This is a genomic window from Mesorhizobium ventifaucium (assembly GCF_935822925.1).
GTDB lineage: Bacteria > Pseudomonadota > Alphaproteobacteria > Rhizobiales > Rhizobiaceae > Mesorhizobium > Mesorhizobium ventifaucium.
On record NZ_CAKXZS010000003.1, the window covers coordinates 20,214 to 75,331 of the forward strand.

The window sequence follows — 55,118 nt, forward strand, 5'->3', positions numbered from 1 at the left end:
GGCAGGACAACTGAAGACCCGCAAAATCATCCCGGTTCGGTTCAGCCGGCTCGAAACGGTCTAACGCCGTCTCACGGCTGCTTCGCGTCCGCCCGATTGAGCATCGCAATTGCGCGATTGATGCGTTGCAGCGCTGTGGCGTTTGCCACGAGCGCGTACAGGGCGAACCCGCCCGTCAGAATCCAGGGCGAAGCGGCGCCCATGGCGGTCGCCAATCCGTCGGCGACCAACAGCACGCAAATGAACACCAGGCGTTCCATCCGTTCGAAGAAATCCGGCCATGCCTGGTTTTCTATAGGGATTTCGATCGCCGTCCGCGCCTTGGCGTAGCTGGTGAGGATACCGCCGGCGAATGCGAGCATGGCGATCGCCCACAGATCGGCGACCCAGCCTATAGCGGCAAACACCGCAAATTCCTGATAACGATCGGCCATGGCGTCGAAATAGCCGCCCGCCTTGGTGCTCATATGTCTTCGACGGGCAACCGCCCCGTCGAGCGCGTCGAAGGTGAAGGCAAACGCCAGGCAAAGGCCAAAGGCAAGGCTTGACTGGTGGTACAGATAGGCGGCGCACGACAGGGCGACGAGCACCAGCCCGCCTGTTGTGACCTGGTTCGGGGTCATGCCGATCCCGATCAGCGGAGAGGCGGCTTGCTCCCATAGCGGGTCGATGCGACGTTTCATGAGACCGGAGATCATGATGACTGGCTCCTCTGATGATGTCGTTCCGCGAAGCTTAACCGGCAAATTGTGGGTTCGTTCCAGCCCGTCGGCGCCGATCAAGGTGGTCAGCGCGATGCCCGTCGTGTCCGCTGCCGCAAATCGATTGGCGGTCTAAAGCGCGTCGCGGCTGAATGGATTCATGCAACGCGCTTTAAGTTCTTGTTGTTATGCATGTCGTCATCGCAAAAACCGCTGCGCACCCTCGGGTCAGGACCAAGGTCAGGCCCGAGGGCATGCTTTTGCGCGACATGCATTTGCGGCGATTATAACGCATATTCGAAATTCACGGGAAAGCCGTCCGAAACGCCATGCGTGAATTTCTGCCCAGGTTTGCTTACCTGCTCGCGACCTCTGCCGGCGCAGGATTATCTCCGCTATGGCCGGGCACGGCCGGCGCGGGCGTCGGAGTGGCTGTTGCCGCGGTCCTGATACCTGCATCGCCTTGGCTGATCGTGATAGCCTATATGGCCCTATTCGCCGTGGGCGTATGGGCGTCGTCGCATGTCGTCTCCCATACAAGGACGGAGGATCCGCAGATCGTCGTCATTGACGAGACCTTCGGCACCGCCGCAACGCTTTCCATGCTGCCGCTCGACCCGGTCTGGTGGGCAGCAGGTTTCCTTGCTTTCCGGTTTTTCGACGTCGCCAAGCCTTGGCCTATCGGCGTCGTGCATGAGAAGGTAAGGGGCGGACTCGGCATCATGCTGGACGACGCGGCTGCGGCTGTGTTCGCCGGCGCGTTGCTGCTTTTGCTGAACGATTTGATTCAACATTTGCCGTAACCTGCCACTGTCGAGCTTGATGCGGCCCAGCGGGAAAAAGCCCTGTCTCCACTAAAACCTGCCGGAGCAGCGCTAGGAGCATTTTGCAGCCAAGTGGAATCACTTGGCGTCGCAGAAATGCGGCTAAGACAAAATAGATAGAGCGGGATGGCCAGTTCAATTTGAACGCATCCCGCTCTAGACCGCAGCGTCGCGCGGCCGCGCCAAATCGTTCGTTCCCTCCGGATCCGGCGCTTGGCCATAGCTCATCTTCTTCATCTGCTCGATCACCCGCGCCATCTCCTCGTCCGAAAGAACCGGCGGCTCGCCAAGGCTAAGCGCCTGGACATACATGCGCGACAGGGTTTCGACCTCGTTCGCCAGCCACAACGCCGCTTCCATGGTCTTGCCGAGCGAAATCTGGCCGTGCTGCCCGAGCAGGCAGGCGAGGCGATCCTTGAGTGCAACCAAGGCATTGTCGGACAAGGCCTGCGTGCCAAAGGTCGCGTAGCCCGCGCAGCGGATGGTGGTGCCGCCAGCCACTCCGGTCATATAGTGGAAGCTCGGGATCGTCTTGTGGTGGCAGGCCAGCGTCGTGGCGTAGAGCGAGTGGCAATGCAGGACGACGTTGATCTCCTGCCGCTCCCTCAAAATGTCACGGTGGAAGCGCCACTCCGAGGAGGGCCGTCGCCCGACATAGGTACCGTCAAAGTCCATCTCGACGATGTCTTCGGGCGTCATTGTTTCGTAAGGCAGCGACGAGGGCGTGATCAGGAAACCGTCGCTGCAGCGCACCGACAGGTTGCCGGCATTGCCCTGGTTGATACCGCTTGAGTTCATCCGGCGGCAAACATCCACCATCTCGCGGCGCAGAGCGCTGCCATCAGTCATCGATTGTTCCTTTTGCTGGTCTTGCCCTGTTGCAAGTTGTTTCGCTTCGCCAGTTCGCGCCACCGCTGTGCATAGGCTGCGAGCGCCTCACGATCGCCGGCAAAGGCAGTCGGCAGGCTGACTGCGATGGGAGCCGGCGTGTCGCGAGTTTCATGTTCGCCAAGTAACGCCGCACCCGAAGCGGTGCCATAAGAGTCGAGGTTGTAGACCGTTTCGGCCTGTGGCCGCAGCGCGGCAACCAGCGTGGCGTAGAGCGGATCCCTCAAGAAGGTGCCATCCAATGCAACCAGCCCGTATTCGTTCAGCACATCGATACATTCCACCGTCAGCAGCGCGGCATAGAGCACTGCGAGCGCCTTGCGCTCAGCAGGGGTTTCTGCAGGCGGCCCATCAAACCCGCCGCGCCCAGCGCTGCCTGGAAACAGGCCGTCATCGTCGCCGAACGACGGCAATGCAAAGGTGCCGCGCTCAATCAGCAAGCTGACCAGCGCAGCGTCGGCCGTAGTTGCTTCTTGCCCCTGCCCTGCCACCCCCTGCCCTGCCACATGACTGAACTCTCGTCCGCCCATGGTCAAAACGCCGCCGACCGGGTGTCCTGTCACGTCGCTGTTCAAAACCATTCCGCGATTTTCATCGAGTTGGTCGAGAGGTGTCGCCGCGCACATTCCGACAATCCAGGTTCCGGTAGAGATCACGCAGGCGTCGCGCATGCCTGCCGCCTGGTAGCGGTAGAGGTTCAGGCTGCTGTCGTGGCCGCCGGTCAGGACAGACAGCTTTTCCGGTATGCCGTGCCGGCGCGCCAGATCGTGCCGGATTGGCCCCAGCGTCTCCCAGGCCGGATGGAATGGTGGCATGAGGCGCTGCCACCCCTGCCCCGCCACAATGGGCGACCACTGCTTGCGCACATTGTTCCATAGATGGGACTGCGCCGAGAGGATCGTCGTTTCGGCCGATGGCACGCCCGACAGCCGCCAGGCCCAATATTGAGGCAAGCCCAGATACCACCGAGCCTGAGCGACGCGCTCCGGATCAACCTGCTGCATCCAGTACAGCTGGCGCGCCTGGTGGGCAGCCTTCAGCATGATCGCGCTGCCTCGATCGAAGAAATCGCCCGAAAGCGGCGCGTAGCCATCGCGAATTGCAGGCGGCAGGTCCTGCTCATAATCAATCATCGGCAGGGCGCAAGTCTCATCGGGATCTTGGTTCACCAGAACCCCTGCGGAGCCATGTCCGGTGCCGACCACCTTTTCCAGCGGATGGTGTCGGCACAAAGTGGCGAGCGAGCCGAACAGCCAGTCGCCAATGGCGTTGAGATCGTGCTGCCGCCAAGGTGGACCGGGCCGCACTTCGTTATGGACAGAGAGGCTCTCCACGAGCACGCCGTCGAGCGTCATCGCGGAGAGCTTTACATTGGTCTTGCCGACATCGAAGACGGCGATCCTTGCGCCGTCCGCCTTCTGCCCGTCACCCATCGTGTCAGATCAGACCGTATTGGCGAGCCTTGTTGCGCAGGAACGGCAAGCCATTGCCCATCACTTCGGCCTCATCCTTCGCAACCGGCCGCCAGACCGAGAGGCCGTAGGAGACTTCCGGCGGCATGTTGATGAAGCTTTCCATGGCAAGTCCGCCCTTGAAGCCGATCGCCGCCAGCGTCGCGTAAATCTCGTCCCAGGGGCAGTTGCCGGTGCCTGGTGTGCCGCGATCGCTCTCGGACAAGTGGATGTACTTCAGGTGATCGCGGGCGGCCAGAATGCCGTTGGCGGCCCCCTTCTCCTCGATGTTCATGTGGTAGGTGTCGAGATGAACAAAGATGTTGTCGGCCCCGACTTTCTCGACCATCCAGACGGCCTGCGCGCCGGTATTGATCAAATGGTTCTCGTAGCGGTTCACCGCCTCGATTCCAAGCTCGATGCCGCGCTGCTTGGCGTGTCTGGCGGCGACGGTCAGCACATGCGCGATGTTGTCGTATTCCTTTTCGGTCGGTGGCAGGCCGGTGCGTTCGCCGATACCGCCGAAAATCACCCCGGAAAGCGCCAGCGCGCCCATTTCCGCAGTCTTGTCGATCGCCACTTCGAGATGTTCGATGGCGGCATCCGGGCGCACCGAGGCCCAGGCGCGCTCCGGCAGGCCGAGCGAGCAAACGGCAGGAAGATTGTGCTTTTCGAGCAGGGCGCGTGTGTGCGCGGCATCGACCGCCGGCGCGTTCAGAAGCGCGATCTCGATAAAGTCCATCCCGTATTTGACCGAAGCCGCGATCGCCTTCTCCGCGCCGGCCCGGTCCCAGTTCATCGTCCACATCGAGGTGTGGACCCCAAAACCATGCATCTAACTCACCCTCTGTTTGTGTTTAGGAATTTGAGGCGCCCGGCAAGCCAGCGCAGGATCATCACCGTGATCATCAGGATGCCCCAGACTGCCGTCGCAAGATGCTGGCTTGCGCCCATCAGATTGAGTCCCGAGGACAGAAGCTGGAGCACGACCAGCGCAACGAAGACCGGGATCACCCGACCGAAGCCGCCGAACGGATTGACCCCGCCAAGGAAGCAGGCAAGCACGGTGATCAGCAGGTAAGACTCGCCGTGGCCGACTCGCACCGAATTGAAGCGCGCCAGCATGATGATGCCGGCGACCGCGCACATCGCACCGGACAATGTGTAGACGAGAACCTGCACCTTGCGCGTATTGATACCGGAATAGCGCGTGGCCTCGATATTGGAGCCTATCATGTAGGTGTTGAAGCCTAGCTTCATGCGCGTCAGCAAGACGTGCCAGATCAGCACGCAAGCGATGAAGATGAGCAACGGCACCGGGATGCCAATAATCGAACCGTAGCCGATCGGCGCCAGGAAGCCGGGAATGCCGGACACGTCGCCGCCGCGCGTCAGGAATTCGCCGAGACCGCGCAGGAAGATCATCATCGACAGCGAGACCAGGATCGGGTGAGCCTTGGTGTAGGCGATGACGAGCCCCATGATCAGCCCGCTCAGTGCTCCGACCGCGATGGCAAGGACCGAGCCAAGCACAAAGGCGCCGGTGCCCGCGTCGACGCCTCCCTGGCTTTGCAGTACCCAAGCCAGCGTCAGGCCGGCCATGTTGGCCGTGAAGGTGATGGCCAGGTTCAGGCCGCCGGTCAGGATCGGCAGCAGCATGGCGAGTGTGAGGAGGCCGAGTTCCGGCAGCTGGAAGGCGACGGATCCAAAGGTAGCGCGGGAAAGAAAGTTCGGCGCGGCAAACCCAAACACGATCATGACAGCTACGAACGCGGCAAACGGACCTGCAAGTTCGGGGCCGAGCGCGTTGCGGACGCGTTCAATCAAAACCGTCATGAGTGCACCCGTCGGCTTTTCAGGAACGGCACCAGGCGTTCGATGCTGGTGTTCGAAAGCGTGATTGCGGCAAGAATGATGGCGCCGACGATCATCTTGAACGCGAAAGGCGACACGCCCATCAAATTTAGTCCGTTCTGGGTAATCGAGACCAACAGAACGCCCAGAATGCAGCCGAGCACGCTGCCCTTGCCGCCGCCGAGCCGCGCACCGCCAAGGACCACGGCTGCCAGGACGTCGAGTTCGCGCCCATAAAGGGCATTCGGCACAACCTCCTGCGCGTAATGCGCTTGGACGAGACCGGCGATACCCGCCATCAGGCCAAGCCAGCCGAAGGCGATAAATTGCATGGCACCGATATTGACGCCGAAGCGGCGCGCGCCCTCCGGGTTGTCGCCAAATGCGTAGAGTTGGCGGCCAGTGGTGGTGCGCGTGATCAACGCCCAGGTAGCAAACACGCATATGGCCATAATGAGAACAGGCAGGGTGATCTCCGCCCAGGTCCCGTCAGCCATCTCTCGCTCGAACAGCACGACGCGAGTGGTGAGCCAGTCCGGCAGGTTGTAGATCGACACGCCGCCTGTGAAAAACATCAGCAAGCCGAAGAAAATGTTGAAAGTCGAAATCGTGGCGACGATCGAGATGATCCTGAACCCGTGGATCAGGAAGGCGTTGATGCAGCCCAACGCGACGCCCAATACGCCAGCGATGATGAAGCCGACAATCCAATTCCCGCCGCCGATCCAGCCGAGGACGGTCGCGGTCAGATATTGCACAACGGAGGCAGCAACCGCGAAGGAGATGTCGATGCCGCCGGCGATCAGCACGACCAGCAGGCCAACGGCGAAGATGATGTTGACCGAGCTGGTGTTCAGAAGGTCAAACGCGTTGCCGAGGGTGAAGAACCGGTCCGTCGCGAACGAAAGGAAGACGCAGATGACGGCGATAACGGCGAGCAAAGCCAGTTCCGTTGCGTGGGAGCGGACAAACCTACGCATAGACCGCCTCCTCGATCGCCTGGAGGGTCGTAGCGCCCGGCGTAAATTCGCCGACAATGCGCCCCTGGGCCATCTGCAGCACACGGTCCGCGTTGAAATAGACTTCAGGCACCTCGTCCGAGATCAGGATAATGGCCAGGCCGCTGTCCGCCAGCTTGGAAACGATTTCGAAAATGCCGGCGCGCGCGCCGACATCGACGCCCACCGTCGGTGCGTCGAGGATAAGCAGCTTCGGGTCGGTCGCCAGCCATTTTGCAATGGCGACACGTTGCTGATTTCCCCCTGACAGGGTCGAGATCGCGTCGTCCTGCTTTCCGATCCTGACCCCGAGATCCCTTATCCAGCGATTGACCAGAGATCGCTTGCGATCGCTCGAAATGAAACCGCCTGAAAGGACCTTGTCCAGCGAGGCGATGACCATGTTGTCGGCGATTGCCTGGGGCTGAATGAGACCGAGCGACAGCCGGTCCTCCGAAAGGTAGGCGACGCCGGCGGCGATCGCGTCACGGTTGGAACCGAAGCGAACGGTTTTGCCATCCAGGACGACAGAGCCCGATTTCGGCTTGCGCATGCCAAACAATGTCAGCGCCAATTCGGTGCGCCCTGCCCCGAGCAACCCGGTGATGCCGAGCGTCTCGCCGCGCCGGACCGTCAAGGACACGTCCTCGAATTCGCCGGGCCGCGACAGTCGCTCGACCTCAAGCATGGCCGGGCTCCTGCTCAAATCCCGATGCAGGACGGAATAGTCGAAGGTCTTGCCCGTCATCAACTCGGTGATGCGCGACTGGGTCAGGCCTTTGGTTGGATAGACGCCAACCAGGGCGCCGTCGCGCAGCACGGTGACGCGGCTGGAGATTTCAAGAACCTCCGCCAGGCGATGACTGACGAACACTACGGCAACGCCCGACGCCGACAGATTGCGCACAATGTCCAGCAGATAGTCGGTTTCGGATTGGGTCAGCGACGCCGTCGGCTCGTCCATGAAGACGAGCTTTGCCTCGCCGACGAGGGCGCGCGCGATTGCTACGATCTGCCGCTGTGCGATGGGAAAGTGGTGGAGTGCCAGATCGACATCGAAGGCAACACCAAGACGTTGCAAGGCGTTGATCGCGACACGGCGCATCTCGGCATAATTCACCAGCCGCGGCCAGCGGCCGATGACGGTCTGGAACGCGATATTTTCGGCGACAGTCATCTCGGGAAACAGAGCGAGGTCCTGCCAGATGACCTGAATTCCGCTGGCCTGCGCCGTAACCGGCGACATATGGGAGTAGCTCTGCCCATCATAGTCGATCACGGCGCCCGCCTCGGGCTTGTACACACCTGTAATGACCTTGATCAGCGTGCTCTTGCCGGAGCCGTTCTCGCCGGCAAGACAATGCACCTCGCCCGGCAGCACCTCAAAGCTGACGTTCTTCAGCGCCTTCACGCCGCCGAACGTCATATTGACGTTGCGGAGCGACAGCAGCGGCCGTGGTGCGGCGCCATCGAGTGCCTGATCAGCCATCGAGTCGAAACCTGGATCCAATCGCGTTTGCAATCCTGCAGCCGGGCCGGCTCGAGGCCGGGCCCGACTGCCATTAGCCTTGGGAGGCTTTACAGGCCCATCGCCGCGAGATCGTCGACAGTATCCTTGTTGATGGGGACGAGTTGATCGACGATGATGTTACGGTTTTCGAAGTCGGGCTTAACTGTCCCTAGCCCTTCGATCGTATCGCCATCCTTGATCTCTTTGCCCTTCATGAGATGGTCGGCCAGCGTGACGAAAACCTCGCCCGCCTGCTTTGGATTCCACATGAAGCCGCCGGAGATCGCGTCGTTCTTGATGAGCTTCCGGCCCTGGCCCGGCGAGAACGGGCCGAGCACGAATATTTCGCCCACCTTCCGGCGCTCTTCGATTGCGCGGCCAGCGCCGATCGGGCCCTGGCTGCCGAAGGCGAGGAAACCCTTCAAGCCTGGATTTGCGGAGATCAGGTCAAGCGCAGTGCTGCGGCTCTTGTCGACATCCTCGGCGACGCCATAACGTTCGCCGACAAGCTTCATCTCCGGGTTGTTCTTCTTCAGATATTCGATTGCCGCATCGGCCCAGGCATTGTGCAGCGGCACCGTCAGCGAGCCGACGAACACTGCGTACTCACCCTTGCCGCCCATCTTCTCCGCCAGGAGCTTGGCATGAGCCTCGCCGAAGCCGGTCGCGGACGCAAGTTCGAAGTCCCAGTCGGCGCCCTTTTGGCCAGGCGATTCATGCGTGATGACGATGATGCCGGCGTCCTTGGCCTTCTGCAGCACTGGTTCGAGCACTTTCGCATCATTCGGCACGACGCCGATGACCTTGACGCCCTGCGCGATCAGATCCTCGATGGCGCGAACTTGCAGTGCCGGATCAGCGCTGGTCGGGCCGACCATGAATGCGTCGACGCCGAGCTTCTGGCCACGCTCCTTGATACCCGCCTCCATAGCGTTGAACCACGGAATGCCGCCGATCTTGACGACGACGCCGACCTTGCCGGCCTGCTGTGCCATCGCAGCGAATGATCCGCCAATCATAAGGGTCGCGGCAAGCGCCGCGATCATGAGCTTTTTCATCTGTACTCCTCCCATAACGTTCCTAGTGGGAACACACTCGAGCCGTCGAACGACGGCGGCCGTTAAAAACCTCCCCGAAAGAGACGGGGCACTACCCCATCGATCATCCACCGGTTTTCGCTTGCACAATCGATGGTGCAAAAACTATTATGCATCGAGAAGCTCTCGTCAAGCGGGATATTGCTCTAAATGGACGCCGGAGGCGCCAGATGGACCAGCGGGTCAAGAAGAAGGCGACGATCTATGACCTATCCGTGCTGTCGGGCAGTTCGCCGTCGACCGTGAGTGCCGTCCTGAACGGCACTTGGCGCAAGCGCCGCATCAAGGAAAGTACGGCGCAAACAATTCTCGGCCTCGCCGAACTCCACCAATACACCACCAATCTGCAAGCGCGAGGCTTGCGACGCTCGCGATCGGGCCTGGTCGGCCTGATGCTGCCCGTCCACGACAATCGCTACTTCTCCTCCATGGCGCAGACGTTTGAGGGACATGTGCGCAGCCGCGGCCAATGTCCGGTCGTGGTTAGCGCCAGCCGCGACCCGGAAGAGGAACGGCGGACCGCGGAGACGCTGATCTCCTATTCAATCGACCAGCTCTTTATCGTCGGCGCCACCGATCCCGATGGCGTGCACGAGGTCTGCGAACTGGCGGGGCTGAGGCATATCAACATCGACCTGCCGGGAGCGAAGGCGCATTCGGTGATCAGCGACAATTATCAGGGCGCGCGGATGCTGACGGAAGCAATCATCCGCCACTTCGGCAACGACGATCCCTTGCGGCCGGACGAGCTGTTTCTGTTTGGCGGGCGCAACGACCACGCCAGCCGCGAACGCATCGCCGCTTTCCATGCGACCAAGAAGGCGCTGCTGGGCGCCGACCCTGACGATGGTGTGCAGTCCTCCGGGTATTCTCCTGATATAACTTTGCGTGCCTTCGAGGCGTTTTACCAATGCCGTGGCAAGCTGCCGCGCGCGCTGTTCATCAATTCGTCGATCAATATGGAAGGTCTGCTGCGTTTCATGGCGGGCCGGCCAGCGGAAATGTTCAGCGAGCTCGTCGTCGGTTGCTACGACTATGACCCCTTCGGCTCCTTCCTGCCCTTCCCCGTAATCATGGTGCGGCAGAATGTTGAGGCGATGATCACGAAGGCTTTCGAGCTGATCGATGAACCGCCGACGGCACCGCAGACCTTCCTGATTGCGCCAGAGTTGGTCCAGCCCAGGTCTGCATTGAAAGGGCCGCTCGATACGCTGAAGGATACAGATTGAGGGTCACTCGGCGCTATAGGGCGATCCCGCCTTGAGATTTTCAATGGTTCATCGTGCCGACCCTCACGGGAGTGTCGCCGTCCTCAGCGCGAGCAACTGGGTGGGTGCGTAGGCGCCTGTAAAAGGTCTACGGCAGCGAGCGTTAGAAACGATAACGGATGCCAAGAGCGTTCGCATTGGAACCCTCTCTCATATTTCCAAACGTGCCATCGGCGCCGGATCTATGGTGGAGTTGGTAGACGAGTTCGACGTTGGGAGCTTGCCTCACTCTGAAAGAAAGCTCCGCGCCAACGAAGCCGAGGAATGATGCATCGCCATCGTAGACGATTTCGCGATCGCGCTCGATCTCGGTAGGGCCCGTGACGGCACTAAATCCAGCGGTCAGTGCGGGCGCAATCGCCAAATCACCAATGACAAGGCCGTGGTGGCGCAGTCGCGCTCCGGCCCAAAGTTCGCCAGTCGTATCATCGTCCTCGCCAAATCTTATTGCCGCGCCAGTGACGCCGCCAAGAACGAAGCCAGCGCCTATATCGACGAAATCGCGACCGTATGCGGCTCCGATTATATAGTTGTCGGTGTAGTCGGCACCCAAAACATTGATCGTGTCCCCGAAGGCCCCGCGCGCAAAGACGCCACCAAAGACATAAACATCATTCTTGGTCGGCAGACCCTCTGTGAAAGGATCTTCGGTCGCAAAATAGATAAAGGGAGAATTGTCATCGGCGAGTCCAGAACTGACTGAAATGCTCAACATCACCGCAGCCAGGGCCACCCGCAGTCCACGCATAGACAAGCTCCGAATCAATCCATTTCCATGGTTGGCAATTGCACATGGGAAAACAAGGTACGAATTGGATTGTCGCCAGAATACTGGATGCGGGTCATTCTATAGCTCGAACTCTTCTTAAGGAGCTGCCAAGCGGCTCGCAAAGAGTGTGGATGGCCCTACTCGGTATGGTTCGGCCCGCGTGCAAGCTAATGTCGTCATCATCCCTTCCAATCGTCTGAAAGAGGCCGACCAATGTCGACAACGCCGGTTCATCGACACCACTAGCCAAGCTGTTCGAATCACTCACTCGGTGCTAAGGCTTGAGCATGCATGGGGAATCATAGACCACGCAACGTGGTGTTTGCTGGCTTGTTTTTATGTGCAGTGAGGGACAATGGCCGGCACTCCTTTGATCAGTATTCTGATCACTTTCCTCGTAGTCATTCTGGTGCTGTATCTTGTTAACCGACTGCCGCTTGACGGTCGTACTCGTCAGATTGCCCAGGTTATCGTGATCATTATCGGCATCATTTCGCTGCTGAAGTACCTCGCGGTGTTTTAGGCCACCACGCACGCGATAGGCCGCGGGCTGTCGTGGAACCCGGCGCGAACGTCATGCAGAAAATTGATTTCCTCATCGCCGAAGCGGGCAAGCTACGCTTCAGGCTCATCATCGCCTTCCTGGATTTTTGGGCCTGCGGGCGCATCCCCAACTCGATCGGGGCCAACATGTCGCTGCGCGCCGACGCGCTGCGGCGCGCAGCGACGAATACGATCGGGTGATGGCTTGCGCCTCGCATCTTCCCGGGGGCGTTTGTAGTTTCCGGACGGCCAAACAACGATTGAAGACGGCAAATCCGGAACGTTTTTGCGCCGGCGCGGGTTGTCGATGGAGATGCATCGAACGCATGGGACGCTGGTGAAATGGCCATTCTTTCAGGAAAACCGGGAAGCTGTTGGGTGGCGGCAGCCACCGCTACGAACTATCCCCCGCTCGAGGGCTCGATCCATGCCGATGCCGTTGTCGTGGGCGCCGGGATCGTCGGGCTTACGACGGCGCTTCGCCTTCGCGAGGCCGGTCGATCGGTGATCGTCGTCGAAGGCCTGCGGACAGGCGGCCAGGTGACCGGCCGCTCGACGGCCAAGATCACGACGCAGCACGCGCTGATCTATCGCCATCTCATCGACACGTTCGGGCGGGACCTGGCGCAGACCTATGCCGGTGCGAATTCCGCCGGCGCCGTCCAGATCCGGGAATGGGTTCGCGACTATGTCATTCCCTGCGATTTCGAGAACAAGGACGCCTATACCTACACCTGCGATGCAAGCCGGCGCGCGGAGATCGTGGCCGAGGCAGAAGCCGTGCGCCAAGTTGGGCTGGACGCCGATGTTCTGGAGCGCGCGCCGCTGCCTTTCGAAACGGCCGCCGCTCTGCGTTTTTCCGACCAGGCGCAGTTCAATCCGGCGATGTATCTGGTTGGCCTGGCTCAAGCGGTGACGGCCCGTGGCGGACGGATTTTCGAAAACAGCCGCGCGATCTCGATTGGCGAGGCAAGCCGCTGGCGCGTAGTCACCGAGAGCGGCACCGTTCACGCCGAGTATGTTGTCGTCGCCACCAACATGACAGTGAAGAGCCCCGTCGGCATGGCGAACCGCACCCAGCCGCGCTGCCACACTGCCATGGCGTTTCGGATCGATGACCCTCTTGCTATCGACGGCATGTTCATCGGCATCGACGATCCGACGCATTCCATCCGCACCGGCCGCGATGCCGAAGGCCCGCTGCTTGTCGCGCTCGGCCCCAAGTTCGATACGGGCCAGGACGGCGACGTGGCGAAACGGTTCGTCGAGCTGGAACAATGGGCAAGAATGAACCTTCCAATTGGGGACGTCGCGTGGCGCTGGTGTAATGAGGACTATGATACCGCCGACAGGGTTCCGTATGCCGGCGAGCCCGATCCGGACAAAGCCCCCGGGTTTCATATCGCCACGGGATTCAACGCCTGGGGCATCACCAATGGAACGGCCGCCGGCATGATGATCGCAGATTTGATCTGCGCTCAGCCGAGCCCATGGCAAAAGCTCTATGATCCGGCGCGGTCTTATCCGGAGGATTTTCACAACAATGGCGGCAGTCAATCGATTGTCTCAAGCCTCGACCACATCAGGCCCGGCATGGGCGGTGTGATCGTCAGGGGTGACGAAAAGATCGCGGCGTGGAGAGACGCTGAAGGGGTGCTCCACCCGGTTTCGGCGACATGCACCCACAAGGGCTGCACCGTGACCTGGAACAACGCCGACGACACCTGGGATTGTCCCTGCCATGGCTCGATCTTCGCCGCCGACGGTTCGGTGATCCACGGCCCGGCTCGAAAGCCGCTTGCTCCGGCCGCGCTATAAAAGGCAGGGATGGGCACGGGCCGGCGTTACCGTGCGTAGGTTCCGACCAGCTCAGTCTGCTCCAGCGCATGCTTCTGGGCTTCCTTCCAGACAGACTGCACGCCCGCCTGTCCCGGCACACTGAGGCTCGGCACGTCGAGTGCGACGAGCCGGAAATGATAATGATGGACGCCATGTCCCACCGGCGGCTGCGGGCCATCGTAATAGGTATTGCCGAAATCATTGGTGCCTTGCCTGAGTGCCGACGGGCCTGGCTTGCCGTCTTGCGCCTCGGCGAGCTCGCCGGCATCGGGCGGAATATTGAACACCACCCAGTGCCCGAAAATCCCGCTCGGCGCGTCGGGATCCTGCACGACAAGTACAAGGCTCTTGGTACCGTCCGGAACACCGGACCATTTCAGCGGTGGTGACACGTTCTCGCCGTCGCGGGTATATCTTTCAGGGATTTTCCCGCCCGCCGGGAACGCCGGACTGATAAGGGTGAGTGGCATTTCCATCTCCCCAAATAAGAGGCACTACAGCCGACACACCAGCTGTATCTGGCGCTATTTCACGCCGCTTGCTGAGCTGCCGCCACGCGCCTGATTTCTGCCGGCAAGGCTTCCCAAACCTTGATCATCTGCCCCTCTCCCACATGGTGAGCGAGCACCTTGGATACGACCCTGAATGCATCCTTGGAATCGACCGGTCGGGTGAATTCCAGCTCCGCCTTGATTTTGGCCAGGAACTCGTCGAGCGACCGCAAGTTCTCGGGGGTCCTGGAGGGCTGATATTGGTCGTAATAGGCGCCGCGCACGAGGATCGGCAGCTGCGAGCCGAGGTGGGCGGTGGCGCTGATCGAAGCCTCCTTTTTCAACAGGTTGAATGACTCATTCGACGAAACGGCCTTGGTCGGCTGTTGTTCCCGTCCCAACGCTAATGGCCGCCTGTCTCGAAAGCGTGATCTATTCGGCCAAGTACGCTCGCCAAGCTTACGCGTTTCCGTCAAGATTTGGCCGTGGCCACGGCAACGTAAAGAGATTGCCCTTGCCTGCTTATGCGGAACAGTATCGGCTTGTTCTGCTGGCGGGATTTCGCCCACTCGTCCTGGATGTCCGACGGCTGCGTCACATCCCGGTTGTTGGCCGAGACGATCACATCGCCGGGCTGAAGGCCGTTTTCGGCGGCGAGGCTGTTGGGAGCCACTTCCTGGACGAACACGCCTGTGGTGTCCGGCTGGAGTCCGAGCTGCTGGCGCGCCTCATCCGGGATGGGGCTGAGCGACAATCCAAGACGCTGGTCGGCCGTATCCGACCTTGGAACGGCGCCGGTCTGTTGCTCCTCATCGTCGCGCTGTCCGATGGTCAGAGCTATTTCCTGTTGGCTGCCTCCGCGATTCCTTGTCAACGTCGTTTGTGTTCCCGGCTTTTGGCTGGCAGCCGCGAGCGTCAGATCGTGGACGCTCTGGATGTCCTTGCCGTTAAAGCGTGTAATCACGTCTCCCGCCTGTATGCCTGCCTGGTCTGCCGGACTGCCGGGCTCGACCGACGCGACCAGCGCTCCCTTGCTGCCTTGTATTCCAAGCGCCTCGGCAATCGAAGGCGTGATCTCCTGGAGGCGCACCCCGATGTAACCGCGCTCGATCCGGCCAGTGCGGATCAACTGGTCGACGACGTTCCGGGCGGTTCGGGATGGTACCGCAAAGCCAATCCCTATGCTGCCGCCAGTGGGAGATACGATCGCAGTATTGACCCCGATCACTTCGCCGCGCGCATTGAACAGGGGACCGCCGGAATTGCCGCGATTGATCGAGGCGTCGGTCTGGAGAAAGTCGTCGTAAGGACCGGCATTGATGTCGCGCGAACGGGCCGAAAGCACGCCGACGGTGACGGTCCCGCCGAGCCCGAACGGACTGCCGATAGCGATCGTCCATGCGCCGGGTTGGACTGCATCGGAGTCGCCCCAGGTGGTCGTTGTCATATTGGGCCGTGGGTCGATCTTCAGCACCGCGAGGTCGGTTGCCGGATCGCGGCCGACGAGCTGCGCAGGCAACGTCTCCTTGTCGGAGAATACGACATGAATTTCGCTTGCATCGGCAACGACATGGTTGTTGGTGACGATGTGCCCATCGGGGTTGATCACAAAGCCTGAGCCAAGCGCCTCTCGCACCCGAGGTTGAGCCGGCCCGAAACCGGGACTGCCGAAAGGACTAAGAAAGTCACCCAGCGTCGCCTGGTCCTGGATAATCTGTTTGGTCGTTATTGCAACCACGGCCGGAATTTTCTCGCGCACGATTGCCGTGAAGTCGTTCGGGATCTCCTGGGCGGAGAGCGGAGCAAAGCCGCCGGCCGAGAGCATTAGAGTTCCGGCGATCAGGCCGGCGCAAAGTCTTTGGTTCAATACCGGAAACATGGTCTGCGACTCCTCCACCGTTCAGTGATCAAGCATGCGACCGCTCCGGTATGAGCCAGCGGATCACCAGCGGATTACGACAACCTTGTCGTTCCCGTTGGCGAGTTCGACAGCTTCGGTGCCGTCCGGTTTGCGGCTTTCAACCCGGGCACCTTCTACTGTTTCTATGCCGGCAACGTTGGCCGCAAAGGCCTCGTCAATCTCGGCGGCACAGACCAGGGTATCCGGGGGCAGATCCTTCACTTGGTCCATCAACTCGCGAAGCTTCATGGCGAACCTCCTTGGCACAGGCCCGGATTCTTTCGGCCGCACATTCCAACCATGTCCCTCAAGAAAGGTTCCCCGACGAGATCTGCGGGCATGTCACAGGGACGAGATTCCGCTGTCTCTGCGTGGATCCGTTCGGATTTGTGCCCCGCCGATGAGGAGCCGGCCATGAGCCTTCGCCCGGCCGCCGTGAATGCAGCGCGTCGGCTCGATCATCGACTGCGGCGCCGGCGATGCCACCAGCTTTTGAGGGCCAGTCGCTAACGAGAACGATCAAGACGTGTCGTCACCGTCTGGGCTGGCTTCAATGCACAAACCTTGCCCTCAGCCAAGCCAGAAGTCTGTTCCCGGTAATTGTCCGGCGGACTCTGGCGGCAGCCCATCGCGCTTGCATCGTAGCACCAACGTGGCAGTGACAGACGATGTTGTGCAACTGCGAGTCACTCAACTCGAAGAAGCGCTTTGCCTCACCGTAAGTATCATCTTTGAGACCCATGGCGCGCAGCACCAGATCCTCATAGGCAACGGTGATCGGCGACCCCGCGCCACGCGCTACGGCACGAGCTTCTGGGCTGAGATATTCGGTGCCTGAAAGCGCTCCGAGGCACCGCCGAGGATTTCGTTCGAGAAGCTCTGCCCAACGCTCGATCCGCTGCGCCCGAGACATGGTCGGGTATGTCGCCGAGGGCTCAACTTTCGCAACTGTCTGCAGTTGGTCGAGTGTTTGGTGTTTCATGGTCGGTTCCTTTCAATAGGTCGAAGCGCCCACGCCCTGACAAAAGATTATTGCGCTGCGACGCGCCGGCAAGGCCGGAATTGCCAATGTTTAGGAGTTTGCCCCTCGCCCAGTTCGTATCAGGAACCTTCCCGGGGGCCTGCTTGTTTTGGCTGGTGAAAGGAGACGGTCATGAGCACAAAACCACCACCCGTACCGACAGAGAACCAGAGCCCAAAGGGTCCGGGCGATAAGAAGTCGGTTCCTGTCGACCAAACGCAGCATAGCCATTCCGCCCCAAATCCCGACAAACAGGGCCAGCAGGGCAATACGAAGGTCAACACGACCCATCAAGGGCACCAGCAGGACCGTTAGGTGATTTCATGTCAACGTCGAAAAAGACCCGCGCCAGCATTCGCCATGGCGGCCCTGGCGCATCGCACGAGAATGCCAAGGAGCCGCTGGTGATAGAAAAGCCGCCAGCCGATTCCGATCTGCGCAGCCGCAGCAAGATCTCAGGCGGAGGAGGCGAACGCGACAGCCACCATACTCATGACCCCGAAAAGAAGGGCGGCGGCACCCGGCCGGCACACAAAGGAAGGTGAATTGTATTCACGTTCCCGGCGAAGCGGGCGGCGTTTTCTGCTGAAATGGCGAGGTGCCAGGCATTATCCGGCCGTCGACTGTGAGCACCGCCCTCGGAGTGGCTGTGGCCCTTTTTGGCCCTACCGCCGCAACTTCGGACTCGTCAGGCATTTTTGCTGTGATCGCCGTTCCTTCAGGCGGTGCGAGGCTGAGAAAGCCTGTTGCCAGCTGGCTCCCGCCCGGCGGGCTTTCTCGTCAGCCTACTGGCTTCTCCCGCTAAACGAGCCACAGATACTACTTCCGGTGGAACAGGAAGCCCCTTCTGGGAGTTCCTACCGTCATCAACAGGGCATGGACGTGCCCTTTGATTGGCGCGGCAGCGCAAGAATGGGAGAACCAGCATGAGCCTCGGAACCATACTCATCATCATTTTGATCCTTATCTTGCTTGGCGGGTTCAGCGGTCTGGGTGGCGGGCCGTTCTACGGCACCGGCTATTATGGTGGTGGCGGCCTCGGTCTCGTGCTGCTGATCGTCATTATCCTGGTCCTTCTCGGACGCATTTAGTGCCCGCACGACTAGGCGGACAAAACTTTAGCGTTGATCCGGTGTCGCTCTAGGGGCCTCGTCCGGGAATGTAGCCGCGGCTCAGGCCATAAGGGCCGCACGTGATTGTCTCGGCGGAACCGAAATCGCTCAAGTGCATTATAGCCGCTGCGGAAATCCCAAGAGAATGGCGCCAAACGTGAACTTCGTTGAACAAGCCGATATCGGCCTCGGAGTTCCGGGCGTCCCCTCTGCCGATCTGATGCAGGCACTGCCGGTCGCCGTGTACACCGTGGACGAACGGGGGCGCATAACCTTCTTCAACGAAGCCGCAGCTGAGCTCTGGGGCCATCGTCCTGTAATCGGTCGGGACCTTTGGTGCGGCTCGTGGAAGCTTCGTCATCCAGATGGTCGGGATATGGCGCATGGCGAGTGTCCGATGGCCGTGGCGCTGCGCGAAGGCCGGGACGTCTCCTGGGACCAGGCGATTGCGGAGCGGCCGGACGGCGAACTCGTGCCGTTCAGGGCTCACCCACGCCTGCTTCGCGACGAAGCGGGCAATGTTGTCGGTGCCATCAACACGTTGCTCGACCTGCGCACGCAGACGCTGGGCGATGAAGCTCGCATGCGTCTTGCCGCCATTGTCGAGTCGTCGATGGACGCCATCGTCTCGAAGGACATGAACGGCATCATCACCAGTTGGAACGACGCTGCAGAACGCCTGTTCGGCTACACGCCTGCCGAGGCGATCGGCCGGCCGGTGACGATGCTCATTCCGCCCGACCGTCTCGACGAGGAAGTCTCGATCATCAGCCGCATCCGCGCCGGCGAACGCGTCCCCTCCTATGAGACGATGCGCCTGCGTAAGGACGGCACGCTCGTTTCGGTCTCGCTCACCGTCTCGCCGATCCGCGACACCATTGGGCGGGTCGTCGGCGCCTCCAAGATCGCGCGCGACATCAGTTCCCACAAGGAGAACGAACGGCGCATCCGTCTGCTCATGCGCGAGGTCAATCACCGGGTGAAGAACCAGTTTTCGGTCATCATCTCGATGATCCGCGAGACAAGCAAGCTGACGAGCACACCTGAGGCTTTCCTCGGGCAAGTTCGAGAGCGCATCATGGCGCTTTCGGAATCCCATGATCTCCTGGTCAATGCCGAATGGCGCGGCGCGACGGTCGGCGAGCTCATCCAGGCACAGCTCAAGGCCTTCGCAGCGCAGTCCCGCGTGTCGATGGCCGGGCCAATGGTGATACTGCAGCCGAACGCTGTCCAGTATCTCGGCATAGCCTTTCACGAACTCGCCACCAATTCGGCAAAACATGGAGCGCTGTCGTGCAGCGGCGGACGCGTCGAAATCGATTGGAATGTGATCTCTGCGGGCGACGGCGCCGATACCTTTCGACTGGTCTGGCGTGAGTTGGACGGGCCGGTCCCCGACGCTGTCAGGGGGCGCGGTTTCGGAGTGATCGTCCTCGAGCGCGTGGCGCCGCAGGCTCTCAGCGGCAGCGGGCGGCTGGAGTTCCACGCGCAAGGCATCAGCTGGACGCTCGAGGCGCCGCTGCATTTCGTCCAGACATCACTGGCCGAAATCGCAGCCGACTGAAGGAATTTTTGCTGCGCTGGTGAATCGCAAAACCGCTGCACACCCTCGGGTCAGGGCCCGTGGGCATGCTTTTGCGCGACATGCATTATTGCGTTTGGTCCGGCGGGCCAAGATAGAGCGAAACAGCCCTGTCCTCCAGAACATCGACGTCGCCTCTTCCAGGCAGGGCATTGCAGCCAACTGAGTGCCGATGGGCGTTACCTGGTTCAAACACGGTCAGGCTGTCGAATTCCATGGCCGCCCCGTAGAACTGGGCGGCTTGCAACACCAGGCATTCGACGTCTTCAAGCGCAACGTTTTCTGCGAGGTTTCGCAGCCGCACAGCCTCGGCCACCGCAGTGACATTGAGTATCCCCTTACTCCGGGCGGCTGCCCAAACTTGGAGGTTAACGTCTTGACACAAATGAGCCGAGTAACCGAAGCGCATGGAAAACCCTCTTTTCAGGAGCGGCTTGTCCCCCGTGATCAGCATGTGCCCTATCGATCCGAATAGCAAGCAGAATCAGTAAAACTTGCCTATTAAATCAATGATTTAGCATACGACAAAGGCTGCATAGTCGATGCCTTACCGTAGCTGTCAGCCTTTCACGCCAATGGCTAATGAACCGGTCTTGACGACCGATAAGGCTTTTCCTAATTCTTAGACAAATACTAACTTTGAGCGGTGGAGGCGGAAATGGCCGAGCTGGAGAGACCCGAACGACTGCAGATCATGCTAACCTCGGACGAATTGGCTGCTTTGGAAAACTGGCGCTTCGAAAGGCGCATGCCAAGCCGCTCGGCGGCCGTGAGGGAGTTGCTGCGGCGCGGCCTCCACGCCGACGGATTTTTGACGGCAGCACAAGGTGCCAAGTCGCAGGATTTTGGAATTCTGCCCAATTCCGGCATTGTCGATGGAGCGTCTCGCGACCAGGGCGGCGGCAAGCTATAAGGTTGCCTCGCGGCGCTGGAGATGCTTCGGCAACAGTGTGCCGGAGCCCTGGCCATCCTGTGGAACTTCAGGCAATCGTCGCGCGTTCGGTGAGGCAGGTCGGGCATCGGAGCAAGGCTGGTTGCGTCATTAAACAGGCCGGCAAGGATCAAAGCAGTGAGCCTCCTTTACCGCGCGGCAAAAATCGCCGAGCAAGCTCATGCGGGGCAGACGGACAAGACCGGACGGCCCTATATCGAGCATTGCCGCCGGGTCGTTGATGCCGTCGAAACGCTCGACCAGAAGGCTGTCGCCTACCTCCACGACGTTCTCGAGAAAAGCGACGATTGGGATCGCGAGCGGCTCGAGGCGGCTGGTTTCGGAACATCCATCGTATCGGCAGTCGATGCCATGACACGCAGGCCGGACGAGGACGACCTCGCTTTCGTGCGCAGAGCAGCAGCCCACCCATTGGCGCTGCGGGTCAAGCGCGCCGATCTTACCGACAATGTATGGCAGGCACAGCAGATTGGCGCGTCGACATCGAAATATGAAGACGGACTCCGGATCCTCGACGAAGAATTCTCCGAATGACGGATTGCGCCTGTGGCGTGATCGGCCGATGTGGGAATTTCAAGCGAGGCTCTATTCGGGGATGTGAGGCGTGTGTCGCTTGTCCTCGGCAGGATCGGCATCGATCCGCGCCTTGTTGGGATCGAAGGCGCCATGGCGGGCGATGGCCGATGCCGGCGTGTCGGGGGTCTCGTAGGCCCACATGAAGTCGTCAGCCGCTCCGCCGACCGCGTGGACCCGCCAGTAACTGGCCGTGCCCTTCAACGGGGAGTGCGTTGTCGTGTTGGTCTTCTCCAGAAGGTCGAAATAGATATCCTCGAAGGGGATATAGAAGACGGGATCGTGCCCATCTTCATGGAGCACTTTTGCCCGCTCGGTTGAGGCAATAATCGCGTCGGAGAACCTGACCGTCACGGTTCCATTGAACGGCGTAATCGTAAGCGCGCCGGGACGGCTGGTGGAACTTTCGGCTAAGGGCTGCATTCGACTTCTCCGTTGGCTGCCTATCCCCTGGAACGTCATATCGCCCATCGTGGTTCCAACGGCGACAAGCGCATTGGAGCGCGCGATCGTTGGGATTCGACTTCAAGTCAAGAATTCCCGCGACGCGGGCTTTGCCAGCCCACCTTAGTCAGGTGAAAACCCTGTGCGGGCTATTATCCACATTTCAAGGGAACGTTACCGCCGAAAACTTCGTTCATCGGTCATCAAACACCGTATCGCGGAGGGGCTTCGCAAATGAAGGGAGATTGCCATGAAAGTCGGCAACTGCATGACGAGGAATGTCCAGGTCGCGAACCCCGAACAGTCTATTCGCGAAGTAGCTGAGATCATGGGCAGGCTTGACGCTGGAGTGATGCCCGTGGGCGACCACGACCGGCTGGTCGGGATGATCACCGATCGGGATATCGCGATCCGAGGCGTAGCGTTAGGTAAGGGTCCTGACACGAAGGTGCGTGATGTCATGAGCCCGGAGGTCAAATATTGCTTCGATGATGAAGACGTCGAGCATGTGCTTGAGAACATGGGCGACCTGCAGGTGCGTCGGCTCCCGGTTCTGAACCGCGACAAGAGGCTCGTCGGTATCGTCTCGCTTAGTGATCTCGCGACGAATGGCGAATCGGCAGAAGCGGGAGAGGCCTTAAGCGACATCTCGAAGCCGGGTGGCAAGCATTCGCAGACTGCCCACTGACTGACGCCGAGACATGTTAGCGCAAGGTCAGCATAACTTGTTCGCGGTGCGTCGGCTAACGCCGGCGCCCCGCGGGAGCAGTGTGATGTTCTTCTGCAAAGGTTCAGGAGCATCCATGATAACGATCCGAAGCACCGTGTCTTTCAGGGCCGGAAAAACGCCGGCAGGCATGGACGCGTCGGATCACGGCGCGCGGAGACGTTCACTCGGATATCGTCTCGTGATAAGCTCTTCTTGCGACGGGACCGCGCGACGGAGGCGGGCATATCGCGGTCGGGCAGCCCTTAGTCGCAGACGATGAGCTTGAGCACCTGATGTTCTCGAACGATTGCAAGCGTCCTGCCAAAGCCTCTTGCGAAGGTGGGGTCTCTCGGAGTGAACGGATTTGGGTTGGTCGCTGAACCTCGGGACGATCGCCGGCACTACCGTGCGCGTTCACTTTACCTTCCTGCTTCTGCTCGTCTGGATTTGGCTGACACACTATCAGATCGGCGGCACGCCAGCGGCTTGGCAAGGCGTTGCCTTCATCATTGCGGTTTTTGCCTGCGTGGTCCTGCATGAGTTCGGCCACATCGCCGCCGCACGTTATTTCGGCATCAGCACGCCGGACATTACGCTTTTCCCGATCGGCGGCGTCGCCAGGCTAGAACGCATGCCCGAAGAGCCGGGGCAGGAGTTCGTGATCGCGGTCGCGGGCCCGTTGGTCAATGTCGCGATCGCCGCGCTGATCTTCGCCCTGCTCGGCGGGTCGGCGGGCGTCGAACAGATGGCCGGGATCGAGGATCCGCGTATGGGTTTTCTCGCCAGGCTTGCCGGGGTCAACGTCTTCCTGGTCCTTTTCAATATGATCCCAGCCTTCCCGATGGATGGCGGCCGTATCCTGCGCGCCGCACTCGCCGCCCGCCTCTCCTGGTCGCGCGCGACCCAGATCGCAGCCACGATCGGGCAAGGATTGGCCTTCGTCTTCGGTTTCGTTGGGCTATTCTACAATCCGCTGCTGATCTTCATCGGCATCTTCGTCTATCTCGCCGCGGCAGCGGAAGCGCAAAACGCACAGATCCGGGAGGTAGCCACAAGCGTCCTTGTCGCGGATGTGATGATCACCGAGTTCGCCCGGCTGGAACGGTCGGCGACGCTCGACGAGGCAATCGAGATGCTACTCGCGACCACGCAGCACGAATTCCCTGTCATCGACTCCGCTGGCCATCTTGAAGGATTGGTGACACGCAACGACATGATCCGGACATTGAAGGAAAAGGGACCCGCCGCTCCGGTCGCCAGCGCAATGCGGCGCGATATCCCGAAAATACATTACCGCAAAAGTCTCGAGGAAAGCCTGCGGCTGATGCAGCAGGCAGATGTGCCTGCTGTAGCCGTCGTGGACAATTCCGACCGTCTGGTCGGGCTCATGACACACGAAACCATAGGCGAGATGCTTATGATCCGCTCAGCCGTGTCGGATGCTTTCCGATTTGGTCGTTTGCGTGGGGCCAAGCCGCGATTCACACGGATCTGAGCACGAGGATTCTCTCCATCGCGCTACCGCCGGATCGAGCGAGCGCGCGCTGTAGGGGCGAGCCGAGATAGAATGATTGCGCATGCACGTCCCAATAGCCTTGCCTAGAGGCAGAAATCGGCCGGAACGACGTCGTTCCGGCCGGCCCATTTTTGCGTCTCACGCGCCCGGGACGTGCGGCAGAAGTTCAAGCGCACCTCGATAGATCATGTCGCCAGCTACGTAGAGGATGACCACCAGCCCGACATAGGCGATCCAGCGATGCTTCTGAAGCAGATTGGCAATGAAGTTTGCAGCGATGCCCATCAGCGCGACGGAGAGGACAAGACCGAAGATCAGCACGTTCGGATGTTCGCGCGCAGCACCCGCTACCGCCAGGACATTGTCGAGTGACATGGAGACGTCGGCGATGATGATCTGCCAGGTTGCCTGGGCCAGGGTCTTGCGCGGAGCCTTGCCAGCTACGATGCCATCGTAGTCGACATCGCTTTCCGAAAGCGCTTCGATCGCCTGTTTTTCCTGCGCATGGTTTTGCCGGAGTTCGCGCCACATCTTCCAGCATACCCACAACAGCAATAGACCGCCGGCGAACAGCAATCCGACGATCTGCAGAAGTTGGGTTGTCGCGGCCGCAAAGCCGATGCGCAGAACGGCCGCTGCAATTATGCCAACGACGATTGCGTTTCTGCGCTGCTCTTTGGGTAGTCCGGCCGCGGCAAGGCCGATAACGATGGCATTGTCGCCGGCCAGCACCAGGTCGATCATGATGACCTGCAAGAGAGCGGTCATTGCTTCGGGACTAAAAAATTCTGTCATACGGCACCCTTGCGTTCAGCTAGGGGTGACGCGGCTTGCGAGCATACCGTAGAGCAACGCGGACACCGCGTATGACAAGAGAAATGCCGCTACAGCTGAAGAAACTCAAAGCCAGGCCACCCGGATTGGAATTCCAGTCCGACATCGCAGTCCTGATGGACTGCCAGAGGGGCCCGGCCTGGTAGCACCTAGCTATTGCCGTAAGCGCAAAAACTCAAGGCTTAATTGTGATCCGCATATGCGGCATCGAGCTCGGCAAGTTTGGTTAAGCCAAGTCGACTCGGCCACGCGGCCATTGAACGGGCCGGCAGCCGCAAGTAGACTGATACAGTGGGCTTCGGTCAATTTCTCTAATACCCGATCTGCGACCGTCGATGGCGATGAAGGAATTCCGTCTTGGCTGCTCATCGACGACCGATCGGCCAATATCTGTTCCCAATCGTCTCCTTGGGCCTGGCGGCACTCATTCATTTCGGCGCAGCGTCGATCGAGCATTCGCCGCTCTCGATCAAAATCCTGGCGTTGATCGTCGTCGCTATCTTCATCTTCGCGACAGTATTTGTGGTTTTGCATCATGCAGAAGCCGTCGCACTGCGGCTCGGTGAACCATATGGCACGCTGCTGTTGACATTTTCGGTGACGGCCATCGAAGCATCGGTCATCGTTTCGATGATGCTGCACGGCGAGAACAACCCGACGCTGGCACGCGAATCCGTGTTTTCGACGGTCATGATCGTATGCGCTGGCGTCGTCGGGGTCTGCCTCACCCTGGGTGGGCTGAAGCATCGATATCAGGACATCAAACGACAGGGCACCAACGCCTCGCTTGCCGTCATTATGGCGCTGACGGTTCTTACGCTGATCCTTCCAAACTACACTCTTGCAACAAGCCCCGGTACGTTCTCCACCTCGCAGCTCGCTTTCGTGAGCGTTCTTTCAATCCTCCTCTATGGTGCCTTCGTCTTTGCCCAGATGGTGCGCCATCGGGGCGATTTTATCGAAGACCTGACGTCCAGCGCGGAACATGAGGCGCATGTATCTGAGGGCGGGAAAGTGACCACCAGCGTGCTCCTTTTATTTGCCGGACTGGCAGGGATCGTTCTTCTGACCGAGCAGGTGGCCGGCAGCATCGAGAATGGGCTCGAGTTTCTTCAAGTTATCCAGGCGGACGCAATCGTGGGCTTCTTCGTCGCTACGCTGGTGCTTATGCCGGAAGCGGTATCGGCGGTTCGGGCAGCGCTCAATAACGAGCTTCAGCGAGGGCTGAATGTCGCCCTCGGCTCCGCCTGCGCCACAATCGGCCTGACAATCCCGGCAATCGGTGCGGCGAGCCTGCTCACCGGGCGAAGCCTCACTCTTGGTCTGGGTCCGGGGGATACCGTGCTTCTCATCCTCGCGCTTGCCGTCAGCATCGTGAGCTTTGGGACGGGCCGAACAACGATGCTGACGGGGCTCGTTCATCTCGTCGTATTCGTCACCTATCTGTTCCTTATCTTCGTGCCGTAGGATGATCACCCGCCGTCTTCGGCGCTGCGCTGATCCAACCTTGAAGCTTGGGACCTGAAAGATTACTGATGCGGAGGCATCGTCCTGTCGAATTGGCGGCGCACATGGCCAGCCTGCAATTACTGGACCTTCGAGCGCAAGCGATCCGTCACGAACTCCATCAACACCACGATGGCGAAGATCACGAGAATGATGGTCGCGGCATTCTTGTATTGGAAAAGATCGAACGCGACCTTCAGCTCCTGGCCGATGCCACCGGCTCCAACCAGGCCGAGAACAACGGACGAGCGCACTGCCTTTTCAAGCGCGAAGAGCGTGGTGTTTATCAGGGACGGCATGGCGTCAGGCAGAACTGCCCCGCACAGAACAGAGAACCGCCCGGCGCCGATTGCAAACAGCGCTTCCTGAGGTCTTTCGTCGGCATCCTCCATCGCCTCGGCGAAGAAGCGTCCGCAAAAGCCGATCGTATCGACGACGATGGTCATAGTGCCAGCAACCGCCCCTAGACCAACGGCTGACACGAAAAGAAGTGCCCAGACCAAATCTGGAACGGTTCTGAACAACGAGACCAGCATCCTGGAGATATGCCGGAACGGGCCGAGCGGGGTTATGTCCTTGGCCGAGATCCAGGCAAATGGCAAGCTGAGGGCAACACCTATTGCTGTCCCCACGAGCGCTATCTGAAAGGTTTCGATCATGCGCCAGAAAACCCGCAGGAGGAACCCTGGCTCGACATTTGGGGGTATCATGCGGCCGACGAGATGGGCCATTCGGGGCAGCCCGCTTGCCAGTTGTTCCGGCGAAGGTGCGACCTGCCCGGCGGAAACGATCACGAGAGCGGCAAAAGCGACGGCAAAGCTGAAAGTGAGGGGCGAGATCGATGGAATCCGGCTCGGCGAAAGGCGGTCATGCATCGAAGACGTCTTTCAGATCACCGCGGGTCACCTGCGCCGTCGGCCGGTCGAGGAAGACCTTGCCCGCCTTGAGCGCGATCAAGCGATCGGAGTAGCCGAGAGCATGCTCCATGTCGTGCGTGGTGTAGACCAAGGTTATCGCTTGTTCCTGGGTGAGCTCGGAGAAAACGCGCATCACATCATGTCCAGCCGCCGGGTCGAGACTTGCCGCCGGTTCGTCTGCTATCAAAAGCTTCGGACGCCGGATCAACGCACGGGCAATCGCCACCCGCTGCGCCTGCCCTCCAGAAAGCGCGTCGGCGCGGGCGCCTGCCTTGCCGAGAAGCCGCACGTCGGCGAGCGCCTGCATTGCTTCCTCGCGCCAGTATTGCTTTGCAATGGAATGGTGCCAGCCGCGCCAGCCGCCGGGCAGCCCGAGCTTGCCCTGTAAAACGTTTGTAAGAACCGATTGGCGGCTGACCAATCCGTGGTGCTGGAAGACAAATCCGATCTGCCTGCGTATGCGCCGCAGCTGGGCGACGGACGGCGCCGAGCGGAAGCTCTCGCCGAGAGTGACGACTTCGCCACCGCTCGACGGTAGAAGACCGATGAGGCATTTGAGCAGGGTGGATTTTCCAGCACCGTTCGAGCCAATCAGGGCAACCCGTTCGCGCGATTCTATGTTGAGGCCGACACTGGAGAAAATGACCTTTCCGTTCGCATAGCTCTTCGCCAGATCGTGCGCGCGAATGATGGCTGTCATAGTGACCTCTTGGTCCGGACCGGACACCGAAATAGACCGGCGGTTAACCGCCGGCCTTGGCGATGAAAGGAGCAGGCCTCAGTTTACGAAGTCGGTCAGGGTCTCGATTCCGATCGTGCGGTACATCGAGCGGACATAGTCGTAGTCCGAGTCCCTGACATCGGTCAGGAAGTAACCGCCCTTGAATTTCTGGTTGTCCTCGCCTGTCAGGATCGCTTTCATCAGCTCGTTGCCATTCTTCGCAAAGGCGTCGCGGATCTTGACGAACACGTCGTCTGAAATGTCCTTGCGGGCGACAAGAATGTCGTTCGGCAGGTCGCGGCCCCGTGCGATGACCGAGAAGGCAACGCCGGGGAACGCCTCCCGGACCGAGTTCAGATAACCGAAATTCAAGCCGATAGCGGCGATGTCGCCGCGGATGAGAGCCTCAGCCGCGATGTTGCGCGATATGATGACCGGTTCGTAATCGGTGGCATATTTCAGGTTGAAATCGGCCAGCGCCTGGGCGGGGCCGAGGTGCTGGGAGGTCGAGCCGACCGAGCCGAATGCGACCTTCTTGCCCTTCAGGTCCTCAACCGAGCGGATCGGGCCATTCGCCAGCACGGCGATCTGAGCGAAATAATCGGGGCGCTGCCAGGCAACAACAATCTTCGGCTGGCTCAACTCCTTCATGACCACGTATTCTGCAGGACCGGTCAGGACAAGATCGACCTGCCCGGAATTCATCGCCTCGACGGCGGTGGTCCGCGAACTGACCGGAAACAGCTCGATATCCAGGCCGGTCGCCTTTTCAAGAGCGGTCTGGAAAGCGCCGAATTCCTGCTGAAGAGACTCCAGCCCCTCCATGTCGGTTACCGCGAATTTCACCGGCTCCGCAAAAGCTGGAAGAGCGGAGCCGAGCATTATGGCGAGTGCGGTTGCGATGGTGCGGATCATCGTTTTTCCTTTGCTGTATAGACAGGAAACTGTTACCCGCTAACCGGTATACGCAGCAGATGACGTGCTCGTGACATTTCATCGGCGCCACCGGCAGCCTTTGCTTTTTGAGGGATACAGTGAACTGGCACATCCAGGGTGGTCGCATCCTTACCGAACGAGGACTTGAAACCGCGGATCTAAGTATTACCGGCGGGATACTGTCAGAGCTGCGAGCGGCCCATGCATCCACAATCGATGCCGATGGTCTGCTCGTGCTTCCGGGAATCGTCGATATCCACGGCGACGGCTTCGAGCGCCAACTCATGCCGCGCCCGGGTGTCCGCTTCGACACCGCGCTGGCGCTCAGAGATACGGACCGCCAGCTTGTCGCCAATGGCGTGACCACGGCCTTTCACGGCGTCACCGTGTCATGGGAGCCCGGACTTCGCTCGCTCGACGCTGCCAAACAGCTGATCGGCGCGGTCTGCGATCTCCGCGACGCTCTTGGCTGCGATACGCGCCTGCATCTGCGCTGGGAGACCTTCGCGCTTGATCAGATGGCGCAGGTCGTACGATGGCTCTCGCTTTCGCCACGACCGATCATCGCCGTCAACGATCATACGACGGGGTCGGTGCTGAACGGCACGATTGCCCGCAAGATCGGCCAGATGGCGGAGCGATCCGGCTTGAGCCGGGAGCAATATATGACGTTGCTCGGCCAGATTTGGTCCCGCCGGGCCGAAGTCGACATCGCGATCGGGAAGCTGGCAGCGACTGCGCGGGCCAATGGCAATGTGCTTCTTGCCCACGACGAAGCATCTCCCGAGGAACGCATGTATTTTCGCGCCCTCGGCGCAAAGGCCTCGGAATTTCCGCTGACCCTCGAAACGGCCAAGGCGGCGCTGCAAATGGGGGAGGACGTGATCCTCGGCGCGCCCAACGTCGTGCGCGGCGGCAGCCATAATGGAGCGCTAAATGCCACCGAGGCCGTCAGAGCTGGGCTTTGCACGGTGCTGACCAGCGATTACCACTACCCTTCGCCTCTGCATGCGGCCTTCAGGCTATCTTCGCCAGGCGCCGGCGACTTCCCCTTGATCTGGAATCTGGTCTCGGCAAACCCGGCCCGGGTGGCCGGCCTCGACGATCGCGGCTCGCTTGTTGCCGGCCGCCGGGCGGATCTGATCCTCGTCGATGCCGGAGATCCGGAGCATCCGCGCGTGGTCGCCACCATGGTCCATGGACAAATTGTCTATTGCTCCGGGCTCTCCCGCATGGACCGACGGTCTGCACAGCGGTCGCCGGTGGATATGGTTTCATGAACTTGGACACGAAAATTTCAACACCACACGAGCCCAGCAGCAATCGCCTTCTGGCCTTTGACGGACTGGTCTTTCGGCCGCGCAGCGATACGCCGATCTGGCAGCAGATCTACGATCACATCTTCGCTCTGATCGAGAGCGGCCGTCTTGCGCCGGGCAGCCAGCTTCCCGGAGAAACGCATCTGGCAGAGAAACTCGCCGTCACCCGCATTACGCTTCGCCGGGCGCTGCAGCAGTTACAGCATGAGGGCCACCTCACCGCCCGCAAGGGCGTCGGTATCTTCGTGCGAAACCTGCCCTCGACTTTCACGGTTCGCGACGGACAGCGCTTTCTCGACAATTTCGAAGCCCACGGCCAGGAAATCGGCACCCGGACGCTGCTTATTGTCCGGGAACCGGCCGAACCGGCCGTGGCGGAACGGTTGCGTCTCGCACCTGACACCACCATTATCCGGCTGTGCCGGATCAGAACGTCGGACAAGCAGCCGGTTTACGTCAATACCAAGTTCTTTCCGGCCCATCTCTTTCCCGACTTCGAGCAGCGATACGATGTGCGTCAGTCGGTGACCGATGTTTTCCGCGCGCATGGCATCGAGAACTACCGGCGGGCCGAGACGCGCATCAGTGGCGGCTTTGCATCCGACGATGAAGCGGAAATCCTGCGGCTGACACCCGGAACGCCAGTATTCCGCATCAATGCCGTCAACGAGGACCGCAACGGCGTGCCAATCGAATGGACCCGCGGCTGCTGGCCGCTGACGTCTGTCGAATTCGTCTTCTGATTCTGGCGCATGTCTGATTCTGGCGCATGTCGCCTTCACCTGGTCCGGGCGCAAAAACATGCGGCCTTCAGACAGACGCCACAAGCCGGTCGAGAAAAGGCCGCTGGCCGACAAGCAACTTTTCCCGGGCCATTTCGAGGCCGAACCACCCTGCGCGATCGATCTCTGGAAAGAACTGCATGCGGCCGCTGCGCGGCGGCCATTCCATCTCGAACATGTTGCTGCGCAAAGTGCCGGCATCGAAATCGCTTTCGACGCCGAAGGCCGTAATAAGCTTGCCGCCGCGCTGGCGCAGTTCCCCCAACGGAAGCAGCGCTTCCGTGAGTTCCCAGGCGGTTTCCTCCACAAATTCGCGACGCGCCGCAGCTTCCGGCTGTTCGTCATCACCATACTCGCCCTTTGCAATCGACCAGGCGCCGAGATCGCGGCTATGCCAGAACGGTCCGCCCGGATGGACAAGCAGCACCTGCAGTTCGTTTGATGATCTGCGGTAAGGCAGGATGCCCGCACTTCTTTTCGCCATCGCCTCAACCCTCCGCCATCCAGCCTATCATCGCAGACAGGCTGAACGGGACTGATGCGCCTCAATGGCAGATGCCGTTATGCTCGATATGACCTCAAATGATGCTGGCCGCCGCCGCAAGTCGCTCATTCGGATTGCATTCGACTTCCCCAAGCGGTGGTGGTGACACTGCTGGAACTCCATCCACGCTGGCCATCAGCTCCAGATAGCGCTGAGCCGACGCGGCCCACTGAAATCGCGCCGCCCTTGCGCGACCGCGTGCGATCAAGCTGGTTCTGAGGCCTTCTTCGTGGACCAGGCGCATGAAACAATCGAACCATGCATTCTCGTCGCAAGGTGATGCGTACAGAACCGCATCCCCGCCGATTTCGGGCAGGCTGGCACGGTCGGACATGACCACCGGACATCCCACTGTCATGGCTTCGAGGGGCGGCAGTCCGAAACCCTCGACCAGGGAAGGGAACGCGAGGCATAGGCAATCGCGCAGAAGCGCGCCGAGTTCCGCGTCCGACCTTCTTCCCAGCCAAATGACGTTCGGCGACTTCTGGTCGCCGATGCTGGCGAAAACGCGGGACGTTGACGCGCCCACAACAACAATCTGCAGCCCCGCCGCGGCAAGTCGCTCGTGCATGCCGATGATCAAGCCGACATTTTTGTGCGGGATGGAACTGCCAAGCACGACTATCGTACCAGGGCCGGCCACTGCCAGCGTTTGTTCTGAGTGGCAAGGAGCCCATCGCAACGCATGTTCATGCCCATTGCCTACAATTTCGACCTTTGCCGCCGGGCACACGCCACAGCGCGCCAGTTCACCCGCAGAGTATTTCGACACCGTCGTAATCTTAAGCGAGGCCCGGCCCAAGGCAGGAACTAAGGTGCGGTAAAGAAGCCGAAATGGAAATGAATAGCTCTGCGGGGCTGCCCGTGTATTGACGTCGTGAATGCACAGCACCTGCCGACGAACCGTCAGAGGGCCGGTATTGCAGAGGCTAAGCAGCCCGCCGCGAAGATGGGCCGGAAGCACAGCCTGTTCCCATAGATGCCCACCAAAGCTGCCGACAGTGCGGACACGGATCGCTGCCAAGGGCAATTTGTCAAGCGCCCCCGGCGGGACCAGCAACTCGACCGTTAAATCCCGTGTCAAGGCAGCTTGGCCCACGATCAAGGCGTCCAGCGCCGAAACGATCTCGCGCGCGTAGCGCTGAACTCCGGTGGTCGGCTGCGCGAGAAAACGGCCGTTGATTGTCCAATGTCGTGTCATCACAGGGTTTTTGGTCACCAGCGCCATGCCTCAGTTGCACGACTTTGGACGACCAGGACAGCAGGGTCATCCTGGCCTTTGGGACGTACCCAGTTGTTTGCCTCAGAGGCTTCCCGGCAGCTCTCATCCGAATGGCGAGGCCAATCATCGGCGTTTACGCCAAATGTGTGAGGTTCTGCGTGGCACGGTTTTGATAGACTGCGTTGGGAAGTGCGGCAGATCTCAATCGTCGTGCTCGGATGGATGTCAGGCGAGTTGAGCGAGTGGAGTGATGCCGCATGATGTCCGGCGCAAAACAGGCAAGTTCGCGCTGATGCAGCGGCTGACCAATCCATCGCAACCGGATTCCGTTGGACGGGCCGTCGCCGCGACCAGACGTCTTTGGACAACCCTGGCATGCCTGCTGGGCATGACAGCTTCGGGCGCAGCGGATCTGCTCTGGGGGGTGAATGGCCATCCCTTCAACGCCTATCCCGGGATATCGATCGAACAGCAACTCGACTATGTCCGCGACCTCGGCATGAAGTCGTATCGCGTCAACATCTCCAGCGCCGACAGCGCCACCAAACTTGCCGAACTGGTCAAGGCGGGCAAGGAGCGCGGAGTCCAGATCCTACCGGTAATCACGCCCGACCTGGACCTCGACAATCAATCCGTCGATGACCTCTATGCGCAGGCCCACCATCTCGCGTCGACACTGGTATCCCGCTTCAAGGACGACATCCGCGTTTGGGAGCTTGGCAACGAGATGGAGAATTACGCCATCTTGATGCCCTGCGAGATGCAGGACAGCGGAATACAATACAACTGCTCCTGGGGTCCTGCCGGCGGCACCGAGTCGTCCGACTATTTCAGTCCGCGCTGGGCAAAGGTAAGCGCAGTGCTGCGCGGGCTGTCGGATGCAACCATCGCAGTGGATCCGACCATAAGAAAAGCAATGGGAACGGCCGGCTGGGGTCACCGCGCAGCTTTCACCCTCATGCTGCAGGACGGCATCGGATGGGATATATCGGTCTGGCATCTTTACGAGGGCGACCCCGAGGACTCATTCAAGTTTCTGGCCACCCTCGGTCGTCCAATCTGGCTGACCGAATTCAACTACGCTGGAGGCAGCCAGGAGGGAGAAAGTCAGCAGGCGGACGGTCTCGTCCAGACGATGACGCTACTGCGCCGATATCAATCTCCATATGGATTGGAAGCTGCCCATATCTACGAACTGCTCGACGAGCCATACTGGGCGCCAAGCTACGAGGCTTTTATGGGCCTCGTGCGCCTGAAGAAGCGCGGCGATGGGCTATGGGCGCCGAGCGGGCGAAAGCCGGCATACGATGCCGTAAAGAAGGCCATTGCGAACGGCCATGCAGGCTCGAGTTCGTCGACAGTCGCGAGGGACAGCTTGCCGCCTGCGGACCAGACGTCGGTACCCCGCGTTGCCGGCATCGGTGCATTTCACCCCTGTTCGCTTGATGCGTTCGACAAGTCTGTCTTCAACCACGCCAACCAGATTGCATATGCTTACTGTCTGGTCCTGCGTCGCATGCCGTCCCCGAGCGAGCAGTGGCGCGAGGTCATCGCGATGAAAAAGGATCCATCGATTGTTCCAATACTGACGAAGATGTTGCTTTCGGTCGAATTCAGGACTGACAATCAACCGGTTGGGCTTGGAAATGCGCAATTTGTGGCCCTTCTCTATCGGACATTGCTGGGACGGGAGCCAGACGGCCAGGGGCTTTCTGCTTACGTGTCGAAACTGGACAGCGACGAGGCGAGTGGAGAACAAATCGTGGCGGAATTGATCCATTCGTATGAGTTTCGCTCCAGACACACGGTTCTGTTTCCCAGCGAGCCTCAGCAGGGGGCGCAATGAACGTTTTTGGCCGACAAGTCGTGACTGGCGCTGTCTGCGTCGCTGTCGAGACCTGGGTCCGGCAGGTCGCCATGTTCGGCGCGTTTGTGGCGCTGGCTCGCCAACCGCAGAAATTGGGACCCGGGGCATTACGGCTCGCAGCGCTGGCGACTGGGCGCATACTCCGTTTGGCCGTCGACGGCAAAAGAGAGCGATAATGAAGGCGACCGGCAGAGAGATTATCCACGGGGCAGCTTGGGTCGCAGTCGAGACCTGGGGCCGCCATTTGGCGTTGTTTGCCGTCTTTGTCATTCTCGCCCGCCATCTGAGCCCGGAGGCATTTGGTCTGGCGGCACTGGCCATGGTGATGCCGACCATTGTTGCCGTTCCGGTGACGCGCGGAATCCCCGAAGCACTCATCCAGCGTCCGAATGTCGAGTCCATTCATTTCGACTCAGCCTTTTGGCTACTTGCCGTCACCGGCTCGGTGCTCAGTGTGCTCGTGTGGGCCTTTGCCGGTGTAGTCGCCGCGGCATTCGGCGAACCCGTTCTGAAGGACCTCGTCCGCTGGACCAGCGTCGTCATTGTGCTCCAGGCCCTTGCGGCGGTGCCAGCGGCGATCCTCAAGCGCCAGCTTCATTTTCGACTGTTCGCTCTGCGAACGCTCGCCGGAACAGTCGTCGGCGGAACGATCGGAATCAGCACGGCAATCGTCGGCCACGGCATGTGGAGCCTGGTGTGGATGCAGGTCGCCAAGGCGGCTGTGGAAACCGCCTTTATTCTGCTCGCAAGCGCGTGGCGGCCGCGTCTCAGATATTCACACGCACGCTGTCGCGAGCTGTTCGGCTTCGCTGGCCCTCTCATCGGCCAATCCCTGTGGACTTTCGTCAATGAAGAAATACCGAAAGTTATACTCGGCAGTTTCCTCGGGCCCTATGCGGTAGGTGTGTACGCCCTCGCCCGCCGGCCGCTGGACCTTTTGTGTGAGGCATTTCTGGGTCCGCTTACGGCGGTGACGATGCCAGCGGTCGCTCGAGTGCAGAGCGAGCCGGCGAAGATCGATGCTTTCTTCAACTCAAGCATACGCGTGGCAGCGATTGCTGGCTTCCCGGCATTTCTGGGGTTTGCCGCGATCGCTCCCGTCGCAGTACCCTTCATCTTCGGCCCGCAATGGGTGAGCGGTGTCGTCGCCGTTCAAATCCTGATGCTCCTTGGCCTGCAACGCACGATAGATAACATCTGTGGACTCACCATCCTCGCGCTCGGTCATTCCGGCCTGATCCTCAAGCTAAACATAGCCTACACCGTCCTGGCCGTGATCCTCCTCACCGCTGCCGTACAGGTCGACCTTGAGACAACGATGGCAGCTCTTCTGGCCTGCAACGTCCTGCTCCTGCCGGTCTTTCTCTTCCTCGTTCACCACATCGCCCATATCGACGTACTGAAGCCGCTCACAATATTCCCGCGGCTGGCGGTGGCGGGCCTGCTCATGTTCGCCGTTGTCACCGCCTGGCTGGTTGCGGCACCGGAATCCACGCCGCAAGGTTTCCTCATCGCAGGCGGGATCATCGTCGGCGCCGCCGTGTATGTCGCCGCAGTCATCGTGCTTGTGCGTCCCGACCTTCTCAACGCACGCGACATGCTTCTCAGGCTGCGTCGGCCTGCATAAAGGTACCCAACTCATGAAGGTGCTTTATCTCACAACACTTCGACATGGTCCTTCCACCCAACCAGAACTCGGTCGGCATCTGGACATATGAAGTGTCACGCCGTCTGGCCTGCGGACTGCGAGACGACCGTGATCGCGCGTCGCCCGCGCGGAACCCCAAGCGGCTCGAGATCGATGGCGTGCGGATCGAACTCCTCACCTGCGCGCCGGCGCGTGTGTGGGGGAGAGCGTCCCGCATGTGGAGCCGCGCCTGGCCAGGCGCTCCGCTCTTTGCGCAAAGCTACTATGCATTCGACTTCTTCGCCCAGGCGCTGCGAAAGCTCCGCCGCCTGGCGCCCGACGTCGTTCATCTCCAGAACTTTCCGCATTATGCGCCGCTATCCGGCGTGCCGTCCCCGACGCGGCGATCCTGCTGCACATGCGCTGCGACTGGCTGGCGCAACTCGATCCTGATGTCATGGCGCGCGGCGTCGCCGCATCGGATCTTGTGGCCGGCTGTTCGCAACATGTCGTTGCGACTGCGCGCGAACGCTCCGGAAGCACGCGGACGTTTTTGCGGTCCTGCCGAACGGTGCGCCAGTGGATCGGCTCGCTGGTGTTGCGGCGCGGCGCATGCCGGCAAAAGTGCTGTTCGTCGGCCGTGTCTCTCCGGAGGAGGGTGTTCATACCCTTCTCGAGGCCCGGCCGGAAGTTGTCGCCGCTCACCCTGAGGCCCGACTTGAGATCGTTGGTCCGTCCGCGGCACTGCCGCTGGACCTCCTGATCGACCTGAGCCGGGATCCGGAGGTCTTGGGTCTTTCACGGTTCTATCCAGGAGGAAGCGCTTTCAGGGGTTCTTACGAGATAGCTCTGCGCGAAATGATCCCGCCGCGGCTCGCCCACACGGTCACCTTCACCGGCATGGAACCGTATGAAGGTCATCGAGCGCTGTGCCGGGGCCTCGCTCCTCGTCAATCCGTCACTTAGCGAATCCTTCGGCATGAGCCTGGTGGAGGCCCTTGCGACCGGGACGCCTGTCGTCGCCACGCGTGTCGGTGGCATGCCGGGGATTGTGGAGGCGACCGGTGGCGGCTTGCTTGTCGAAAAGAATGACCCGGCCGTACTTTCGGACGCGATCACCCGCCTTCTCGCCGACCCCGAGTCGAGCAATGAAATCGGCCAACGGGGCGCCCAGCGGGTCGCGGAACTCTATTCGTGGGAACGCGTCGCCAGCATCACCCGTGACCTCCACGAACAGGCCCTGTCGGCACGGCGATCACGATCGGCCGTGGCCGTTTTCACAGCCCGATTCCATCCGCGGCGGCGAGCGCAAGCTCGGATCGGTCTAAAGCGCGTCGCGTTTGACCGGCCTCATGCGACGCGCTTTAGGTCGTTGTTTTTATGCATGTCGTTATCGCAAAACCGCTGCACACTTTTGCGCGACATGCATTAGGGCTTGCGGTAAAATGTATAGGTGTGCCGAATGCTCGTGTCAGTCAGATGCTCGCTTGTCCCGAGCGGCGGAAATCGTGTGCGCGTCAAGGCTGCAAGCACGCGGCTTTCGGAGGGTGGGTAGGGACGCAGATCGTCCGTATCGTTCCAACCGAGGATGAACCAGCCGCCGGGACGAAGACAATGCACGCAAGCGCTGAAAGAGGGTTCCGCCTCCTCGCTCGTTTCGATCGCGGTCTTCATGAAGACGCCATTGCACACGATCGCATCGAAGTAGTCGGGAGGTGCATGCTGTGCGAGGTTCTTCAAGGCATCGACAACATGTCGCGCCGCCCCGTAGCGGCGCTTGCCCGGATCGATTTCGAGCGTCCAGTATTCCTTGGATCGGAACCGGGACTCATAAGGCTTGGTATACCACTCACAGCCGACGAACAGGATGCGTTTCACCGCTGGATCGTGGCGCAACTGCGCGAAGATGACCGCTTCCAGGAGCTTGCGGTCATCGGTCAGATGAAATGTGCTGACATGGCGCGCCAGCCCGGGCGCACGCGCCCGGAGGAAGTCGCGCACCGCGTTTCTTGTCCGTTTGATCACGCTCGCAGTGCTTTGCATGAGATTCCTTCCGTGGCGCAAATCTAGTTCTTAAGCGCCCACCGGCTGCGCCAAGACGTGCTCGACCCGCCATTCCCCATTGCCATAGGAGGCTGGCAGCGGTTTCAATGCGTAGCCTGCAGCAGTCAGGAGTTCCGCGATCTTTCGGGCCTTGCGGTCGAGCCCCTCGCGCGTTGCATCGTCGACCTCATAAATCACCTTCGGACGGTGCCTCCGCAGCGTTTCCGTCATACCGCCCAGGACGTCGATTTCGGCGCCTTCCACGTCGATCTTGACCAGCGAGGGCGGCCTGAGGCCTCGGTGGGCGATGGCATCGTCGATAGCGACTATGCTGACTTCCAGCCGGCCACTCATGTCCGGCGGTGCTCCCGCTGAGGCAAGCGCGGCGCCGCCGATGTGATGGGCGAGCAGAAGCTGGCCACGGCCGGATGTGGCGCCGGCAGCTTCGGCGAACACCCGTATCGTGTCGAACCCACTGAGCCGCGCACTTTCTGCGACAGCGGCGGCGTTGCGAGGGACAGGTTCGAACGCATAGACCTGACCGCGCGGCCCGACGCGGCGTGCGGCGATGAGACAGAAGAAACCGATATTCGCACCGATGTCGAAAAAGGCGTCCCCAGGCGACAGGTTTGCCGCGATCGCCTGTTGGATGGGCGGCTCGTAGGTGCCGCGAACAAAGTTCGGGTCGGCGCTCTTCGCCACGAGCTTGAGACCGGCGGCCTCTCCCTTGGCTATGACACGTGCGTCGCCGAACACGCTGAGGAACCTTGCCGTCAATGTCACGCGCTTTTCCCCATTCTACGACGCCTCGGACGCGGGCCAGCCCGTGCCGCTCGCCGCGAAGGTGACAGATTGTGCGCCCGGGATCGAGCCCCGACAACGGTGGCCAGCTCCTACTCCCTCCGGCTGATCGCTACTCCGATTGTGGCGCCATATCTCATCTTGGGGGTACCTGCCCGGCCTCCCGGTCCGATGGAACGGTGGCAAATCGGCCGCCTTGATGTCTTTGCCCCAGCCGCCGAGCGCGCCGATCTCATGGGATTTCCAGCCTGGGCCGTCGGTCGGATCACGGTCCGGGCGCGGCTCGAACCAGACGAGATTGGCCCCGTCCGGCCCGTCGGCCGTGACGATGTCGAGATCACCATCCCCGTCGACATCGACAAAGCACGCCATCCGTCGTGAACTCAACACGGGCGGTTGCGATGGTGGTGAGAAGCAGGTCGGGCCAACGCCACCACGACAGCGGGGTCTGCGGCATTCCGCCGAGAACCAGATCCAGCCGACCACCGCCGTCGATGTCGCCGACGAGCTTCACATCCCCGGAATGATCGAGGTGGGGGCGCGACATGTTCGGCAGATCACCCAGCATGCGCACCGATGGCAAACGAAGGACGATTGGTCCAAGGTCGCACGGACGGCCGCGGTGCGACGGTCGGAGGCGGATCCCTCTCGCGGGCACGAACACATTTTGCCGTCGCCATTAGCCGGACAGCGACACGACCCGCCGTCGTTATCTCACGAACGAGACGCGAAATCGTCCCATCATCAGGAAGCCGTAAGAGCGTAATATGTTCTGACGACCGGGACCGCCTCGATGGCTTGCGCACGCGCTTGGCTTGCAATCTCGCCTTATCCCTGCAAGCGGGATGAGGCGCTGCCTATCGGTAACGAAAATGGACCGAACCTGAGCACCTGCGGCGATCCTGTTGGCCGCAACATGCCTGCAACCAGGCGACTGGCGATCAGGATGCGGCGTAAAAAGCTGGCCGGTGCTGACCTTTCGGCTACCTCAAACGACTAGGCTGGAGTCGCATACGCCTATCGAGCATCGTGCAAATGGCCTGTCTGGGGTGCCGCATCGGTGCGTATCGATCATCCGTTCGCCGGCGTTGTTCGACGCGGATCACGCATGCTAGCTGAAATCACGACGGCAGGAGGTCAGAGACGAACGTGCAGCCAAAAGCTGGAAGGAATGGTTCTCGATGACCGTGCCGGTGAGGATCGATACGGCAGTTCAGACAGGCTGTATGGCGCCGCCTCAGGTCGCGGACTTCTTTTCCGACGACCGAGCCGCTGGGACGGTCATCGGAACCCGTGCGGCCGGCGGCGCGATCAGGTTGGGATGCGACGTCGAACGGCAGATCGCGATCGACCATGGTGCGCTCCGCTTCCAACCACTGATCACGCCAGGTTGGCAACGTCAGGGCATCGCCTATGGCCCATTTCGCCGGCATGCGGGTCTGGTGATGGCAGTCTCGATCACGAACGGGCACAACACCTCGCAGGGCAGCCCTATTCCGGGACCTATCCTGAAGCGATTTTATCGCTGGGCGGTCGGCCCCAGCACCGATCCGTGGCCGCGGCGGCTGGTCGCCTGGGCACGCGCACCACGGAAAAAGGCAACCCTTCGGCGATTCCTGTGGTGGATTCGCAGCACGTCCAGAGCGTACAAGCTGCCCAATCACAACGAGAACCTGGCGGTCGGCTGGTTCACCAGCGAAGCGCCGAAGAATCCGCTGATCGACGGTTGCGGCCTGGTTGTACATGCTGCCGAGGGCGAAAACGGCGAATTGTGGACGCGCGTGGGAGATCGTTGCCTCAGCGCCTTCCGCCAACTGAAGAATATAGAGGTCCACTACCTGATCGCGCTTCGTGAGTCGGGTGCCGTCTACTACGCAGCCGCGATGGAGGGAGCCCATGGGGTGGCCGCCGTCCCGATGATGCGTCCGATCGCCATCGATCCCTTCAACAGGGACGCGTTGGTCTACGCCGGCGTCCATCAATGTGTCCTCGGCCAGATCGGGTTTCGCGTTGATACGCGAGTCCACGCAATTCAGATCCAGCACTTGGAAGATTTTGCGCGGCCGTTTGGCACCGCGCATGCCGCCGATTCATTGACCGGAAATGACGCTCTTGAGGAAATGGCGGAGCTGGGCGGAATTTGGCGCGTCTTGGCTGGTCACATCCATCGGACTGGCGCGGGTGCTTTGACACGCGATGGCCACGCGATGGCCATTCTTGATCCCGGCGCGTCATCCGGTCTCGTTCACTTGCTCGTCGACACAGGTCAAGCCGCAGCCGCTGCAGGTCTCGTATGGCGCGCCCGCAATCATGAGAATTTCTGGCTGCTCAGGGCCTCAGTGGAGGGCTGCGATCTTTTGCGTGTCAAGCAGGGCGTCGAGACGGCTGTGGCAAGCGACAAACAGCGTCGTCTCAAGCCGAATTCCACGCACTCCCTCCAGATCCTCGATTCTCATGGCCAGATCGGCTGCTATCTGGACGGAGACCGCCTTTTCGACAGTTGGTTCGAGAGTGAATTTCTTGAAGACGGAACATGTGTTGGCATCTGGCTGAACGGCGGCATCATGCGGCTTCGTGACTTCGAGGCGCATCCCCGCGAGGTGAGCATGCCCTGCGAGATGCAATTCGATGCGCCGTGGGTCCGGTTCGGAGAGGACGTGGAGCATGCCGATGACTTCGCTGGCGTGACCGGCGGCCTGGCAGGACGTGCCCCCACAAGAGGCACACATTGCTGGGAGCGGACTTTGGGCGTCGGTTTCGTTGATGTTGACGGCATGGGAGCCGCGCGCGTGCGCGGCACAAAGGAAAGCCCCCATCCGGGTCGCTCGCTCTACACGCTGCCATGGGACCAATCCGAGTTTGCGGATTTGGAAGTCACCATCACACCACCGGGCAGCGCACGCGGCCAGCACCATTGCTGCCGCGCAGGGCTGGTATTTTGGCAGGACGACGCCAATTATCTAACATTTACGGCCTACCTGGACGACGTTTACGATGGCGCCTCGATCGCATTGTTTACAAAGCGGCACGATTTCGAGGAACTCTATGACGCAGTCTGGACAATGCTGTGGAAGAAGATCGACTGGGGGAAGCCGTTCCAGCTTCGCATTGTATTTGACGGCGAACGCTTTGTTGTCTTTGTGGACGGTGAGCCGGTAATGCAGCGCACGTTGACGGACATCTATCCGGACGACCCTCGCCTGCGCATCACCCGCGTCGGGTTGGCGACGAACTGGGAATGGGGAACCGATACGGGTTCAGTGTTTTCCGCATTTACTGCGCGCCGATAGGGAACGGTTCTTCCAACTCGCCGAGTTCGCACGTCCCGACCTGAGCGCAACGTTCACCTATCTCAGGCGCCGGACGAGGCGCACTGGTTGGCAGTCGGTGAGCGGCAGATGCGGTCGGGGAGCAAGCTGGCTCTTGTGTACTTGATCAATAGTTCGACCTGGCCGCGAGCGCACAGACCCCACTTGCCGAGGGCAGAGGTGGCGACAGCAAGAAAGACATCGTTCATGCATTGAACTCATAGCGCGTGAACAACTCATGATCGCTAAGCAGCCGCTTGACGAAATCGCCGCTCCCCACATCCGAAAGGACCGGCCAGTCGTCCAGGCCTTCCGGCCGCTCCATCTGTGACCGGTGCGCGGCCAGCGCATGCCATTTCATGTCAACGACGTCCCCGACATACGCGTTCGAATTGAACAGCGTGAGCCCACGCAAACCTGCAAAGGTCCGGATCGTTTGCCGCAATGCGACGCGACTGAGGCCAGGCACTCGATCGTGCAGGCGAACCCACGGCCACTGATACCAGTACCAGACGGGATATTCGAACACGGTCACGCGCCGGCCATACAGTTGCAGTGCGCCGCGGGCGCCAAGATTGGTGGCAACATGGTCCGCGGGCGGCTCTTTTGCATGGGTGACGAACACGCTCTGTGGTTGCCAAGCGAAAAGCAACTCAGCGATCGCGTCTACGATCTTACCGACATGATGCTTAGCCATGCCGTCGGGAACTCGCAGAAATCTCACCCGATCAGCAGATCCGCCCAACCGGCAAACCGCCTCGATCGCTTCGCCCTCGCGGGCGATCCGCAGCGCCTCCCTGTCAATCCGATTTGGATGGGATGCCGAACCGTCGGTAACGAAAATAAACCGGACATCGGCGCCCGAGCTAAGCTTCTTGCTGGCGACCCCTCCACATCCCAGCGTTTCATCATCGGGATGGGGTGCGATGATGACCGCCGATGCCTGCCAGTCTGCTACGTCGAATGGATGAGACCGGTTACACATTGCTCTATCGAGCATAGCCCCAATCGTATGCCTGACGTCATGCATCGATGGTTCCGATCATCCCTTCTTCGGTGTGGTTCAACCCGACCTGCGCATGGTAGCAAAACACTGTAGGCGATTGGGGTGAGAAAACAATGAAGGTAGGAATTCTTGCTGGCGGACTGGGAACGCGGCTGGCGGAAGAAACCGAGATCCGGCCGAAACCAATGGTCGAAATCGGAGCTAAGCCGATCCTTTGGCATATCATGATGCATTATTATGCCTATGGACACCGCGAGTTCGCCGTCGCGCTGGGATACAAGGGCGAATACATCAAACGCTGGTTCAGCGACTATGTCGCATTCGATGGCAGCTTGACTGTCAATGCCGCATCGGGAAGCGTCAAGCGCCACTCGAACTCGCTGCCTGACTGGTCCGTCGATCTTGTCGAGACGGGACTGAATACACTGACGGGCGGCCGCATAAAACGCCTGATCGACTGGATGGGCGACGAGACTTTCATGCTCACCTGGGGCGATGGGGTTTCGGACGTCAACCTTGATAAACTGATCGCCTTTCACAAATCGCATGGCAAGCTTGCAACGATGACGGCGGTGCGTCCGCCAGCACGCTACGGGCACATCGAATTCGACGGCCATCGCGTTGTCGACTTCACGGAAAAGCCACAGGCCTCAGAGGGTTGGATCAATGGCGCCTTCTTCGTCCTCGAGCCGGGCATAAAGGACTATATCGATGGCGACGATGTCATGTTCGAACACGCGCCAATGCAACGGCTCGCGACTGACGGCCAACTGATGGCATATCGCCACGAATCCTTCTGGCAATGCATGGACACCATCCGCGAAAAGCATCTCCTTCAGAAATTGTGGGACAGCGGGCAGGCGCCCTGGAAAACATGGGAATTGATCGATGAAAGTTCTGGTTACAGGCCACCTCGGCTACATCGGTTCCGTCCTGACTCCGATGCTGCTTGAACGCGGCCATGACGTCACGGGCCTAGACAGCGACATCTTCCGGTCATGCACTTTCGTAGGGACGTTGGCCGATGTGCCGACGATCGAGAAAGACATCCGTGATGTCGAAATCGACGACGTCGCCGGCTTCGACGCGATCATCCATCTCGCCGGACTGTCGAACGATCCCTTGGGGGACTACCGACCCCAGCTTACCGAGGAAATCAACTGCGGCGCTTCGGTCAAGCTTGCACAGCTCGCCAAGGCAGCCGGCGTCCAGCGGTTCCTGTATGCCTCCTCTTGCAGCAATTACGGCGCGGCCGGCGACAGCTTTCTAACTGAGGATGCTCCCTTCAACCCGGTTACGCCTTACGGCGCCTCGAAGGCGAATGTGGAGCGAGCGGTCGCGCCGATGGCGGATCAATCGTTCAGTCCGACATTCCTGCGTGCTTCCACTGCCTACGGCCTGTCGCCTCGCATCCGCTTCGATCTCGTGGTCAACAACCTGACCGCCTGGGCCTACACGACCGGCCTGGTCTACCTCAAGAGCGACGGCTCGCCATGGCGTCCGATCGTCCATGTGGAAGACATTGCGCTGGCCTATGTCGCGGTACTCGAAGCCGAGCGAGAGCTGGTCCACAACGAGGCATTCAATGTCGGCTTGACCACGGAAAACTATCAGATTCGGGAGATCGCGGAGTTGGTGCAAACGATCGTTCCCGACAGCCGGGTGAAATTCGCGCCCGACGCCGGGCCAGACAAACGGTGCTATCGCGTCGACTGCACCTATATTGGTCGCCGCCTGCACGGGTTTAAGCCGCAATGGACGGCGCGGCGCGGTATCGAACAGCTCTATCACACATTTCGCGCGGCAGGCCTTGCACTTGGGGACTTCGAGGGCGAGCGGTTCAAGCGCATCGCCCATGTGCAGAAGCTGATCCAGGATGGCGAACTGGATACCGATCTGCGCCGCACGCCGCAGTTAGCGGTAGCGGTTTGAACAAACACAGCCGGGAGCGATTGCTGGTGCAGCCTCTGCAACCGAGAAGGTTTGCCGCTCCTGCGGCGGAAGTCACATCGACACTTCCTGAAGCGCGGCACGGCGCCGCTTGCCGATCGGCTTCCATCGAGCATCGACGACGGCGAGGAAGAACCTGTCTTTCCGCTCAGTGTGGTCGTGGTCGAGTAGCTCAGCCATTCGGCTTTCGCCCTCACAGATCCGGGCGTGCGGCTTTCCCGCACCCGCCTCTTCCCGAGAGCAACCCGCGCGCCGTCAGGGGCTCGAACTCCGACCAGCCCCATACGCCGGCTTTTCTGGATACGCCGCGCAAAATCTGGCCGCCGCGTTACGATCCTGAGGCCACCTCGCCACCAGCAATGCGTTGCGAATTGTAGAACAGGTTGCGGAGCGTTACTGCCAGGCTCAATCGGCCTCTCTCCGCCCTTTGGGCTGGGTGCACCGGACGCCCGTTAGGGAAGAGAGCGGCGGGCCTGACGGGCCTATTTCAATCCGACCTGGGTTGGCCGTAAACCGATACTCCCACCGGGTTGAGCGCTACACTGAGGGTCGCCGCATGCTCATCTCATCGGCCCACATGCTGCGAGGCAGTTGGCGAGCGCCCACCGCTAGGCTCAATGGCTCACGATCTTTGTGGAAAACATGGACCCGTGTCTGGGCGCAGTTTCTGATAGACTAACTTGAGCCGTTCTGCGCGCGCCTCCCACGAATACAGCTCGACGGCACGCTTGCGCCCTTCGCTTCCCATTTCACTTGCCCGGACCGTATCCTCCAGCACCGTGATCAATGCCTGGGCGAGCTCGCCAGGAGCGTCGACTTCGACCAGCATCCCGGTGCTGCCAGTTACAATGGATTCACACATCCCGCCCACGCGCGTTCCCACCACCGGTATCCCGCAGGCCATGCCCTCCACGACCGATATTCCGAAGCTCTCGCTGAGTGACGGATTCACCACAATGTCGGCCTCATGGTACGTCGCTACGAGGTCCTTGTGGGGCACGTTGCCCACGAAGTGAATTCGATCACCTAACCCGTGGCGCTCGATGAGTTCCTTTAAGTGTTCCTGATATTTGCAATTGCCCCAGCGATCGTAGAAACGGTTCAATGCGGTAACCCGCGGATCCGACGAGAGGCTGGTCAGGAAGTCCACCGAAAGCGGCCATTGCGGCCCTGCGATCCGAAGTTCCACGTCCGCGAACCTGGCCGCAACCTCACTGAAGGCCTCGATCAGTGTGTGAAGCCCCTTCTCTGGCGATACCCGCCCAACGAACAGGATGACACGTCGGGTTCTGGTGGATGCGGAAGCCCGCTGCTCGCTCGGCCGAAAGTAAGAAACGTCCACGCCATTACCGACGGTGGCAACGACGCCAGGATAGTCCGGGAATGCCGAAAGAAAGGTCCTTGCGATGTGATCGCTGACGGCGACCACCGCATCCACCACCGTGAGCTGACGGGCCACCTGATCGCGGTCACGCTGTGATAGCCACTCACACTGCATCTCAAGCACGAGCCGATGAGATGAGCTGGCTGCCTTCAGCTCCCGGCACCATGTCCAGTAATTCATCAAATGGACAATATCTGGTTGATCTACGGCGAGGTAGCGACGAACCTTGTTACGATATTGCGAGTGGTCATCGGCCTTCCGATCCAACCGCAACCAGCGCGCCAGACGCGGAAACTCGTTGATGACCCGCTGCAGCGCGTGATCACGTAGCGCCGCAGCCCGCCGCACCGCGAACGGCAGGTCCGCGGGCACCGTGTCGTCTCGATAATGCTTGCCATAGAGCGTTATCTGCAGGCCTTCGCCGAGCCGCAGCGCCGTATTGTAGACGATCAGCCCGATTGAGTTTTGAACAGGCGGAAAAAGTCTATCGCACGGCTGACCGACGTATACGAGCTTCATGTCACTCCCCCACCGTCAGCTCGTTCAGGCGACTCTTCTAAGTGCCGGGCGGTCTTCCGGTCGGGAGAGGTGGTCGGCGAGGCGGCGAATGCCCTCTTCGAGCGGCACCAGGGGACGGTTCAATATAGCCTTCATCTTGTTCGTGTCAGGACAGCGGCGCGTCATGTCGCCCTCCGCAAGGGGTGGTCGGAATTCCAACTTCGATGACGAGCCCAGCACTTCGATGACAAACTCGGCCAGCTGTCGAATGCTCATTTCCACGTCGCTGCCCACGTTGATCACTTCGTTCTCGTACGCGCGCGTTCGATGAACCGCGATGCAAGCGTCAACCGTGTCGTCGACATAGCAGAAGGTGCGGGTCTGCGAACCGTCCCCGTAAATCGTCAGGGGCTCGCCGCGCTGGGCGGCACGCACAAATCGCGGCAGAACGAAATCCTCGCTCTGACGTGGTCCGTAGGTGTTGAAGAAGCGAAAAATGGTAAAGGGAAGTCCAAACTCACGCTGGAAAGTGCGCAGATAGACCTCTCCAAGATTCTTCACCACTGCATACGGCAGACGCGAGTTAAGCGGCGTGGTGCTCTCGTTTTGCGGCATCTCGAAAGGCTCGCCATATACCTCCGATGACGAAGCGAAGTAGACACGCTCGGCACCGGTGTTCTTGCATAGCCTCAGCACGTTCTCGATACCGGTGATGTCGCGCAGCACGAGCAGAGGATTTGCCAAAGTCCGCTGCACACCGACCACGGCTGCGAAGTGGAAGACGTGGGTGAAATGGAAGCGGTAGAACAACGATGAGATGTCATCGAAATCGTTCGCATCCGCCTTTACTACGGTCAGATTGCCCGCGTCTATTTGTACCTTGTCTCGACTTCCGGTCGACAGGTTGTCAGCGACGACCACCTGGGTCTGCGGTAGCTTGACCAACGCGCGAGTGAGGGCGCTGCCGATATTGCCCGCTCCACCAGTTACCAGGATCGATTGCATCATATTCCCCACCTCAACCGAACAGTTTAATCGACTGACGCAGCGTGCGTCCCTTCGCGAAACGCGGCATCTTCGACCTCGCGAGCGAAGGTGGCTCCCAGATCCTTTAGGACGTCGCTTGAAAGCTAAATGTGGCAGCGCCAGGTTTATTTGACAACGTGGCTTGGGGTAAGCATTTCGGCTGTTCTCCCAATGGTGCTATCCATGCTATTTTCGGCTCTGGGGTCGGCTAAGCGCATACATTTTGCTGATTGCTGTGAACTGCTTCCCCGCGTAATTGAGGCGATCCTTTATTGTCGACATTGAAGCGAAAGTTGCCAGCATCTCATGCAGACTCCTCCAGACCTTCAGGAACTGGTTAACCGCATCCGAACGCGGGACTACACCATTGGCATCATGGGCCTCGGCTACGTTGGTCTGCCACTCGCCATGATCTCGCTGGACGCGGGGTTCAAAGTCATCGGTTTCGACATCGACGCGTCTCGGGTTGCACTTCTTAACCGCGGAGAAACAGGCATAGATCATTTGCCTGGTGCTGCCATCAAAGTGGCTGTCGACAGCAAGCGGTTTCGCGCCACCAGTGATTTCGCCGACCTAAGCGAACCCGACGCGATCTTGATAGCGGTGCCAACGCCGCTTACCAGAAACCGGGAGCCGAACCTGTCGTTCGTCGAAAACAGCGCACGTGCGATCGCGGAGCGGCTGCGCCCTGGTCAACTTGTCGTTCTGGAGTCGACGACCTGGCCAGGAACGACGCGGGAGGTCGTGCAGCCGCTGCTCGAGGCGACGAATCTTTCTCTGGGAAAGGACTTTTTTCTCGCCTATTCGCCCGAACGGGTGGACCCGGGCAACGACGTACACACCACCGCCACAGTTGCAAAGGTGATAGGCGCCGACGACCCATCGTCCCTGCAAGTAGCCAAGGAACTGTATGATCAGATCATCGTGCAAACCGTTCCCGTGGCCTCCACCGCAACGGCAGAGGCTGTGAAGCTGACCGAGAACATATTTCGCTCTGTCAACATTGCGTTGGTCAATGAGTTAAAGGTGATTTTTGACAGGATGGGCATCGACGTCTGGGAGGTGATCGAAGCCGCCAAGACCAAGCCGTTCGGATATATGGCGTTTTATCCAGGCCCTGGCCTCGGCGGGCACTGCATCCCGATCGACCCATTCTACCTGACCTGGAAGGCAAGAGAGTACGAAGTAACAACACGCTTCATTGAGCTTGCCGGTGAAATCAACACGAATATGCCGCATTATGTGGTTGACCGCCTTGTAGAGGCCTTGGACCGGCGAGCCGGCCGCGGCCTGAGCGGTTCGCGGATCCTGGTGATCGGGATGTCCTACAAGAAAAACGTGGGTGACACACGAGAAAGCCCATCGTTGAAGCTGATCGACATCATGGAGCGACGCGGGGCAGTCGTTGATTACCACGACCCCTACGTACCGGAGATACCCGGAACAAGAGAGTACGCCACCCTGGCAGGTCGCCCCTCTGTGGATATCTGCGCTAGCAGTTTGGCATCGTATGATGCCGTTGTCATCTCGACAGATCATGATGCGATTGATTGGCAGAACATCACCAAGCACGCAAAGCTGGTGCTCGATACCAGAAATGCTTGTGCGCGCAGTCAGTCACGCACCGATAACGTCGTAAAGGCATGAGCGGCCCGACTTGCGCACTGGCTTGGTCAACCGCTAGCAACAACGTCGAATAGTTTAACACGTCGAGCGGTTGAATTCATTCAGCGCAGCGCAATTTTTCCGGACTTGAGCGTCGAGGCATGAGCGCCCGCGCAGCCGTGTAAACAGGTGGAGCCGGCCGAGGTCGCTACGGTTTGCGGCGCCGGCCGGTGCTCACCCCCTCCCCGTCAGCGGGCCTTTTGGGCGCCATCGGCATCCTTGCCGACCGCGTCATTCCGCCAGACATGGATCGCTTCGAATGCGTCCCATGCGATCGACACAATGTCGAGATCCCTGTCACCGTCGAGGTCGACCGTCCTTGCTCCCAGATGGCTTTCCATCCCTTCGCCGACCAGCTGCTCGATGAACCGTCCCCCACCCAGATTATGCCAGCTCGAGAGGCGAAGTGCGCCGCGATGCTCGCCCATGATAAGATCCGGCCTGCCGTCCCCAGTCATATCGGAAATTGAAAGGCTATTAAGGGACCCGCGCGAGGTGATTTCGTGTTGCTCCCAGTCGGAGGAGCTGTCGCCGGGGTTGTGCCACCAATACGCCTTAGCGCTGTCGGCTTTGCCATTTTCCTCGGTCACGACGATGTCCGCACGTCCATCGCCATCAAGATCGGCGGCCGCGACGCGGTCGGGATAGACCATTTCAGGAACTTTTCCAACATGCCGAAGCTCCCAGTCTGGCGAGCCGTCACCTGGATTGCGCCACCATGCGGCCGTCTTTGCATCGCCGGTCGTGGCGACAAGGTCAAGTAGACCGTCGCCATCGATATCGGCGAATGCGATCCCTTCATCAGACGCTTCGGCGCAGATGCGGGTGCGCGGCCATGGCTCGACTGTTGGATCGTCAGGAATCTTAAAGTAGAAAACCCCACCGCCACTCGAGACCGCCAGCTCCGGCTTCCCACGTTTTACGACCTGGGCTAGCGCATGGCCCTGAGAGCCGAGCTCATGACTGGCGGCGGGAACCTCTCCGATCTCGTGCTCTTCAAAGCGGTGCGCTTCAATGTCCTCGGCATGGAGCCACACCAGATGCAGCGCCCTGCCTCCGCCGCGCTGTGCTATGACCTCCCCGCGCCCGTCACCATCGAGATCCAGGGCCGCGACCGCGTCCACACCCTCGGCAAGCGGGGTCCGTTCCCATTCTGTGTTCCAGGCTTCGGACGGTTGACGGTACCAGAACGGACCCGAGATGATGTCAGTGAGATCATCACTATCCATGGCGGAAAAAGCGATCCCAAAGGAGCGGACGTGCCCGTTCGTGATGCGATGATAGGTCCAGCGGTCGAGGCGGACCGATGCAGGCGGATCCAGTCGATTGATCCACACTCTGACAGGCGGGTTGCCCACCCAGTTCGCCCCATAGATGTCAAAATCGCCGTCCCTGTCGACATCGGCGACGACGCCGTTGTGGAGACCCACATCGTCGATCACTTGACGGGCCCAGCGCGTTCCTCGCCCGTCGACATTGTAATGGATCGCGAGCTTGCGCTCCTCGGTCGTATGCATCTGCCCGACAACGACATCGTTGTCCCCGTCTCCGTCCATATCGGCGGCCTGCAGCGTATGGGCGCCCGCGACAGAAGGCTGAATGACATGGCGGATCCAGCGGCCCGTCGGTCCGGCGAGGGGCTGGAACCAGGCGACGTCGTCAGTGTGCTCGGAACTTGAAGTCAGAATGTCGGCGCGGCCGTCCTGGTCAAGGTCGGTGACGAGCGCCTTGAATGCAGGATTGAACGGACCAAGCTCGTAGCTGCGCCATAGTGCTGCATCGCGTGCTGCCGCTGCGCCTGGATTCGACGCCCATACTCCGTGCAGGACGAGATCGACATCAGCATCGCCGTCAATATCACCGATTGCCGTTCCCTCTTCGCCAAGGTTGAAGAAGAACAAGCCCACGCGGGTCCAGGAGCTGGGGCTTTCTTGGAAGAAAATCATCACTTCGCCAGGCGCCCGTACGACGATATCAACGAGGCCGTCCCCGTCGAAATCAGCCGCCTTGATGTCTTTGCCCCAGCTGCCGACTGCACCGATTTCCCGACGCTTCCAGCTGGGACCGTGGGTCGGGTTACCATTCGGCCGGGGGTTCTCGAACCAGACGAGATTGACAGCATCGGGCCCATCGGCCGTGACGATGTCGGGATCACCGTCCCCATCGATGTCGGCAAGCACTCCGTCGGTGGTGAACTCGACGTGGGGCCTCGCGATTACGGTGTGAACCAGATCGGGCCACCGCCACCAAGACATCGCATCCTCGGGGAAGCCACCAAGAACGAAATCTAGTCGACTGTCGCCGTCTATATCGCCAACAAGCTTTACGTCTCCTGAATAGGGGGCAATCTCTTTGCGTTCAAAAACAAGACCCGACTGTAGAATCTCTTCGGGAGGTCCCTGTCCCCGAGCGGCCTCGCAACTTGCGAGGGTGTACCCGATCATCAGGACCGCGATCAGGCGGCCGAACATGCTAAATGTTGATTTCGCAGCGGGGGAACATTTCGTAGTCGGCCAGCAGCCGTCCGACGAAATCCCCCCCCGACAAGTCCGACAGCGTCCGCCATTCATCTTGGTTCTCCAGGCGCATCTGCGACGCATGCGCCGCCAGCGCTTCCTGCATTATGCCGATAACATCGCCAAGATAGGCGAGGCTATTGGGCGTGGACGACGCAATGGTACCAATCCAGGCTGGATACTCGAATACCGTAACAGGGCGACCCTAAGCACGAAGCGCCGCGCGAACTGCTGCATTGACGGCGACATGATGGGAAGTCGGATACTTTGCATAGTTCACGAAAACGCTCTGCGGCCGCCATGACTTGAGCATCGACACGACCGCATGTGTTATCTCATGAACGTGATGATTGGCCGCCCCGCCTGGAAGGCGTAAGAAGGTAACACTTTCGGATGAAGCGCCCAGACGATGAACTGCTTCTATGGCTCCGGCTTCGCGTGTCGTCCGCAAGGTTTCAGGATGCCTAAGGTCGCGACGGCGGCGCCATCGGCGACAAAAACCAAACGGACCTAGGCACCCGAGGCAATCTTTTTGGCCGCAACGCCACCGCAACCCAGCGTCTCATCATCCGGATGTGGCGCAACAAATGACAGCCGACGCTGACCAGTCGCCTACTTCAAACGGCTTAAGTCGCAGTCGCAATTTACTATCAAGCATGGTGCTGAAGGTCCGCCTAAGGTCCACGTTGGTGCGCTTCCATCATCCGTTCGCTCGCGTTGTTGAAGGCCGATCGCCCGTGGTAACAGAACTCACGGGCGTTCGAGACCTGTGCTTGTTGGTGGGGAAGACTTTATGAAAGTGGGTATCCTCGCGGGAGGATTTGGGACACGGCTGGCCGAGGAAACAGAGAGCCTGCACGTGTTCAAGCCGCAATGGACGGCCCGACGCGGCGTCGCGCAGCGCTACGAGGCATTCGGCACTGTTGGTTTCTTGTTTGAAGAGTTCGAGGGGGGAGCGCTTCAGGCGCATCGCCCACGTGAAGAAGCTGATCCGCGATTGCGAACTGGACGAGCACCTGGTCGCGTTCCCGTTCTGGCCAAAGCAGACTGAGCCGGGCTAAGGGGGACGATATGGACATGATGTGCCTAGATGCGAATTCGGTGACCGAGCGGGCCTGTCGATCTTGCGGTGGAAGTGGCATTGAGACGTTTCTTGAGTTCGGTAAAACGCCACTGGCCGATCGCCTTCTCACCAGCAGCGACATCGCGGAACCGGAGCCCATTTTTCCGCTGCGCGTCGCGTTCTGCAAAGACTGCAGCCTCGTCCAGATCACCGAAACGGTGAATCCGATAATTCTTTTTGCCGATTCTTATCCATATTATTCTTCTTTCTCCCCTGCTCTCTTAAAGCATTCGCGTGCGAATGCGGTTGATCTGATCAACCGCCGCGGTCTTGGCCCGGAGAGCCTTGTCATCGAATTGGCGAGCAATGATGGTTATCTGCTGAAGAACTACGTCGAGGCGGGAATTCGGGTGCTCGGAATTGATCCGGCCGACGGACCTGCCGCCGCTGCCGAGAGGGTCGGCGTGCCCACGCGCTGTGCATTCTTCACCCGCGATCTCGCGGAAACGCTGCGCGCGCAAGGTATGCGCGCGGACATTATCCATGCCAATAACGTGCTCGCCCACGTGGCCGACACCAACGGATTTGTGGCAGGAATTGCCCGACTTCTCAAGGATGACGGTGTGGCGGTTATCGAGGCACCCTATGTCGAACCTTTGATCGAACATTGTGAGTTCGACACGATCTATCACGAGCATCTTTGCTATTTTTCAGTTACTGCACTGGATAAGCTCTTTCGCCGTCACGGGCTTTACCTCAATGAGGTCAAGCACCTTTCAATCCACGGCGGTTCACTGCGCCTTTATGTGGAACCGCGCGAGAACGTGGGTGCGACAGTAAAGGAACAGCTTGCCCATGAAGCCTCGCGCGGGATCGATGCGATCGGCTATTTCCGCGATTTCTCCACCAAGGTCGACGCGCTGAAGCGCGACCTTTCCACGCTCTTGCGCCGGTTAAAGTCGCAGGGTGCCACGATTGCCGCCTATGGAGCGGCAGCCAAGGGAGCAACGCTGATTAACACCGTCGGCATCGGGCGCGACCTCGTTGACTTCGTCGTGGATCGCAACGTCTATAAACACAACAAATACATGCCCGGACAGCGCCTGCCGATCCGCTCGACTGAAGCGCTTCTCGAGGTGCAACCCGACTACGTCCTTCTCCTTGCTTGGAATTTCGTAGACGAAATTCTCGATCAACAGGCTGAGTATCGTGCACGCGGCGGAAAATTCATCGTCCCCGTCCCAACGCCGAGAATCATATGACAAAACAGGCGGACCGCGCGCAAATGGCTTGCCTGAAAGCCGATGGACCGACGCAGTCGACGGCTTCCATTCGAACCGATTGCTTGGTCTGCGGTCAGCGAAATCTGCTCAATTCGGTGCTATTCGAAGCGTTGCCCCTGCTCTGCAACGCGCTTTGTGCGGACGCGGCATCGGCGCGCGCGGCACAGACCGGCAGATTTGCGACTACCTTCTGCCTCGGCTGCACGCACGTCTTCAACGCCTCATTCGAGGAAAATCGCATCGGTTATACGCAAAGCT

59 protein-coding genes (1 of these 59 only partly in view) are annotated in these 55,118 nt (G+C 60.2%); 26 read left to right on the plus strand and 33 right to left on the minus strand.

Annotated elements, in window-relative coordinates:
• Positions 1–71: 71 nt before the first annotated feature.
• Positions 72–782 (minus strand): CDP-alcohol phosphatidyltransferase family protein, encoded by a 711-nt coding sequence (locus NMG70_RS01985; RefSeq protein ID WP_254022972.1) that lies wholly within the window; start codon positions 780–782, stop codon positions 72–74.
• Positions 783–1,030: 248 nt separating this feature from the next.
• Here NMG70_RS01985 and NMG70_RS01990 point away from each other — a divergent pair, with 248 nt between their 5' ends.
• Positions 1,031–1,504 (plus strand): phosphatidylglycerophosphatase A family protein, encoded by a 474-nt coding sequence (locus NMG70_RS01990; protein ID WP_254022973.1) that lies wholly within the window; start codon positions 1,031–1,033, stop codon positions 1,502–1,504.
• Between the two features lie 177 nt (positions 1,505–1,681).
• Here NMG70_RS01990 and NMG70_RS01995 read toward each other — a convergent pair whose 3' ends face one another.
• From NMG70_RS01995 to NMG70_RS02025, 7 genes are all read right to left on the minus strand, one after another.
• Positions 1,682–2,374: a class II aldolase/adducin family protein gene (locus tag NMG70_RS01995; RefSeq protein ID WP_254022974.1), complete on the minus strand. Its 693-nt coding sequence runs from the start codon at positions 2,372–2,374 to the stop codon at positions 1,682–1,684.
• A complete protein-coding gene (locus NMG70_RS02000; RefSeq protein WP_254022975.1) occupies positions 2,371–3,846 on the minus strand; it encodes an FGGY family carbohydrate kinase in 1,476 nt (491 codons plus the stop codon). Before NMG70_RS02000 ends, NMG70_RS01995 begins: the two co-directional genes overlap by 4 nt.
• 4 nt (positions 3,847–3,850) lie before the next feature.
• Positions 3,851–4,699 (minus strand): sugar phosphate isomerase/epimerase family protein, encoded by an 849-nt coding sequence (locus tag NMG70_RS02005; RefSeq protein WP_254022976.1) that lies wholly within the window; start codon positions 4,697–4,699, stop codon positions 3,851–3,853.
• A 5-nt stretch (positions 4,700–4,704) separates the two neighbouring features.
• The gene (locus NMG70_RS02010) at positions 4,705–5,700 is read right to left on the minus strand and encodes an ABC transporter permease (RefSeq protein ID WP_254022977.1); all 996 of its coding nucleotides are present in this window, start codon (positions 5,698–5,700) and stop codon (positions 4,705–4,707) included.
• Positions 5,697–6,698 (minus strand): ABC transporter permease, encoded by a 1,002-nt coding sequence (locus NMG70_RS02015; protein WP_254022978.1) that lies wholly within the window; start codon positions 6,696–6,698, stop codon positions 5,697–5,699. The genes NMG70_RS02010 and NMG70_RS02015 overlap by 4 nt, the downstream gene beginning before the upstream one ends.
• Positions 6,691–8,205: a sugar ABC transporter ATP-binding protein gene (locus tag NMG70_RS02020; protein WP_254022979.1), complete on the minus strand. Its 1,515-nt coding sequence runs from the start codon at positions 8,203–8,205 to the stop codon at positions 6,691–6,693. The genes NMG70_RS02015 and NMG70_RS02020 overlap by 8 nt, the downstream gene beginning before the upstream one ends.
• An 89-nt stretch (positions 8,206–8,294) precedes the next feature.
• Positions 8,295–9,284, minus strand: a complete 990-nt coding sequence (locus tag NMG70_RS02025) for an autoinducer 2 ABC transporter substrate-binding protein (RefSeq protein WP_254022980.1) — start codon at positions 9,282–9,284, stop codon at positions 8,295–8,297.
• A 209-nt stretch (positions 9,285–9,493) separates the two neighbouring features.
• Between NMG70_RS02025 and NMG70_RS02030 the strand changes: the two genes are divergently transcribed.
• Complete coding sequence (locus NMG70_RS02030) at positions 9,494–10,552, plus strand: LacI family DNA-binding transcriptional regulator (protein ID WP_254022981.1); 1,059 nt, start codon at positions 9,494–9,496, stop codon at positions 10,550–10,552.
• Between the two features lie 142 nt (positions 10,553–10,694).
• Here NMG70_RS02030 and NMG70_RS02035 read toward each other — a convergent pair whose 3' ends face one another.
• Complete coding sequence (locus NMG70_RS02035; RefSeq protein WP_254022982.1) at positions 10,695–11,339, minus strand: hypothetical protein; 645 nt, start codon at positions 11,337–11,339, stop codon at positions 10,695–10,697.
• Positions 11,340–11,715: 376 nt separating this feature from the next.
• Here NMG70_RS02035 and NMG70_RS02040 point away from each other — a divergent pair, with 376 nt between their 5' ends.
• The 3 genes from NMG70_RS02040 (at position 11,716) to NMG70_RS02050 (ending at position 13,721) form a co-directional block, all read left to right on the plus strand.
• Positions 11,716–11,883 carry a Thivi_2564 family membrane protein gene (locus NMG70_RS02040; RefSeq protein ID WP_254022983.1) on the plus strand — a complete coding sequence of 56 codons (168 nt, stop codon included), beginning with the start codon at positions 11,716–11,718 and terminating at the stop codon, positions 11,881–11,883.
• A 32-nt stretch (positions 11,884–11,915) separates the two neighbouring features.
• Entirely contained in the window at positions 11,916–12,104 is a 189-nt protein-coding gene (locus NMG70_RS02045; protein WP_254022984.1) for a hypothetical protein, read from the plus strand.
• A gap of 141 nt (positions 12,105–12,245) precedes the next feature.
• Entirely contained in the window at positions 12,246–13,721 is a 1,476-nt protein-coding gene (locus NMG70_RS02050) for an FAD-dependent oxidoreductase (protein ID WP_254022985.1), read from the plus strand.
• Between the two features lie 26 nt (positions 13,722–13,747).
• Here the strand turns inward: NMG70_RS02050 and NMG70_RS02055 are convergent, their stop codons facing one another.
• The 5 genes from NMG70_RS02055 to NMG70_RS02075 form a co-directional block, all read right to left on the minus strand.
• Positions 13,748–14,212 (minus strand): YbhB/YbcL family Raf kinase inhibitor-like protein, encoded by a 465-nt coding sequence (locus tag NMG70_RS02055; RefSeq protein WP_254022986.1) that lies wholly within the window; start codon positions 14,210–14,212, stop codon positions 13,748–13,750.
• A gap of 59 nt (positions 14,213–14,271) precedes the next feature.
• Positions 14,272–14,577 carry a DUF2267 domain-containing protein gene (locus NMG70_RS02060; RefSeq protein WP_254022987.1) on the minus strand — a complete coding sequence of 102 codons (306 nt, stop codon included), beginning with the start codon at positions 14,575–14,577 and terminating at the stop codon, positions 14,272–14,274.
• A 128-nt stretch (positions 14,578–14,705) separates the two neighbouring features.
• Entirely contained in the window at positions 14,706–16,112 is a 1,407-nt protein-coding gene (locus NMG70_RS02065) for a Do family serine endopeptidase (protein ID WP_254022988.1), read from the minus strand.
• 63 nt (positions 16,113–16,175) lie between these two features.
• Positions 16,176–16,382 (minus strand): sugar phosphorylase, encoded by a 207-nt coding sequence (locus tag NMG70_RS02070; protein ID WP_254022989.1) that lies wholly within the window; start codon positions 16,380–16,382, stop codon positions 16,176–16,178.
• A 301-nt stretch (positions 16,383–16,683) separates the two neighbouring features.
• Positions 16,684–17,115, minus strand: a complete 432-nt coding sequence (locus NMG70_RS02075) for a hypothetical protein (protein ID WP_254022990.1) — start codon at positions 17,113–17,115, stop codon at positions 16,684–16,686.
• A 171-nt stretch (positions 17,116–17,286) separates the two neighbouring features.
• On the opposite strand from NMG70_RS02075, the gene NMG70_RS02080 reads away from it, so the two are divergent.
• From NMG70_RS02080 to NMG70_RS02095, 4 genes are all read left to right on the plus strand, one after another.
• On the plus strand, positions 17,287–17,469 hold the full coding sequence (locus NMG70_RS02080) for a hypothetical protein (RefSeq protein WP_091590065.1): 183 nt from the start codon (positions 17,287–17,289) through the stop codon (positions 17,467–17,469).
• Positions 17,470–17,477: 8 nt separating this feature from the next.
• The gene (locus tag NMG70_RS02085; protein ID WP_254021342.1) at positions 17,478–17,699 is read left to right on the plus strand and encodes a hypothetical protein; all 222 of its coding nucleotides are present in this window, start codon (positions 17,478–17,480) and stop codon (positions 17,697–17,699) included.
• A 381-nt stretch (positions 17,700–18,080) separates the two neighbouring features.
• Positions 18,081–18,245: a DUF3309 family protein gene (locus tag NMG70_RS02090; RefSeq protein ID WP_023799553.1), complete on the plus strand. Its 165-nt coding sequence runs from the start codon at positions 18,081–18,083 to the stop codon at positions 18,243–18,245.
• Positions 18,246–18,423: 178 nt separating this feature from the next.
• Entirely contained in the window at positions 18,424–19,830 is a 1,407-nt protein-coding gene (locus NMG70_RS02095) for a PAS domain-containing HWE histidine kinase family protein (RefSeq protein ID WP_254022991.1), read from the plus strand.
• 85 nt (positions 19,831–19,915) lie between these two features.
• Here NMG70_RS02095 and NMG70_RS02100 read toward each other — a convergent pair whose 3' ends face one another.
• The gene (locus NMG70_RS02100) at positions 19,916–20,302 is read right to left on the minus strand and encodes a hypothetical protein (RefSeq protein ID WP_367185479.1); all 387 of its coding nucleotides are present in this window, start codon (positions 20,300–20,302) and stop codon (positions 19,916–19,918) included.
• Positions 20,303–20,506: 204 nt separating this feature from the next.
• Between NMG70_RS02100 and NMG70_RS02105 the strand changes: the two genes are divergently transcribed.
• Both NMG70_RS02105 and NMG70_RS02110 read left to right on the plus strand, forming a co-directional pair.
• Positions 20,507–20,761: a hypothetical protein gene (locus tag NMG70_RS02105; RefSeq protein ID WP_254022992.1), complete on the plus strand. Its 255-nt coding sequence runs from the start codon at positions 20,507–20,509 to the stop codon at positions 20,759–20,761.
• Positions 20,762–20,917: 156 nt separating this feature from the next.
• On the plus strand, positions 20,918–21,334 hold the full coding sequence (locus NMG70_RS02110; RefSeq protein WP_254022993.1) for an HD domain-containing protein: 417 nt from the start codon (positions 20,918–20,920) through the stop codon (positions 21,332–21,334).
• Positions 21,335–21,385: 51 nt separating this feature from the next.
• Here the strand turns inward: NMG70_RS02110 and NMG70_RS02115 are convergent, their stop codons facing one another.
• The gene (locus NMG70_RS02115) at positions 21,386–21,796 is read right to left on the minus strand and encodes a DUF427 domain-containing protein (protein WP_254022994.1); all 411 of its coding nucleotides are present in this window, start codon (positions 21,794–21,796) and stop codon (positions 21,386–21,388) included.
• Between the two features lie 271 nt (positions 21,797–22,067).
• Here NMG70_RS02115 and NMG70_RS02120 point away from each other — a divergent pair, with 271 nt between their 5' ends.
• Both NMG70_RS02120 and NMG70_RS02125 read left to right on the plus strand, forming a co-directional pair.
• Entirely contained in the window at positions 22,068–22,505 is a 438-nt protein-coding gene (locus tag NMG70_RS02120) for a CBS domain-containing protein (protein WP_254022995.1), read from the plus strand.
• Between the two features lie 385 nt (positions 22,506–22,890).
• A complete protein-coding gene (locus NMG70_RS02125) occupies positions 22,891–24,021 on the plus strand; it encodes a site-2 protease family protein (RefSeq protein ID WP_254022996.1) in 1,131 nt (376 codons plus the stop codon).
• Positions 24,022–24,180: 159 nt separating this feature from the next.
• On the opposite strand, the gene NMG70_RS02130 is transcribed toward NMG70_RS02125, so the two are convergent.
• On the minus strand, positions 24,181–24,837 hold the full coding sequence (locus NMG70_RS02130) for a TerC family protein (protein WP_254022997.1): 657 nt from the start codon (positions 24,835–24,837) through the stop codon (positions 24,181–24,183).
• A 396-nt stretch (positions 24,838–25,233) separates the two neighbouring features.
• Between NMG70_RS02130 and NMG70_RS02135 the strand changes: the two genes are divergently transcribed.
• Positions 25,234–26,343, plus strand: a complete 1,110-nt coding sequence (locus NMG70_RS02135; protein WP_254022998.1) for a calcium:cation antiporter — start codon at positions 25,234–25,236, stop codon at positions 26,341–26,343.
• Positions 26,344–26,462: 119 nt separating this feature from the next.
• On the opposite strand, the gene phnE is transcribed toward NMG70_RS02135, so the two are convergent.
• From phnE to NMG70_RS02150, 3 genes are all read right to left on the minus strand, one after another.
• Entirely contained in the window at positions 26,463–27,257 is a 795-nt protein-coding gene (gene phnE, locus NMG70_RS02140; protein ID WP_254022999.1) for a phosphonate ABC transporter, permease protein PhnE, read from the minus strand.
• Complete coding sequence (locus NMG70_RS02145; protein ID WP_254023000.1) at positions 27,250–27,999, minus strand: phosphonate ABC transporter ATP-binding protein; 750 nt, start codon at positions 27,997–27,999, stop codon at positions 27,250–27,252. Before NMG70_RS02145 ends, phnE begins: the two co-directional genes overlap by 8 nt.
• A gap of 78 nt (positions 28,000–28,077) precedes the next feature.
• Positions 28,078–28,935: a PhnD/SsuA/transferrin family substrate-binding protein gene (locus NMG70_RS02150; RefSeq protein WP_254023001.1), complete on the minus strand. Its 858-nt coding sequence runs from the start codon at positions 28,933–28,935 to the stop codon at positions 28,078–28,080.
• A 119-nt stretch (positions 28,936–29,054) separates the two neighbouring features.
• Here NMG70_RS02150 and NMG70_RS02155 point away from each other — a divergent pair, with 119 nt between their 5' ends.
• Complete coding sequence (locus NMG70_RS02155) at positions 29,055–30,236, plus strand: alpha-D-ribose 1-methylphosphonate 5-triphosphate diphosphatase (RefSeq protein ID WP_254023002.1); 1,182 nt, start codon at positions 29,055–29,057, stop codon at positions 30,234–30,236.
• Positions 30,233–31,018, plus strand: coding sequence for a phosphonate metabolism transcriptional regulator PhnF (phnF, locus tag NMG70_RS02160; protein WP_254023003.1), 786 nt, complete (start codon positions 30,233–30,235; stop codon positions 31,016–31,018). The genes NMG70_RS02155 and phnF overlap by 4 nt, the downstream gene beginning before the upstream one ends.
• 67 nt (positions 31,019–31,085) lie before the next feature.
• On the opposite strand, the gene NMG70_RS02165 is transcribed toward phnF, so the two are convergent.
• A complete protein-coding gene (locus NMG70_RS02165; protein ID WP_254023004.1) occupies positions 31,086–31,541 on the minus strand; it encodes an NUDIX hydrolase in 456 nt (151 codons plus the stop codon).
• A 94-nt stretch (positions 31,542–31,635) separates the two neighbouring features.
• Positions 31,636–32,802, minus strand: a complete 1,167-nt coding sequence (locus NMG70_RS02170; RefSeq protein ID WP_254023245.1) for a glycosyltransferase family 4 protein — start codon at positions 32,800–32,802, stop codon at positions 31,636–31,638.
• 271 nt (positions 32,803–33,073) lie between these two features.
• Here NMG70_RS02170 and NMG70_RS02175 point away from each other — a divergent pair, with 271 nt between their 5' ends.
• Complete coding sequence (locus NMG70_RS02175) at positions 33,074–34,669, plus strand: DUF4214 domain-containing protein (RefSeq protein ID WP_254023005.1); 1,596 nt, start codon at positions 33,074–33,076, stop codon at positions 34,667–34,669.
• A complete protein-coding gene (locus tag NMG70_RS02180; RefSeq protein WP_254023006.1) occupies positions 34,608–36,317 on the plus strand; it encodes a lipopolysaccharide biosynthesis protein in 1,710 nt (569 codons plus the stop codon). Before NMG70_RS02175 ends, NMG70_RS02180 begins: the two co-directional genes overlap by 62 nt.
• A 95-nt stretch (positions 36,318–36,412) precedes the next feature.
• On the opposite strand, the gene NMG70_RS02185 is transcribed toward NMG70_RS02180, so the two are convergent.
• Entirely contained in the window at positions 36,413–36,685 is a 273-nt protein-coding gene (locus tag NMG70_RS02185; protein WP_254023007.1) for a hypothetical protein, read from the minus strand.
• Between the two features lie 542 nt (positions 36,686–37,227).
• Between NMG70_RS02185 and NMG70_RS02190 the strand changes: the two genes are divergently transcribed.
• Positions 37,228–37,749, plus strand: coding sequence for a glycosyltransferase (locus NMG70_RS02190; protein WP_254023008.1), 522 nt, complete (start codon positions 37,228–37,230; stop codon positions 37,747–37,749).
• Here NMG70_RS02190 and NMG70_RS02195 read toward each other — a convergent pair.
• From NMG70_RS02195 to NMG70_RS33175, 3 genes are all read right to left on the minus strand, one after another.
• Positions 37,746–38,360 (minus strand): class I SAM-dependent methyltransferase, encoded by a 615-nt coding sequence (locus NMG70_RS02195; protein ID WP_254023009.1) that lies wholly within the window; start codon positions 38,358–38,360, stop codon positions 37,746–37,748. The genes NMG70_RS02190 and NMG70_RS02195 overlap by 4 nt on opposite strands.
• 30 nt (positions 38,361–38,390) lie before the next feature.
• Complete coding sequence (locus NMG70_RS02200; protein ID WP_254023010.1) at positions 38,391–39,143, minus strand: FkbM family methyltransferase; 753 nt, start codon at positions 39,141–39,143, stop codon at positions 38,391–38,393.
• Positions 39,144–39,498: 355 nt separating this feature from the next.
• A complete protein-coding gene (locus NMG70_RS33175; protein WP_436798330.1) occupies positions 39,499–39,729 on the minus strand; it encodes a hypothetical protein in 231 nt (76 codons plus the stop codon).
• A 613-nt stretch (positions 39,730–40,342) separates the two neighbouring features.
• Here NMG70_RS33175 and NMG70_RS02210 point away from each other — a divergent pair.
• Positions 40,343–42,451: a DNA-binding protein gene (locus tag NMG70_RS02210; protein ID WP_254023012.1), complete on the plus strand. Its 2,109-nt coding sequence runs from the start codon at positions 40,343–40,345 to the stop codon at positions 42,449–42,451.
• A gap of 223 nt (positions 42,452–42,674) precedes the next feature.
• On the opposite strand, the gene NMG70_RS02215 is transcribed toward NMG70_RS02210, so the two are convergent.
• Positions 42,675–43,499 (minus strand): PIG-L deacetylase family protein, encoded by an 825-nt coding sequence (locus tag NMG70_RS02215; RefSeq protein ID WP_254023013.1) that lies wholly within the window; start codon positions 43,497–43,499, stop codon positions 42,675–42,677.
• 89 nt (positions 43,500–43,588) lie between these two features.
• Here NMG70_RS02215 and rfbF point away from each other — a divergent pair, with 89 nt between their 5' ends.
• Positions 43,589–44,428 carry a glucose-1-phosphate cytidylyltransferase gene (gene rfbF / locus NMG70_RS02220; RefSeq protein WP_077381112.1) on the plus strand — a complete coding sequence of 280 codons (840 nt, stop codon included), beginning with the start codon at positions 43,589–43,591 and terminating at the stop codon, positions 44,426–44,428.
• The gene (locus NMG70_RS02225; protein WP_254023014.1) at positions 44,364–45,407 is read left to right on the plus strand and encodes an NAD-dependent epimerase/dehydratase family protein; all 1,044 of its coding nucleotides are present in this window, start codon (positions 44,364–44,366) and stop codon (positions 45,405–45,407) included. Before rfbF ends, NMG70_RS02225 begins: the two co-directional genes overlap by 65 nt.
• Positions 45,408–45,479: 72 nt before the next feature.
• Here NMG70_RS02225 and NMG70_RS32595 read toward each other — a convergent pair whose 3' ends face one another.
• From NMG70_RS32595 to NMG70_RS02235, 3 genes are all read right to left on the minus strand, one after another.
• Positions 45,480–45,605: a hypothetical protein gene (locus tag NMG70_RS32595; protein ID WP_301555118.1), complete on the minus strand. Its 126-nt coding sequence runs from the start codon at positions 45,603–45,605 to the stop codon at positions 45,480–45,482.
• Between the two features lie 442 nt (positions 45,606–46,047).
• Complete coding sequence (locus tag NMG70_RS02230; RefSeq protein WP_254023015.1) at positions 46,048–47,328, minus strand: glycosyltransferase family 4 protein; 1,281 nt, start codon at positions 47,326–47,328, stop codon at positions 46,048–46,050.
• Between the two features lie 24 nt (positions 47,329–47,352).
• Complete coding sequence (locus tag NMG70_RS02235; protein ID WP_254023016.1) at positions 47,353–48,315, minus strand: NAD-dependent epimerase/dehydratase family protein; 963 nt, start codon at positions 48,313–48,315, stop codon at positions 47,353–47,355.
• Between the two features lie 324 nt (positions 48,316–48,639).
• Here NMG70_RS02235 and NMG70_RS02240 point away from each other — a divergent pair, with 324 nt between their 5' ends.
• Positions 48,640–49,980 carry a nucleotide sugar dehydrogenase gene (locus NMG70_RS02240; RefSeq protein ID WP_254023017.1) on the plus strand — a complete coding sequence of 447 codons (1,341 nt, stop codon included), beginning with the start codon at positions 48,640–48,642 and terminating at the stop codon, positions 49,978–49,980.
• A 206-nt stretch (positions 49,981–50,186) separates the two neighbouring features.
• Here NMG70_RS02240 and NMG70_RS02245 read toward each other — a convergent pair whose 3' ends face one another.
• The 3 genes from NMG70_RS02245 to NMG70_RS02255 all read right to left on the minus strand — a co-directional run bounded on the left by NMG70_RS02245 (position 50,187) and on the right by NMG70_RS02255 (position 53,067).
• Positions 50,187–52,469, minus strand: a complete 2,283-nt coding sequence (locus tag NMG70_RS02245) for an FG-GAP repeat domain-containing protein (RefSeq protein ID WP_254023018.1) — start codon at positions 52,467–52,469, stop codon at positions 50,187–50,189.
• A gap of 1 nt (position 52,470) precedes the next feature.
• On the minus strand, positions 52,471–52,620 hold the full coding sequence (locus NMG70_RS02250) for a hypothetical protein (protein WP_254023019.1): 150 nt from the start codon (positions 52,618–52,620) through the stop codon (positions 52,471–52,473).
• 99 nt (positions 52,621–52,719) lie between these two features.
• A complete protein-coding gene (locus NMG70_RS02255) occupies positions 52,720–53,067 on the minus strand; it encodes a PIG-L family deacetylase (protein ID WP_367185480.1) in 348 nt (115 codons plus the stop codon).
• Positions 53,068–53,307: 240 nt separating this feature from the next.
• Here NMG70_RS02255 and NMG70_RS02260 point away from each other — a divergent pair, with 240 nt between their 5' ends.
• The 3 genes in view from NMG70_RS02260 to NMG70_RS02270 are tightly spaced (at most 20 nt apart) and all read left to right on the plus strand, a layout consistent with a single transcriptional unit that may run on beyond the window.
• The gene (locus tag NMG70_RS02260; protein ID WP_254023021.1) at positions 53,308–53,565 is read left to right on the plus strand and encodes a hypothetical protein; all 258 of its coding nucleotides are present in this window, start codon (positions 53,308–53,310) and stop codon (positions 53,563–53,565) included.
• A gap of 20 nt (positions 53,566–53,585) precedes the next feature.
• On the plus strand, positions 53,586–54,839 hold the full coding sequence (locus tag NMG70_RS02265) for a class I SAM-dependent methyltransferase (protein WP_254023022.1): 1,254 nt from the start codon (positions 53,586–53,588) through the stop codon (positions 54,837–54,839).
• Positions 54,836–55,118: the 5' end (the start) of a class I SAM-dependent methyltransferase gene (locus NMG70_RS02270; RefSeq protein ID WP_254023023.1), read on the plus strand. The gene runs 941 nt beyond the window's last position; only the first 283 of its 1,224 coding nucleotides appear in the window; its start codon is at positions 54,836–54,838; its stop codon lies off the right edge, out of view. The genes NMG70_RS02265 and NMG70_RS02270 overlap by 4 nt, the downstream gene beginning before the upstream one ends.

Excerpts from the sequence above, each read along its gene's own strand:
- NMG70_RS02260 (WP_254023021.1), top strand. The coding sequence starts at position 53,308 with ATGAAAGTGGGTATCCTCGCGGGAGGATTTGGGACACGGCTGGCCGAG.
- NMG70_RS02175 (WP_254023005.1), top strand. The coding sequence starts at position 33,074 with ATGCCGCATGATGTCCGGCGCAAAACAGGCAAGTTCGCGCTGATGCAG.
- NMG70_RS02230 (WP_254023015.1), bottom strand. The coding sequence starts at position 47,328 with ATGAAGCTCGTATACGTCGGTCAGCCGTGCGATAGACTTTTTCCGCCT.
- NMG70_RS02040 (WP_254022983.1), top strand. The coding sequence starts at position 11,716 with ATGGCCGGCACTCCTTTGATCAGTATTCTGATCACTTTCCTCGTAGTC.
- NMG70_RS02085 (WP_254021342.1), top strand. The coding sequence starts at position 17,478 with ATGTCAACGTCGAAAAAGACCCGCGCCAGCATTCGCCATGGCGGCCCT.
- NMG70_RS02195 (WP_254023009.1), bottom strand. The coding sequence starts at position 38,360 with ATGCAAAGCACTGCGAGCGTGATCAAACGGACAAGAAACGCGGTGCGC.
- NMG70_RS02185 (WP_254023007.1), bottom strand. The coding sequence starts at position 36,685 with ATGCGGAAAGTTCTGGAGATGAACGACGTCGGGCGCCAGGCGGCGGAG.
- NMG70_RS02245 (WP_254023018.1), bottom strand. The coding sequence starts at position 52,469 with ATGTTCGGCCGCCTGATCGCGGTCCTGATGATCGGGTACACCCTCGCA.
- NMG70_RS02105 (WP_254022992.1), top strand. The coding sequence starts at position 20,507 with ATGGCCGAGCTGGAGAGACCCGAACGACTGCAGATCATGCTAACCTCG.
- NMG70_RS01995 (WP_254022974.1), bottom strand. The coding sequence starts at position 2,374 with ATGACTGATGGCAGCGCTCTGCGCCGCGAGATGGTGGATGTTTGCCGC.
- NMG70_RS02190 (WP_254023008.1), top strand. The coding sequence starts at position 37,228 with ATGAAGGTCATCGAGCGCTGTGCCGGGGCCTCGCTCCTCGTCAATCCG.
- NMG70_RS01990 (WP_254022973.1), top strand. The coding sequence starts at position 1,031 with ATGCGTGAATTTCTGCCCAGGTTTGCTTACCTGCTCGCGACCTCTGCC.
- NMG70_RS02035 (WP_254022982.1), bottom strand. The coding sequence starts at position 11,339 with ATGCGTGGACTGCGGGTGGCCCTGGCTGCGGTGATGTTGAGCATTTCA.
- NMG70_RS02150 (WP_254023001.1), bottom strand. The coding sequence starts at position 28,935 with ATGATCCGCACCATCGCAACCGCACTCGCCATAATGCTCGGCTCCGCT.
- NMG70_RS02090 (WP_023799553.1), top strand. The coding sequence starts at position 18,081 with ATGAGCCTCGGAACCATACTCATCATCATTTTGATCCTTATCTTGCTT.
- NMG70_RS02170 (WP_254023245.1), bottom strand. The coding sequence starts at position 32,802 with ATGACACGACATTGGACAATCAACGGCCGTTTTCTCGCGCAGCCGACC.
- NMG70_RS02055 (WP_254022986.1), bottom strand. The coding sequence starts at position 14,212 with ATGCCACTCACCCTTATCAGTCCGGCGTTCCCGGCGGGCGGGAAAATC.
- NMG70_RS32595 (WP_301555118.1), bottom strand. The coding sequence starts at position 45,605 with ATGGCTGAGCTACTCGACCACGACCACACTGAGCGGAAAGACAGGTTC.
- phnF (WP_254023003.1), top strand. The coding sequence starts at position 30,233 with ATGAACTTGGACACGAAAATTTCAACACCACACGAGCCCAGCAGCAAT.
- NMG70_RS02215 (WP_254023013.1), bottom strand. The coding sequence starts at position 43,499 with ATGCATGACGTCAGGCATACGATTGGGGCTATGCTCGATAGAGCAATG.
- NMG70_RS33175 (WP_436798330.1), bottom strand. The coding sequence starts at position 39,729 with ATGCTGGGTGATCTGCCGAACATGTCGCGCCCCCACCTCGATCATTCC.
- NMG70_RS02235 (WP_254023016.1), bottom strand. The coding sequence starts at position 48,315 with ATGATGCAATCGATCCTGGTAACTGGTGGAGCGGGCAATATCGGCAGC.
- NMG70_RS02030 (WP_254022981.1), top strand. The coding sequence starts at position 9,494 with ATGGACCAGCGGGTCAAGAAGAAGGCGACGATCTATGACCTATCCGTG.
- NMG70_RS02100 (WP_367185479.1), bottom strand. The coding sequence starts at position 20,302 with ATGCTGATCACGGGGGACAAGCCGCTCCTGAAAAGAGGGTTTTCCATG.
- NMG70_RS02240 (WP_254023017.1), top strand. The coding sequence starts at position 48,640 with ATGCAGACTCCTCCAGACCTTCAGGAACTGGTTAACCGCATCCGAACG.
- NMG70_RS02165 (WP_254023004.1), bottom strand. The coding sequence starts at position 31,541 with ATGGCGAAAAGAAGTGCGGGCATCCTGCCTTACCGCAGATCATCAAAC.
- NMG70_RS02065 (WP_254022988.1), bottom strand. The coding sequence starts at position 16,112 with ATGTTTCCGGTATTGAACCAAAGACTTTGCGCCGGCCTGATCGCCGGA.
- NMG70_RS02265 (WP_254023022.1), top strand. The coding sequence starts at position 53,586 with ATGGACATGATGTGCCTAGATGCGAATTCGGTGACCGAGCGGGCCTGT.
- NMG70_RS02210 (WP_254023012.1), top strand. The coding sequence starts at position 40,343 with ATGACCGTGCCGGTGAGGATCGATACGGCAGTTCAGACAGGCTGTATG.
- phnE (WP_254022999.1), bottom strand. The coding sequence starts at position 27,257 with ATGCATGACCGCCTTTCGCCGAGCCGGATTCCATCGATCTCGCCCCTC.
- NMG70_RS02000 (WP_254022975.1), bottom strand. The coding sequence starts at position 3,846 with ATGGGTGACGGGCAGAAGGCGGACGGCGCAAGGATCGCCGTCTTCGAT.
- NMG70_RS02050 (WP_254022985.1), top strand. The coding sequence starts at position 12,246 with ATGGCCATTCTTTCAGGAAAACCGGGAAGCTGTTGGGTGGCGGCAGCC.
- NMG70_RS02250 (WP_254023019.1), bottom strand. The coding sequence starts at position 52,620 with ATGCAGGAAGCGCTGGCGGCGCATGCGTCGCAGATGCGCCTGGAGAAC.
- NMG70_RS02025 (WP_254022980.1), bottom strand. The coding sequence starts at position 9,284 with ATGAAAAAGCTCATGATCGCGGCGCTTGCCGCGACCCTTATGATTGGC.
- NMG70_RS02120 (WP_254022995.1), top strand. The coding sequence starts at position 22,068 with ATGAAAGTCGGCAACTGCATGACGAGGAATGTCCAGGTCGCGAACCCC.
- NMG70_RS02225 (WP_254023014.1), top strand. The coding sequence starts at position 44,364 with ATGAAAGTTCTGGTTACAGGCCACCTCGGCTACATCGGTTCCGTCCTG.
- NMG70_RS02070 (WP_254022989.1), bottom strand. The coding sequence starts at position 16,382 with ATGAAGCTTCGCGAGTTGATGGACCAAGTGAAGGATCTGCCCCCGGAT.
- NMG70_RS02115 (WP_254022994.1), bottom strand. The coding sequence starts at position 21,796 with ATGCAGCCCTTAGCCGAAAGTTCCACCAGCCGTCCCGGCGCGCTTACG.
- rfbF (WP_077381112.1), top strand. The coding sequence starts at position 43,589 with ATGAAGGTAGGAATTCTTGCTGGCGGACTGGGAACGCGGCTGGCGGAA.
- NMG70_RS02010 (WP_254022977.1), bottom strand. The coding sequence starts at position 5,700 with ATGACGGTTTTGATTGAACGCGTCCGCAACGCGCTCGGCCCCGAACTT.
- NMG70_RS02145 (WP_254023000.1), bottom strand. The coding sequence starts at position 27,999 with ATGACAGCCATCATTCGCGCGCACGATCTGGCGAAGAGCTATGCGAAC.
- NMG70_RS02080 (WP_091590065.1), top strand. The coding sequence starts at position 17,287 with ATGAGCACAAAACCACCACCCGTACCGACAGAGAACCAGAGCCCAAAG.
- NMG70_RS02015 (WP_254022978.1), bottom strand. The coding sequence starts at position 6,698 with ATGCGTAGGTTTGTCCGCTCCCACGCAACGGAACTGGCTTTGCTCGCC.
- NMG70_RS02005 (WP_254022976.1), bottom strand. The coding sequence starts at position 4,699 with ATGCATGGTTTTGGGGTCCACACCTCGATGTGGACGATGAACTGGGAC.
- NMG70_RS02180 (WP_254023006.1), top strand. The coding sequence starts at position 34,608 with ATGAGTTTCGCTCCAGACACACGGTTCTGTTTCCCAGCGAGCCTCAGC.
- NMG70_RS02075 (WP_254022990.1), bottom strand. The coding sequence starts at position 17,115 with ATGAAACACCAAACACTCGACCAACTGCAGACAGTTGCGAAAGTTGAG.
- NMG70_RS02130 (WP_254022997.1), bottom strand. The coding sequence starts at position 24,837 with ATGACAGAATTTTTTAGTCCCGAAGCAATGACCGCTCTCTTGCAGGTC.
- NMG70_RS02020 (WP_254022979.1), bottom strand. The coding sequence starts at position 8,205 with ATGGCTGATCAGGCACTCGATGGCGCCGCACCACGGCCGCTGCTGTCG.